Annotated in this window: 51 protein-coding genes, 5 tRNA genes and 2 pseudogenes; 23 read left to right on the forward strand and 35 right to left on the reverse strand. The window is 58.5% G+C overall.

Translation table 11 applies throughout. The features are described from left to right. Positions 1 to 27: 27 nt before the first annotated feature. Positions 28 to 828, reverse strand: coding sequence for a cystine ABC transporter substrate-binding protein (tcyJ, locus tag AC6CWS_RS15260; protein WP_004203468.1), 801 nt, complete (start codon positions 826 to 828; stop codon positions 28 to 30). A gap of 200 nt (positions 829 to 1,028) precedes the next feature. Here tcyJ and amyA point away from each other — a divergent pair, with 200 nt between their 5' ends. Then, complete coding sequence (amyA, locus tag AC6CWS_RS15265; protein WP_044524008.1) at positions 1,029 to 2,516, forward strand: alpha-amylase; 1,488 nt, start codon at positions 1,029 to 1,031, stop codon at positions 2,514 to 2,516. A gap of 41 nt (positions 2,517 to 2,557) precedes the next feature. On the opposite strand, the gene yedD is transcribed toward amyA, so the two are convergent. Next, positions 2,558 to 2,992 (reverse strand): lipoprotein YedD, encoded by a 435-nt coding sequence (gene yedD, locus AC6CWS_RS15270; protein ID WP_072413406.1) that lies wholly within the window; start codon positions 2,990 to 2,992, stop codon positions 2,558 to 2,560. A 374-nt stretch (positions 2,993 to 3,366) separates the two neighbouring features. On the opposite strand from yedD, the gene rcsA reads away from it, so the two are divergent. Further along, a complete protein-coding gene (gene rcsA, locus AC6CWS_RS15275) occupies positions 3,367 to 3,990 on the forward strand; it encodes a transcriptional regulator RcsA (protein ID WP_023290286.1) in 624 nt (207 codons plus the stop codon). Positions 3,991 to 4,022: 32 nt separating this feature from the next. On the opposite strand, the gene dsrB is transcribed toward rcsA, so the two are convergent. Next, a complete protein-coding gene (gene dsrB, locus AC6CWS_RS15280; protein ID WP_004203477.1) occupies positions 4,023 to 4,214 on the reverse strand; it encodes a protein DsrB in 192 nt (63 codons plus the stop codon). Positions 4,215 to 4,349: 135 nt separating this feature from the next. On the opposite strand from dsrB, the gene yodD reads away from it, so the two are divergent. Next, positions 4,350 to 4,571 (forward strand): YodD family peroxide/acid resistance protein, encoded by a 222-nt coding sequence (yodD, locus tag AC6CWS_RS15285; protein WP_004203478.1) that lies wholly within the window; start codon positions 4,350 to 4,352, stop codon positions 4,569 to 4,571. A 298-nt stretch (positions 4,572 to 4,869) separates the two neighbouring features. On the opposite strand, the gene dgcQ is transcribed toward yodD, so the two are convergent. Together dgcQ and AC6CWS_RS15295 are read right to left on the reverse strand one after the other, a co-directional pair. Continuing rightward, positions 4,870 to 6,549: a cellulose biosynthesis regulator diguanylate cyclase DgcQ gene (gene dgcQ, locus AC6CWS_RS15290; RefSeq protein ID WP_023290287.1), complete on the reverse strand. Its 1,680-nt coding sequence runs from the start codon at positions 6,547 to 6,549 to the stop codon at positions 4,870 to 4,872. 116 nt (positions 6,550 to 6,665) lie between these two features. Further along, entirely contained in the window at positions 6,666 to 7,577 is a 912-nt protein-coding gene (locus AC6CWS_RS15295; protein WP_044524012.1) for a DUF808 domain-containing protein, read from the reverse strand. A 183-nt stretch (positions 7,578 to 7,760) separates the two neighbouring features. On the opposite strand from AC6CWS_RS15295, the gene yedA reads away from it, so the two are divergent. Next, positions 7,761 to 8,672 (forward strand): drug/metabolite exporter YedA, encoded by a 912-nt coding sequence (gene yedA, locus AC6CWS_RS15300; protein WP_023290289.1) that lies wholly within the window; start codon positions 7,761 to 7,763, stop codon positions 8,670 to 8,672. Here the strand turns inward: yedA and AC6CWS_RS15305 are convergent. The 4 genes from AC6CWS_RS15305 to drpB all read right to left on the reverse strand — a co-directional run bounded on the left by AC6CWS_RS15305 (position 8,647) and on the right by drpB (position 11,633). Continuing rightward, on the reverse strand, positions 8,647 to 9,141 hold the full coding sequence (locus AC6CWS_RS15305; protein ID WP_130941698.1) for a very short patch repair endonuclease: 495 nt from the start codon (positions 9,139 to 9,141) through the stop codon (positions 8,647 to 8,649). The two genes, yedA and AC6CWS_RS15305, sit on opposite strands and share 26 nt — an antisense overlap. Continuing rightward, positions 9,122 to 10,522: a DNA cytosine methyltransferase gene (locus AC6CWS_RS15310; RefSeq protein WP_165454443.1), complete on the reverse strand. Its 1,401-nt coding sequence runs from the start codon at positions 10,520 to 10,522 to the stop codon at positions 9,122 to 9,124. Before AC6CWS_RS15310 ends, AC6CWS_RS15305 begins: the two co-directional genes overlap by 20 nt. A 76-nt stretch (positions 10,523 to 10,598) precedes the next feature. Next, a complete protein-coding gene (locus tag AC6CWS_RS15315; RefSeq protein ID WP_023290292.1) occupies positions 10,599 to 11,309 on the reverse strand; it encodes a phosphohydrolase in 711 nt (236 codons plus the stop codon). A gap of 42 nt (positions 11,310 to 11,351) precedes the next feature. Beyond that, on the reverse strand, positions 11,352 to 11,633 hold the full coding sequence (drpB, locus tag AC6CWS_RS15320; RefSeq protein WP_023290293.1) for a cell division protein DrpB: 282 nt from the start codon (positions 11,631 to 11,633) through the stop codon (positions 11,352 to 11,354). A 542-nt stretch (positions 11,634 to 12,175) separates the two neighbouring features. On the opposite strand from drpB, the gene ompC reads away from it, so the two are divergent. Beyond that, positions 12,176 to 13,312 carry a porin OmpC gene (gene ompC / locus AC6CWS_RS15325; RefSeq protein ID WP_023290294.1) on the forward strand — a complete coding sequence of 379 codons (1,137 nt, stop codon included), beginning with the start codon at positions 12,176 to 12,178 and terminating at the stop codon, positions 13,310 to 13,312. Between the two features lie 275 nt (positions 13,313 to 13,587). Here the strand turns inward: ompC and AC6CWS_RS15330 are convergent. Continuing rightward, a tRNA-Ser gene (locus AC6CWS_RS15330) sits at positions 13,588 to 13,677 on the reverse strand. 90 nt (positions 13,678 to 13,767) lie between these two features. Here AC6CWS_RS15330 and mtfA point away from each other — a divergent pair. Then, positions 13,768 to 14,568: a DgsA anti-repressor MtfA gene (gene mtfA / locus AC6CWS_RS15335; RefSeq protein ID WP_072096628.1), complete on the forward strand. Its 801-nt coding sequence runs from the start codon at positions 13,768 to 13,770 to the stop codon at positions 14,566 to 14,568. A gap of 100 nt (positions 14,569 to 14,668) precedes the next feature. Then, positions 14,669 to 14,744, forward strand: a tRNA-Asn gene (locus tag AC6CWS_RS15340). A 279-nt stretch (positions 14,745 to 15,023) separates the two neighbouring features. Here the strand turns inward: AC6CWS_RS15340 and AC6CWS_RS15345 are convergent. Next, positions 15,024 to 15,413: a RidA family protein gene (locus tag AC6CWS_RS15345; protein ID WP_101978053.1), complete on the reverse strand. Its 390-nt coding sequence runs from the start codon at positions 15,411 to 15,413 to the stop codon at positions 15,024 to 15,026. A gap of 140 nt (positions 15,414 to 15,553) precedes the next feature. Between AC6CWS_RS15345 and AC6CWS_RS15350 the strand changes: the two genes are divergently transcribed. Then, positions 15,554 to 16,474: a LysR family transcriptional regulator gene (locus AC6CWS_RS15350; protein ID WP_101978052.1), complete on the forward strand. Its 921-nt coding sequence runs from the start codon at positions 15,554 to 15,556 to the stop codon at positions 16,472 to 16,474. 306 nt (positions 16,475 to 16,780) lie between these two features. Next, positions 16,781 to 17,017, forward strand: a complete 237-nt coding sequence (locus tag AC6CWS_RS15355) for a hypothetical protein (protein ID WP_048297836.1) — start codon at positions 16,781 to 16,783, stop codon at positions 17,015 to 17,017. Positions 17,018 to 17,215: 198 nt separating this feature from the next. On the opposite strand, the gene ldtA is transcribed toward AC6CWS_RS15355, so the two are convergent. From ldtA to nac, 3 genes are all read right to left on the reverse strand, one after another. Beyond that, complete coding sequence (ldtA, locus tag AC6CWS_RS15360; protein ID WP_023290298.1) at positions 17,216 to 18,157, reverse strand: L,D-transpeptidase; 942 nt, start codon at positions 18,155 to 18,157, stop codon at positions 17,216 to 17,218. A 78-nt stretch (positions 18,158 to 18,235) separates the two neighbouring features. Beyond that, on the reverse strand, positions 18,236 to 19,186 hold the full coding sequence (gene cbl, locus AC6CWS_RS15365) for an HTH-type transcriptional regulator Cbl (RefSeq protein ID WP_004180456.1): 951 nt from the start codon (positions 19,184 to 19,186) through the stop codon (positions 18,236 to 18,238). A gap of 106 nt (positions 19,187 to 19,292) precedes the next feature. Then, positions 19,293 to 20,210 carry a nitrogen assimilation transcriptional regulator NAC gene (gene nac, locus AC6CWS_RS15370; protein WP_004203498.1) on the reverse strand — a complete coding sequence of 306 codons (918 nt, stop codon included), beginning with the start codon at positions 20,208 to 20,210 and terminating at the stop codon, positions 19,293 to 19,295. A gap of 330 nt (positions 20,211 to 20,540) precedes the next feature. Here nac and AC6CWS_RS15375 point away from each other — a divergent pair. Further along, positions 20,541 to 20,616: transfer RNA gene (locus AC6CWS_RS15375), tRNA-Asn, on the forward strand. A 94-nt stretch (positions 20,617 to 20,710) separates the two neighbouring features. On the opposite strand, the gene AC6CWS_RS15380 is transcribed toward AC6CWS_RS15375, so the two are convergent. Further along, complete coding sequence (locus tag AC6CWS_RS15380; protein WP_023290300.1) at positions 20,711 to 22,345, reverse strand: Na+/H+ antiporter; 1,635 nt, start codon at positions 22,343 to 22,345, stop codon at positions 20,711 to 20,713. A gap of 139 nt (positions 22,346 to 22,484) precedes the next feature. Further along, positions 22,485 to 22,766, reverse strand: a complete 282-nt coding sequence (locus AC6CWS_RS15385; protein ID WP_130941700.1) for a hypothetical protein — start codon at positions 22,764 to 22,766, stop codon at positions 22,485 to 22,487. A 62-nt stretch (positions 22,767 to 22,828) separates the two neighbouring features. Between AC6CWS_RS15385 and acuR the strand changes: the two genes are divergently transcribed. From acuR to AC6CWS_RS15400, 3 genes are all read left to right on the forward strand, one after another. After that, positions 22,829 to 23,533 carry an acrylate utilization transcriptional regulator AcuR gene (acuR, locus tag AC6CWS_RS15390; RefSeq protein ID WP_065881036.1) on the forward strand — a complete coding sequence of 235 codons (705 nt, stop codon included), beginning with the start codon at positions 22,829 to 22,831 and terminating at the stop codon, positions 23,531 to 23,533. Further along, positions 23,530 to 24,507, forward strand: coding sequence for an acrylyl-CoA reductase (NADPH) (gene acuI / locus AC6CWS_RS15395; RefSeq protein ID WP_032453417.1), 978 nt, complete (start codon positions 23,530 to 23,532; stop codon positions 24,505 to 24,507). The genes acuR and acuI overlap by 4 nt, the downstream gene beginning before the upstream one ends. A 118-nt stretch (positions 24,508 to 24,625) precedes the next feature. Further along, complete coding sequence (locus tag AC6CWS_RS15400) at positions 24,626 to 25,558, forward strand: nucleoside recognition domain-containing protein (protein ID WP_048336040.1); 933 nt, start codon at positions 24,626 to 24,628, stop codon at positions 25,556 to 25,558. Here AC6CWS_RS15400 and AC6CWS_RS15405 read toward each other — a convergent pair. Beyond that, positions 25,469 to 27,091, reverse strand: coding sequence for an alpha/beta hydrolase (locus AC6CWS_RS15405; protein WP_130941701.1), 1,623 nt, complete (start codon positions 27,089 to 27,091; stop codon positions 25,469 to 25,471). The genes AC6CWS_RS15400 and AC6CWS_RS15405 overlap by 90 nt on opposite strands. 272 nt (positions 27,092 to 27,363) lie before the next feature. Here AC6CWS_RS15405 and pmrD point away from each other — a divergent pair, with 272 nt between their 5' ends. Together pmrD and AC6CWS_RS15415 are read left to right on the forward strand one after the other, a co-directional pair. Beyond that, the gene (pmrD, locus tag AC6CWS_RS15410; RefSeq protein ID WP_032453423.1) at positions 27,364 to 27,609 is read left to right on the forward strand and encodes a signal transduction protein PmrD; all 246 of its coding nucleotides are present in this window, start codon (positions 27,364 to 27,366) and stop codon (positions 27,607 to 27,609) included. A gap of 129 nt (positions 27,610 to 27,738) precedes the next feature. Beyond that, positions 27,739 to 29,193, forward strand: coding sequence for an AMP nucleosidase (locus tag AC6CWS_RS15415; RefSeq protein ID WP_023290306.1), 1,455 nt, complete (start codon positions 27,739 to 27,741; stop codon positions 29,191 to 29,193). A gap of 168 nt (positions 29,194 to 29,361) precedes the next feature. On the opposite strand, the gene AC6CWS_RS15420 is transcribed toward AC6CWS_RS15415, so the two are convergent. The 3 genes and pseudogenes from AC6CWS_RS15420 to AC6CWS_RS15430 form a co-directional block, all read right to left on the reverse strand. Then, positions 29,362 to 29,437: transfer RNA gene (locus tag AC6CWS_RS15420), tRNA-Asn, on the reverse strand. A gap of 126 nt (positions 29,438 to 29,563) precedes the next feature. After that, entirely contained in the window at positions 29,564 to 31,000 is a 1,437-nt protein-coding gene (locus AC6CWS_RS15425; RefSeq protein WP_165454444.1) for an EmmdR/YeeO family multidrug/toxin efflux MATE transporter, read from the reverse strand. Positions 31,001 to 31,083: 83 nt separating this feature from the next. Then, positions 31,084 to 31,188, reverse strand: a pseudogene (locus tag AC6CWS_RS15430) (DUF5951 family protein); the annotation flags it as partial. Positions 31,189 to 31,193: 5 nt separating this feature from the next. Here AC6CWS_RS15430 and AC6CWS_RS15435 point away from each other — a divergent pair. Together AC6CWS_RS15435 and AC6CWS_RS15440 are read left to right on the forward strand one after the other, a co-directional pair. Beyond that, positions 31,194 to 31,269, forward strand: a tRNA-Asn gene (locus tag AC6CWS_RS15435). 253 nt (positions 31,270 to 31,522) lie between these two features. After that, positions 31,523 to 32,626 carry an AarF/UbiB family protein gene (locus tag AC6CWS_RS15440; RefSeq protein WP_130941703.1) on the forward strand — a complete coding sequence of 368 codons (1,104 nt, stop codon included), beginning with the start codon at positions 31,523 to 31,525 and terminating at the stop codon, positions 32,624 to 32,626. Here the strand turns inward: AC6CWS_RS15440 and AC6CWS_RS15445 are convergent. The 3 genes from AC6CWS_RS15445 to AC6CWS_RS15455 all read right to left on the reverse strand — a co-directional run bounded on the left by AC6CWS_RS15445 (position 32,623) and on the right by AC6CWS_RS15455 (position 35,403). After that, positions 32,623 to 33,594, reverse strand: a complete 972-nt coding sequence (locus AC6CWS_RS15445) for a sensor domain-containing diguanylate cyclase (RefSeq protein ID WP_023290317.1) — start codon at positions 33,592 to 33,594, stop codon at positions 32,623 to 32,625. The genes AC6CWS_RS15440 and AC6CWS_RS15445 overlap by 4 nt on opposite strands. Before the next feature lie 204 nt (positions 33,595 to 33,798). Further along, positions 33,799 to 34,635, reverse strand: coding sequence for an alpha/beta fold hydrolase (locus AC6CWS_RS15450; protein WP_023290318.1), 837 nt, complete (start codon positions 34,633 to 34,635; stop codon positions 33,799 to 33,801). 192 nt (positions 34,636 to 34,827) lie between these two features. Further along, on the reverse strand, positions 34,828 to 35,403 hold the full coding sequence (locus AC6CWS_RS15455; protein WP_498256414.1) for a hypothetical protein: 576 nt from the start codon (positions 35,401 to 35,403) through the stop codon (positions 34,828 to 34,830). Between the two features lie 131 nt (positions 35,404 to 35,534). Here AC6CWS_RS15455 and AC6CWS_RS15460 point away from each other — a divergent pair, with 131 nt between their 5' ends. Continuing rightward, positions 35,535 to 36,449 carry a LysR substrate-binding domain-containing protein gene (locus AC6CWS_RS15460; RefSeq protein WP_049013775.1) on the forward strand — a complete coding sequence of 305 codons (915 nt, stop codon included), beginning with the start codon at positions 35,535 to 35,537 and terminating at the stop codon, positions 36,447 to 36,449. A gap of 5 nt (positions 36,450 to 36,454) precedes the next feature. Here the strand turns inward: AC6CWS_RS15460 and AC6CWS_RS15465 are convergent, their stop codons facing one another. The 4 genes from AC6CWS_RS15465 to AC6CWS_RS15480 all read right to left on the reverse strand — a co-directional run bounded on the left by AC6CWS_RS15465 (position 36,455) and on the right by AC6CWS_RS15480 (position 39,769). Next, a complete protein-coding gene (locus AC6CWS_RS15465) occupies positions 36,455 to 36,790 on the reverse strand; it encodes a DUF1869 domain-containing protein (RefSeq protein WP_057216128.1) in 336 nt (111 codons plus the stop codon). A 4-nt stretch (positions 36,791 to 36,794) separates the two neighbouring features. Then, positions 36,795 to 37,127 (reverse strand): TehB family protein, encoded by a 333-nt coding sequence (locus AC6CWS_RS15470; RefSeq protein ID WP_002911866.1) that lies wholly within the window; start codon positions 37,125 to 37,127, stop codon positions 36,795 to 36,797. 223 nt (positions 37,128 to 37,350) lie between these two features. Then, on the reverse strand, positions 37,351 to 39,261 hold the full coding sequence (locus AC6CWS_RS15475) for a putative bifunctional diguanylate cyclase/phosphodiesterase (protein WP_032428929.1): 1,911 nt from the start codon (positions 39,259 to 39,261) through the stop codon (positions 37,351 to 37,353). Positions 39,262 to 39,271: 10 nt separating this feature from the next. Beyond that, the gene (locus AC6CWS_RS15480) at positions 39,272 to 39,769 is read right to left on the reverse strand and encodes a putative pterin-binding protein (protein ID WP_032428930.1); all 498 of its coding nucleotides are present in this window, start codon (positions 39,767 to 39,769) and stop codon (positions 39,272 to 39,274) included. 305 nt (positions 39,770 to 40,074) lie between these two features. On the opposite strand from AC6CWS_RS15480, the pseudogene shiA reads away from it, so the two are divergent. Both shiA and AC6CWS_RS15490 read left to right on the forward strand, forming a co-directional pair. Further along, positions 40,075 to 41,394 (forward strand): annotated as a pseudogene (shiA, locus tag AC6CWS_RS15485) (shikimate transporter). A gap of 46 nt (positions 41,395 to 41,440) precedes the next feature. Continuing rightward, positions 41,441 to 42,181: a lipoyl protein ligase domain-containing protein gene (locus AC6CWS_RS15490; RefSeq protein WP_130941704.1), complete on the forward strand. Its 741-nt coding sequence runs from the start codon at positions 41,441 to 41,443 to the stop codon at positions 42,179 to 42,181. Here AC6CWS_RS15490 and AC6CWS_RS15495 read toward each other — a convergent pair. Beyond that, entirely contained in the window at positions 42,141 to 43,097 is a 957-nt protein-coding gene (locus AC6CWS_RS15495; protein ID WP_048297844.1) for a LysR family transcriptional regulator, read from the reverse strand. The two genes, AC6CWS_RS15490 and AC6CWS_RS15495, sit on opposite strands and share 41 nt — an antisense overlap. Before the next feature lie 116 nt (positions 43,098 to 43,213). Between AC6CWS_RS15495 and AC6CWS_RS15500 the strand changes: the two genes are divergently transcribed. Beyond that, positions 43,214 to 43,603: a tautomerase family protein gene (locus AC6CWS_RS15500; RefSeq protein WP_023290327.1), complete on the forward strand. Its 390-nt coding sequence runs from the start codon at positions 43,214 to 43,216 to the stop codon at positions 43,601 to 43,603. Between the two features lie 21 nt (positions 43,604 to 43,624). Here AC6CWS_RS15500 and AC6CWS_RS15505 read toward each other — a convergent pair whose 3' ends face one another. Next, positions 43,625 to 44,356, reverse strand: a complete 732-nt coding sequence (locus tag AC6CWS_RS15505; RefSeq protein ID WP_065881018.1) for an HPP family protein — start codon at positions 44,354 to 44,356, stop codon at positions 43,625 to 43,627. 199 nt (positions 44,357 to 44,555) lie between these two features. On the opposite strand from AC6CWS_RS15505, the gene AC6CWS_RS15510 reads away from it, so the two are divergent. Further along, positions 44,556 to 45,665, forward strand: coding sequence for an adenosylhomocysteinase (locus AC6CWS_RS15510; protein ID WP_004203536.1), 1,110 nt, complete (start codon positions 44,556 to 44,558; stop codon positions 45,663 to 45,665). A gap of 45 nt (positions 45,666 to 45,710) precedes the next feature. Here AC6CWS_RS15510 and cobT read toward each other — a convergent pair whose 3' ends face one another. The 6 genes from cobT to dacD form a co-directional block, all read right to left on the reverse strand. After that, entirely contained in the window at positions 45,711 to 46,778 is a 1,068-nt protein-coding gene (gene cobT / locus AC6CWS_RS15515; protein ID WP_130941706.1) for a nicotinate-nucleotide--dimethylbenzimidazole phosphoribosyltransferase, read from the reverse strand. 27 nt (positions 46,779 to 46,805) lie between these two features. After that, positions 46,806 to 47,546: an adenosylcobinamide-GDP ribazoletransferase gene (cobS, locus tag AC6CWS_RS15520; RefSeq protein ID WP_023290330.1), complete on the reverse strand. Its 741-nt coding sequence runs from the start codon at positions 47,544 to 47,546 to the stop codon at positions 46,806 to 46,808. Between the two features lie 311 nt (positions 47,547 to 47,857). Next, entirely contained in the window at positions 47,858 to 48,181 is a 324-nt protein-coding gene (locus AC6CWS_RS15525; RefSeq protein WP_002911883.1) for a DUF496 family protein, read from the reverse strand. Positions 48,182 to 48,348: 167 nt separating this feature from the next. Next, the gene (locus tag AC6CWS_RS15530; RefSeq protein WP_004203544.1) at positions 48,349 to 49,407 is read right to left on the reverse strand and encodes an FUSC family protein; all 1,059 of its coding nucleotides are present in this window, start codon (positions 49,405 to 49,407) and stop codon (positions 48,349 to 48,351) included. A 98-nt stretch (positions 49,408 to 49,505) separates the two neighbouring features. Continuing rightward, the gene (gene sbmC / locus AC6CWS_RS15535) at positions 49,506 to 49,979 is read right to left on the reverse strand and encodes a DNA gyrase inhibitor SbmC (protein ID WP_130941707.1); all 474 of its coding nucleotides are present in this window, start codon (positions 49,977 to 49,979) and stop codon (positions 49,506 to 49,508) included. Between the two features lie 185 nt (positions 49,980 to 50,164). Next, positions 50,165 to 51,328: a serine-type D-Ala-D-Ala carboxypeptidase DacD gene (gene dacD / locus AC6CWS_RS15540; RefSeq protein WP_023290332.1), complete on the reverse strand. Its 1,164-nt coding sequence runs from the start codon at positions 51,326 to 51,328 to the stop codon at positions 50,165 to 50,167. Between the two features lie 180 nt (positions 51,329 to 51,508). Here dacD and sbcB point away from each other — a divergent pair, with 180 nt between their 5' ends. After that, on the forward strand, positions 51,509 to 52,933 hold the full coding sequence (gene sbcB, locus AC6CWS_RS15545; RefSeq protein WP_021313318.1) for an exodeoxyribonuclease I: 1,425 nt from the start codon (positions 51,509 to 51,511) through the stop codon (positions 52,931 to 52,933). Positions 52,934 to 53,128: the final 195 nt, after the last annotated feature.

Here is a 53,128-nt window from a genome sequence, read left to right on the forward strand (position 1 = left end):
AGGAGCGCCTTTTTTCACCGCTGGCCGTTATTTTGTCACGTCAGCGCCAAACCATTTCTCGGACAGCGCCTTCAGGCTGCCATCTTTTTGCATATCCGCAATCGCGCCATCTACCGCTTTCAGCAGGTCATCGTTGCCTTTACGCAGCGCAACGCCAGCTTCCTGACGGGAGAACGCTTCGCCGGTGACCGCCAGCGTATTGTTGGTTTTCTTCACCAGATCCAGCGCCGCCAGACGGTCAACCAGAATGGCGTCAATACGGCCTACGCGCAGATCCTGGTATTTGGTCGGGTCGTCGTCATAGGTGCGGACATCCACGCCCTGGACGTTCTGACGCAGCCACTCTTCATAGTTAGTGCCCAGCCCGACGCCCACTTTCTTGCCTTTCAGATCCGCCGCGGTTTTAATCGCGCCTTCGTTGCCTTTCTTCACCAGCGCCTGCACACCGGAGATCGTGTACGGGGTAGAGAAATCGTATTTCTTCTTACGCTCATCGGAGATAGTGACCTGGTTAATCACCACGTCAATGCGTTTGGAGTCCAGCGAGGCCAGCATACCGTCCCACTTGGTCGGTTTGAGGTCGGCCTTCACGCCCAGATGTTTCGCCAGCTCGTTGGCGAACTCCACTTCAAAGCCGGTCAGCTTGCCGTCATCGCCCTGGAAGCTAAAGGGAGGATAGGTGCCTTCGAGGCCCACGCGCAGCGTGCCGCGCTCTTTAATCTGATTGAGCAGGTTTTCCGCCGCAAAAGTTTTCACGCTAACGCCAGCCATCAAAACAACGGCCATTGCGCCCATCAGCGCCTGACGACCCAGAAGTGCTAATTTCATAGATACCCCGAAGATTAGGATTTTCCTGTAGTGTAAGGCGCTTAACAGCCCGACACCAACATCGTTACGCTACATCTTATGCAAATTTATTATATATGATCCGCTTTAGGGTATAGCGAAATTCAGGGCTTTCCTCACCCGTTTTGCGGGATATCTCCCATACTGCAAAGGTCAGCCTGTTGACGTCTGGAGCATGGAAGATGAAAAACCCCACCTTGTTGCAATGTTTTCACTGGTACTACCCCGCCGGCGGCGAACTGTGGCGTGAAGTCGAAGCGCTGGCCCCCAGTCTTAACGAAATCGGCATCAATATGGTCTGGTTGCCACCCGCCTACAAAGGCGCCTCGGGCGGTTATTCCGTCGGCTATGACACCTACGATCTCTTCGACCTCGGCGAGTTTGATCAAAAAGGTTCTGTCGCCACCAAATATGGCGATAAAACCCAGCTGCTGGCGGCGGTTAACGCCCTGAAGGAGCACGACATCGCCGTGCTGCTGGACGTGGTGGTGAACCATAAAATGGGCGCCGATGAAAAAGAGGCCTTGCGCGTACAGCGCGTCGATGAGCAGGATCGCACGCAAATTGACGAGACGATCATAGAGTGCGAGGCATGGACTCGCTATACCTTCCCGGTGCGCGCCGGGCAGTATTCGCAGTTTGTCTGGGACTACAAGTGTTTTAGCGGCATTGACCACATCGAGAATCCGACGGAAGACGGTGTATTTAAAATCGTCAACGACTACACCGGCGAAGGCTGGAATGAGCAAGTCGATGATGAGCTTGGCAACTTCGACTACCTGATGGGCGCCAATATCGATTTTCGTAATCACGCCGTCACCGAAGAGATCAAATACTGGGCGCGCTGGGTGATGGAGCAGACCGGCTGCGACGGTTTTCGCCTTGACGCCGTGAAGCATATCCCCGCCTGGTTTTACAAAGCATGGATCGAACATGTCCAGGAGGTGGCCCCGCAGCCGCTGTTTATTGTCGCGGAATACTGGTCCCATGAAGTGGAAAAGCTCCAGCAGTATATCGACCTCGTCGAGGGCAAGACGATGCTGTTCGATGCCCCGCTGCAGATGAAATTTCATGAAGCGTCCCGTCAGGGGCGCGATTACGACATGAGCCAGATTTTCAGCGGGACGCTGGTGGAAGCCGACCCCTTCCATGCCGTCACCCTGGTCACCAACCATGATACCCAGCCGCTGCAGGCGCTCGAGGCGCCGGTTGAGCCATGGTTTAAACCGCTGGCCTATGCGCTGATCCTGTTGCGTGAAAATGGCGTGCCCTCGGTCTTCTATGCCGATCTCTTCGGCGCTTCCTATGAAGATACCGGCGGCGACGGACAAACCTACGCCATAGAAATGCCCGTCATCGAGCAGCTACACGAACTGATCGACGCCCGTCAGCGCTTTGCCCACGGCGTGCAGACTCTCTGGTTCGATCACCCCAACTGCATTGCCTTCAGCCGCAGCGGCACCGACGAGGATCCCGGCTGCGTGGTGGTGATGTCCAATGGTGATGAGGGAGAAAAGACCCTGACGCTGGGCGAGAACTATGGCAACAAACGCTGGCGGGATTTCCTGGGCAACCGGGAAGAGATTGTCGAAACCGACGACGAAGGCTGCGCAACCTTTACCTGTAACGGGGGAAGCGTCAGCGTGTGGGTGCTGGAGGCGGTGCTGTAGTCATCTGACGCCGGACGGGCCAGCAGTGGCCCGCCGGAACCTTAGCGCGCGGTGGTCGGCGCGCTGACTGGAGCGGCGGCACGCGCTTTAGCCCACGCCTTCTCGCACTCCGGGGTGAGACGTTCAACGCGGGTCAACGTCATACGATCGTAGGAAAGGGTGTTGCCCTCGCGCTCGATCGGGTAGATATCCAGGGAAGCGGTCACGTTGTAGATATCGCTATCGCGGTTCATCAGTTTCCCCGGCTGGGCGATCACACGCTGCCACTGGCGGCAGTCGAAGGTGTCCCCTTCTTTGGTGACGATCAGGCTGGCGATGGCGTCCGGACTCATCATCTCGCTCTGCGGCCCTTTCGTCTGCCAGTAGCCTTCCAGGCCTGCCGGCGCTGGCGCTTTAACAACCTCTTCGTAACGATCAACCTGCACGCATCCGGCCAGCGCCAGCACCATGCCAGCAAAAACTAACTGTTTCATCATTCATCCCACAAGCTGATAAAAAAGTATTGTGGCATTAAAGCGTTAAGCCTTCCACCCCCGCCGCAGGCGGAGAAGCCGGGCAAAACACGGCCAGGCATCGCAGCCTTCATTTGAAATAAGGAAATTCTGAAAGTAAAAGAATGTTTGGGGCCTAACCATAGCATCCGTGGGCACTTTTTGTTTTTAATTCGCTCACACTACCGGTTCTTGACTTTACTTTAAGAGTTTTCCTGGCAAATTATATACAGAGATGCGGAATAGTTTAATGGAACTAATGGGTTCTTTCTTAAACCTACTATTATCACCGCCCGCAAGGACTGCTTCGCACAGCCAGTGTGAAGTGTATATCGTTACGTGTTGATTGAGGATGGGTCATGTCAACGATGATTATGGATTTGTGCAGTTATACCCGGTTGGGACTAACGGGATATCTGACCAGTCGGGGAATTAAAAAACAGGAAATCGTTGAGGTCAACTGCGCTGAGGATCTGCACAGGCATTGTGCGTCATGTTGCCCGGCGGTGGTGTTTCTGAATGAAGATTGCTTTGTGCATGATGATGAAAGTAATGGCATTATTCGCCAGATCATCACGCAAAACCCGGCGACGTTGTTTGTGATTTTTATGTCGCTGGCGAACATCCATTTTGACCGCTATCTACGGGTGCGTAAGAACCTGCTAATCAGCTCAAAATCGATCACTCCAAAAGACCTTGATGTCATTCTGGTTAATTATCTTAAATACAAGAACACGAGTCTGGGGCAGTTAAATTTACCGACGTTGTCGCTGAGCAAAACAGAATCAAATATGCTGCAAATGTGGATGGCCGGGCATGGTACTTCGCAAATTTCAACGCAAATGAACATCAAAGCGAAAACGGTATCATCGCATAAAGGCAATATTAAAAAGAAAATACAGACGCATAATAAGCAGGTGATTTACCACATCGTTCGGCTGACCGAAAACATTACCAGCGGTATTCAGGTGAATCTACGCTGAAACAAACTGGCGGTGGTCCCGCCAGTTCGGTTTTACGAGATTTCTTTTTCCACGAAGATCCCATCCGGGTGCCCTATTTCATTGAAAAACCAGATCCCCAGGGGATAGTCTTCCAGCGAAACCAGATACATCGTCCCTTCACTAAACGACTCAATTGCCAGCACTACGCCCGATCGACGTGGGCCACCGTCGGTCTTCACCGTGACACGATCGTTCACCTGCATAATCCATCTCCTCTCTATTTCCAGCCAGTGTAGAACAAAACCACGCCGCTCGCAGCGTCGCGGGCAGTGACTGGCGTTTTTTTAGACCGACTATACTTAAAGAAGCTTGAGCGACGCTCAGCGAGGGGGGTAATGATGAAGAATCGATTGACAGACCAGACCGGGAACGACGTTGATGTCAACGTTGATGCTCTGCTGGCGGCGATTAATGAGATCAGCGAAAGCGAAGTCCATCGCATCCTCGATGACCCACAGCGCGCCAGTATCGATGGCCGCGGGGCGCATACCTGGCGTGAACTGGCGGAGGCATTTGAACTCGATATTCATGATTTCAGCGCCAGTGAAGCCAACCGCTAGCGATGGGCGAAAAAATCCCGACTCGCAGGAGTCGGGATCAAACTTGCTAATGCAAGAAGCACTTGAAAATTCGTTACACCGGGAAATCCGATGCGTTGAAACATTATCCTCAATTATTTTGCAAGACAAGCGATATTCATGGCGCAAAATATTGAGAAAGTTGGCGCTTCGCAGCAGAAAGGGCTGCAGGGCTGATGCGATAAGGCTTAGCCGCAAACCGGTTTCATTCGATAGCGCGATCCCCGTCGAACACTTTAAGAAAAATCTCATTTTGCCTGATTCGGGCGAAACGTTTTGCTCACGCTTCGCTGCGATACCAGACCTGGTTGCGGCCATTTTGCTTGGCCAGATACAGTCTACCATCGGCGACCGACTGCAGGGCTTCAAAATGATACTCCCCCCGCTCTTCGCTGCCGCTCACCCCTAACGACGCGCTGACCCGCAGCGTCACGTTGTTATGCAAAAAGACCTCCCGGCCATGAATACGCAGGCGTAGCCGCTCCGCTACCGCCGCCGCTTCCTGCAGCGTGGTATTCGGCAGCACGACACAAAACTCCTCTCCGCCCACGCGGCCCAGCAAATCACCGTCCCGGACGGTGCCGGCAAGCGTACTGGCCACCATCGACAGCACTCTGTCACCCGCCTGATGGCCATAGCGATCGTTAATGCCCTTAAAGTGATCCAAATCGAGCTGGATGACCGCCAGCGGTCGTCCGCTGCGCTGGCAGTCGCTGGCTACCGCCATCGCCTTCTCAAACAGCGCCCCGCGATTGAGCAGGCGGGTTAAGGCATCGTGCCAGGCCTGCCACTCCAGGGAGGTCTGGAGAACGCTCATATTGCGGACCATACGGCGGATCACCAGCCAGGAGAGCAGCAGCATTAAGGTGAAGAGGATCCACATCAGGGTCAGGGCGATGGTGATGGTGCCAAAGTTGCCGCGTACGCCTTCCCGCAGAGTATGGATCCGCAGCAGCACGCCATCAAAATTGCGCAGTTTGGCCCAGCTGATATAGCGCGTCAGCAGACGCAGGCCGCCCTGATTATCATGAGCAAACGCGCGGCTGAGCAGTTCCTGTTCGCGCGGCGACAGCAGCGTCAGGACATTCCCCGGCGCAGAAGAGGCCAGCAGGCTAAGATGGCTGTCGTAAAGCTGGTATTCCCCCTCCTGCCCGCCCTGCATCGCGCTGATTAAAAATGCTTTTATTTCGCTGACTGAGAAATCCATCGCCAGCACGCCGCGCCAGTAACCGGCAAAATCCAGCGGTATCGAGGCGGTGACCACCTGCTCTTCCAGCTGCGGGTCATCGTCAGGAAAGGTTTGCCAGATAACGCCGCGGTGCGGATTGTTCCGCTGGGTCTGCCGGGTAAACCAGAGGGCGCTGATGGCGCGCGAATAGTAGGTCTTCACCTGCGATTCATCGCGCAGCGGCAGGGTCGAGGTGAAAAAACCGCTGCGGGAGATATATTGCATCCGCTCGGCAAAATCGCGATCATGCTGCGTCAGGTTTAACAGATAACCCAGCTCCAGCGTCGCCATCAGTTCATTGACCACCAGCGGATCGTCCGGCAAGAGCAGCGGGTGATCCCTGACGACGCCCTCCGAGACGCCAAACACCGGCAGCGTCCGGCGGTTGGGGAGCGCCACCCGCCAGGTCTCCTGGTGGCGTTGGCTCAGATAGCGCTGGCTGGCTTCGTGCAACACATCGACGTCGAGCGGGCGTTCAAGCGCGGACTGCATACCGTGGCGAAAAAACATCATCCTGTCGATGTTGAACTGCAGCAGGCCATCCATTTCATGCGCGACGTTAGCCAGATTATTGCGCTGGTTCGCCACGTAGGCCTCTTCCAGGACATTGATTTCGCGCCAGATCAGCAGCGTGGAGAAAAACAGCACCACGATAAAACAAATGTTAACCACATGCGCCGGGCGAGTCAGGTGGTAGAGTTTTTTCAACTTCAACCGTAGTGGCTTTTCCATCTTTCTCTCGCAGCACGTTGCGCAAATCTGACGTCGTCAGCACGCCCGGTCTCTGCCGATACCGGAGGCGCTTTTAGCGTAGACCACGCGGCGCCGTCATGCGGCGCCGCACCTGACTACTTCACCGCGCCACGCAGGCGACTGACCGCCTTGACGCCCGCCAGCACCACCGCGCCGATGATAAAACCCAGCACCAGATTAGCCACCATCGGCAGCAAGGCGGCCAACATGCCGCCCAGCCCCGCGCTCCAGTGCTCAATGGCATGGTGTAGCGGCGCAATACCGTGAACCACAATCCCGCCGCCCACGAGGAACATGGCCAGCGTTCCGACGATAGAGAGCACTTTCATCAGCCAGGGGGCCACGGTCAATAACCCTTTGCCCAGCCACTGCGCCAGGGTACTGCGTTTCTCCGCCAGCCAGTAGCCCATGTCATCCAGTTTGACGATCACCCCCACCAGGCCATAGACCCCGACGGTGACCAGAATCGCGATCCCCGACAGAATGAGGATCTGATTCAGCAGCGGCGCTTCCGCGACAATGCCGAGGGTGATGGCGACAATTTCCGCGGACAAAATAAAGTCGGTGCGGATCGCCCCTTTGACTTTGTCACGCTCAAAGGCCAGCGGATCACGATCCGCCAGCGCCTGAAGACGCTGCTGCCGTTGCGCTGGGTCCTCTTTGTGCTTACGCGCTTCCAGGCTGTGGAGCACCTTTTCCACCCCTTCAAAACAGAGAAACGCGCCGCCCAACATCAGCAGCGGCGTAATCGCCCAGGGAATGAAGGCGCTGATTAGCAGGGCCAGCGGCACGAGGATGATTTTATTGACGAACGACCCTTTCGCCACGCCCCAGACCACAGGCAGCTCACGATTTGCCCGCACGCCGGTCACCTGTTGGGCGTTGAGGGAGAGATCGTCGCCCAGCACCCCCGCCGTTTTTTTCGCCGCCAGCTTGCCCATCATGGAAATATCGTCCAGCAGCGTGGCGATATCATCGAGTAATGTTAAAAGACTACTTCCTGCCAAAATGATTTTCCTTCTCTTTTCATCAATGTCTCCCTCGAGTATGCGTTAAAAAACGGCCGCTGCCCAAGGTACAATTAGTCAATATAAATTTAACAACCTGACGCAAATTAAGCGCTCGCCAGCAGGATAGTTTTCACGTTTACTATATGTCCCCTTTCTATCTCTGCACCGTCGTGAGGAAGTATGTCTACCCGTCAGCTGTTACCGCTTATCGGGGCGCTGTTTGCGCTGTATATCATTTGGGGCTCTACCTATTTCGCCATCGCCGTCGGCGTCGCCAGCTGGCCGCCGCTGATGATGGCCGGAATTCGCTTTCTCTCTGCCGGCGTGCTGCTGCTGGGATGGCTGTTGGCCACCGGCCATAAACTGCCGGCCCGCGGACCGTTGCTTAACGCCGCGCTGATCGGGGTTTTGCTGCTGGCCGTCGGCAACGGCTTTGTCACCCTGGCCGAACATCAGCACGTTCCCTCCGGGATCGCCGCGGTCATGGTCGCCACCGTTCCGCTGTTCACCCTGTGCTTCAGCCGCTTTTTCGGCATCGCCACTCGTAAACTGGAATGGCTGGGGATTGCCATTGGCCTCGCGGGTATTGTGATGCTTAACAGCGGAGGCAACCTGAACGGCAACCCCTGGGGCGCGCTGCTGATCCTGATTGGCTCCCTGAGCTGGGCCTTCGGCTCGGTTTACGGCTCGCGGATCGAGCTGCCGACCGGCATGATGGCGGGGGCAATCGAGATGCTCGCCGCCGGGATCGTCCTGCTGGCCGCGTCATGGCTGAGCGGCGAAACCTTAACCCGTGTTCCGTCGTGGTCCGGGATCGCCGCTGTGGCCTACCTGGCTATCTTTGGCTCGCTGATTGCCATCAACGCCTACATGTTTTTGATCCGCAATGTCACCCCGGCAGTGGCCACCAGCTACGCCTATGTTAACCCGGTGGTGGCGGTTCTGCTTGGTACCGGATTCGGTGGCGAAAGCCTGTCCCTGATCGAGTGGCTGGCGCTGGCGGTGATTATTTTCGCCGTCGTGCTGGTGACGCTGGGGAAATATCTCTTCCCGGTTCGCAGCGAAGCTACCCCTTGTAAGGCGTCGAAATAAGCGCCAGTTCGCGGATCCCCTGGGTGTCGATCTGCGCGTCGTGTCCGGCGCCGCAGATCCACTCTTCCAGACGCTCGGTGAGCGCCTCGTCATTCAGCTTCAGCCGACCGCGCAGGGCGCATTCCCAGACGATAAGCACCCGCCAGCCCTGCTCGGCCAGCTTTTGCCGGTCACGGGCATCGCGCGCCACGTTGCCGGCGATCTTGTCCAGCCAGAACGCGGTCCGGGTAGCCGGCACCTTAAACAGGTAACAGTTATGGTGATGCCAGAAACAGCCGTGGGTAAAGATGACGCAACGGTAATCGGGTAAAGCGAAATCAGGGCGTCCCGGCAGCTCGCGATCCTGGGCAACAAAGGTGAATCCCGCCTGAGTCAACAGCGCCGCTATCCGCTTCTCGATCGCCGTATCGCGCGTGGCGATAGCCCGCATATTTTTACTGCGCGTGGCTTTATCGTGAACATCCGCCATCGTTATCACCCGTTTCGCGACGCGCCACCGCCTGAGCGATGCGCGGGGCCAGGAGCTTCGCCACCGCGGCGAAGACCGGAACCACCACCGAGTTGCCGAACTGACGATAGGCCTGGGTATCCGACACCGGGATGCGGAAACGCGCCCCCTGAGGCGATTCGAAACCCATCAACCGGGCGCACTCCCGCGGCGTCAACCGACGAGGACGCCGCTGTTGATTCTGCGGATCGTCAAAATGCGTCTCGCCCAGCGGCCGATCCCAGCCGCGATCGACGAGAATTTCGGCGCCATCTTTATAGTAGCGGGCGGAGAGCGTCCGGGCCACGCTGTGGGGATTGGCGGGGTCCACCAGGCCATAACCAAAGCCATTGCCCCGCGCCTGATGCTTGCGGGCATATCGATAAAGATATTTCCACAGTACCGGCGTGAGGATAAATTTGGCATCCACCGTCGGCTCCAGCAGCTCGCCAAATGTTGGCCGAACCGCCGGGTATAGCGCCGCGATATCGCGCAGCGTAAACCCCTCCTGCAGCTGCAGATCGCGACGGAAGCCCACCAGCACGATGCGCTCCCGGTGCTGCGGTAAGAAATGGCGCCCGTCGATCACCTTCGGATCGTCCGGCCCGCTATGCGCGGCGTCAGCGACCTCATACCCCAGCTCATCCAGCGTCTGCATGATGATGCGAAAGGTCCGCCCCTGATCGTGGCTTTTGAGATTTTTGACATTCTCCAGCACAAAGATCGCCGGCTGACGGGCGGCGATAATTCTCACTACATCAAAAAACAGCGTCCCCTGGGTTTCGCAGGCAAAGCCGTGGGCGCGACCCATGGCATTTTTTTTCGACACGCCGGCGAGTGAGAAAGGCTGGCAGGGAAAGCCGGCCAGCAGCACATCATGCTGCGGGATAGTCTCGCGGATATGCTGCGCCGCCTCGTCATCGCTAACGTCGGGGCGATGGCTGAGGGTGATATCGCGAATATCTTCATTGAAACGGTGTTGCTGCGGATCGCAATACCAGTTGGCCTTATAGGTGCGCACCGCATGCTTGTTCCACTCGCTGGTAAAGACGCACTGCCCGCCGATAGCTTCAAAACCGCTGCGGATCCCGCCGATACCGGCAAACAGATCGACAAAGCGGAATCCATAGTGCGGATGATGGGCCGGCGGCGCCGGCAGCAGCGTCGCCAGATGAGCAACCTCCTGCGGACGCAAACGCGCTGCCGCGCGGCTGAGGGCCGCCACGCGCTTGAGGATCGCCGCGCTCCAGTGCTGCTCCCCGACGCTCACCAGTTCGGCGACCAGCGTTTTCACATCGTAGATCGTCATCAGCTGGCGCAGCAGCGCCTGAGCCTCTTCACCGGCCTGTTCCGTCAATGACAACGACCTGTTTTCCTTGCTTAACTTTTGTGGCATATCCTCAACCAGCGCGGACGATTTTTGCAGAGAGTACCATAAATCACTGGTCGGTTGACGGCTGCGGTGCAAAGCGACGTAAAACCGCCTCATCCAGCGCCAGGGGTTCCCCCTTCAGCTCCGCGCTGATCTTGGCCATAAACTCGACGAGGAAGCGCGCATTATGCTGCGCCATAGCCCTTCCTCCGGCGGTCTGCATGGTTTCCGGCAGGCGCAGGAGCTTGCACTGGAAATGGTCGAGGGCATATTTTCTGTCATCCAGCGCTCGCCGGTCGGCGAAAGGATCGTCGGCATCAAACAGAATGGTGTTCAGGGCGCCGGCGACGGCGAAGACCCGCGCCAGGCCTATCGCCCCCAGCGACTCGAGACGGTCGGCGTCCTGGACGATTTTCGCCTCCAGCGTGCGCGGCGGGATCGCCGCGCTGAAGCTGTGCGCCTCAATAGCGTGGCTGACCGCCGCATACCGGTCTGCGGGAAAATCGGCAAACGACGACTGCAAAATAGCCAGGGTTTTCTCGGCAGCCATCATCGAGGAGCGGCTTCGCTCCGGATGATTTTTAGGCAGACTGACAATGTCATGAAAATAGCAGGCCGTGAGAAGCACCAGTCCGTCGACCTCCTCCTCCCCGGCGGCCAGCCGGGTGGCGGTGGCCCAGACGCGACGAAAATGGGACAGATCGTGCGCCGCATCCTCCCGGGCGTGATGCGTCAATATCCAGTGCTCAAATCGCTGCTGCCAGTCAACCAGGTTCATAGGCGTTCCTTTATCTGTAGGTCAGCCTCGAGCATAGCAACTTTACGACCGATGATCCCGCCCGCTTCCGGAGGGCCGTGTATACCAGACGACAGCGCCGAGGATCGCGCCAATGCCGGCGAGCACCAGCATTCCCAACAGGGCGCCAAGCCATTTCCCTGCCATGGTGCCAAAGTCGCCCTCCGCGCTGGCGCCGGGGACGCTGTGAATTTTTCCCACCACCCACCAGTAACGCACAATGACCCAGACACAATATCCGCAAAAGGCATACAACGCCCATAGCGCAAGTTTGCCGCCCGGGCTGCGTTTTGCCTGCTCTTCCATCTCATTCCTCTCCGTGACAATTCATACTACCGCCACCAAAAAAACGTGACACTCATCACATTATACCGCCAAGCTGCGCCACAGGCAGCAGTTTCATCCTTGTCTTCTGCACTCACTTATCACTTATTCTGCCAACGGAAATACGCAGGGATTGTTTCTTTATTATTTACCCAGGGACTTAAACATTAATGACACCCAGCCATGTCGCGTAGTGTAATTATCCATCCGCCTGTGGTATTGGTTAAAAAATTATATTTAAAGGCTGAATGACCAACTCGCTGTAAATTTATACAAATAATTTCATTCAGTTAACCGCGATCGCAACACAGCAACATAACTTATTGCTATACAACAAAATAATCATTAAAACCGATTCATTTAAATTTAATATAATGAACCACAAAGAAATATCTTGTAATATCTTACATTATTTATTTACATATTTTATTTTAAATAAAAATGAACTTAGTCGTTAGTATCTGACAGGCATTCCGGAGGGATTGTCATAATTCACAGAAATTATTATTAAAAGGGAATATATAATGAAAAGAAAAGTACTGGCACTCATGGTACCGGCATTACTCATGGTCAATGCCGTTAATGCTGCAGAAATTTATAACAACAACGCCAACAAACTGGACCTTTATGGGAAAGTCGCCGGCCTGCGTTACTTCTCTGACGACACCAGCGAGGACGGCGACCAGACCTATGCTCGCTTAGGCATCAAAGGCGAAACGCAGATCGCTTCCGAGTTAACCGGCTACGGTCAGTGGGAATACAATGTCAAAGCGAACACCAGCGAAGGGGAAGGCGCGAATTCATGGACTCGTCTGGCCTTCGCCGGTCTGAAGTTTGCTGACTATGGCTCACTGGACTATGGCCGTAACTACGGCGTGGTGTACGACATCGAATCCTGGACTGATATGCTGCCGGAATTCGGCGGCGATACCTACACCCAGACCGACGTTTACATGACCGGCCGCACCAACGGGGTGGCCACCTACCGTAACAGCGATTTCTTCGGCCTCGTCGACGGCCTGCATTTCGCCCTGCAGTATCAGGGGAATAATGAAAACGCCGGTTCTGGCGAAGGCACTAACAACGGCGGCGCTCGTAAACTGGCGCGGGAAAATGGCGACGGGTTTGGTATCTCCAGCTACTACGATCTCGATATGGGCATCAGCTTCGGGGCCGCCTACTCGGCTTCCGACCGTACCCATAACCAGCTGGCGGCAGCACGCAGCAGCCATATTTACGCTAACGGTGATAAAGCCGAGGCCTGGACCGTCGGCGCAAAATATGACGCCAACAACATCTATCTGGCCGCCATGTATGCGGAAACCCGCAACATGACCTTCTACGGCAACGGCGCTATTGCCAACAAGACGCAGAACTTTGAAGTCGTCGCCCAGTACCAGTTCGATGAGTATAATTTACCGCTGCGTCCATCCGTGGCCTATCTGCAATCGAAGGGGAAAGATCTTTACAACTACTCTCGCTATAGCGACAAGGATCTGGTCAAGTATGTCGACATCGGCATGACCTACTACTTCAATAAGAATATGTCCACCTATGTGGATTACAAAATCAACCTGCTGGATGAAGACGACCGCTTCTACCGCAACAACGGTATCTCGACCGATGATATCGTGGCCCTCGGTCTCGTTTACCAGTTCTGATCCCCATCAAAGCCCGCGCTCAGCGGGCTTTTTCTTGTTCCCGCTCCGTTGAGATCACTCTTTTCAACATTGCCGCTTTCCAGGCGTACCTTCCCTCTTTATGATGCGTTTAAGCTCGTTCGGGCAAATTGCGGCGGTAAGACCACAAAAGGACAAGGCGCACTACCGCGTCTTTACGCTGAAACCAGGACGATGATGATGGCGATACCCCAGCGCAGGCGTTATACCTGAAGCTAACGGTGTTATTGAAGGGGAATGGTCAGAGAAAGAATAGTTGGCGGAGAGAGGGGGATTTGAACCCCCGGTAGAGTTGCCCCTACTCCGGTTTTCGAGACCGGTCCGTTCAGCCGCTCCGGCATCTCTCCGCTGTTGTGGTTGCTATAATGCCAGGATCTTTGGCATTTTAATAGCTCCCGTTTCGGTAATCGTGTTCAAGTGACGACTTTGCGAGCAATATGATGTTTAAATGGCCCTGGAAAGCAGATGATGAGTCCGGCAACGCAGAGATGCCCTGGGAGCAAGCGCTTGCCATTCCGGTTTTAGCCCACCTTTCGCCCGCTGAGCAACACAAGCTGACGCAGATGGCTGCCCGTTTCTTACAGCAAAAACGTCTGGTGGCGCTTCAGGGGCTGGAGCTGACTCCGTTGCACCAGGCGCGGATAGCTATGCTCTTTTGCCTGCCGGTACTTGAGCTGGGGATTGAGTGGCTGGACGGTTTTCATGAAGTGCTGATCTACCCTGCCCCCTTTGTCGTGGATGATGAATGGGAGGATGATATTGGTCTGGTCCACAACCAGCGGGTGGTGCAGTCGGGGCAAAGCTGGCAGCAGGGTCCCGTAGTGCTGAACTGGCTGGATATTCAGGACTCCTTTGATGCGTCAGGCTTTAACCTTGTGGTGCATGAGGTGGCGCATAAGCTTGATGCGCGGAATGGCGATCGGGCCAGCGGGGTGCCGCTGATCCCACTGCGCGAAGTCGCCGGCTGGGAGCACGATCTCCACGCGGCGATGAACAACATTCAGGATGAGATTGATCTGGTGGGGGAAAGCGCCGCCAGCATTGACGCCTATGCCGCCACCGATCCCGCGGAGTGCTTCGCCGTCCTTTCGGAATATTTTTTCAGCGCGCCTGAACTGTTCGCGCCCCGCTTCCCGGCCCTGTGGCAGCGTTTTTGCCATTTTTACCGCCAGGATCCGCTGGCGCGCAGACGTGAAAATGGCCTGCAGGACGAAGACGAGCGGCGCATTGTTCACTAAAACAACGTGTTGAGCTAAATTTAGCCATTTGAATCAGCAGGTTAATTTTAGTGTTGACACAAAAATGCCGGGCCAGTAGTATGCGCCTCGTTCACACGATTCCTCTGTAGTTCAGTCGGTAGAACGGCGGACTGTTAATCCGTATGTCACTGGTTCGAGTCCAGTCAGAGGAGCCAAATTTAAAAAGCCCGCTCAGGGAAACCTGAGCGGGCTTTTTGCTTTCCGTGAGCCCCACGCCAGCGGGTATAAGCAGCATCGTACCGTTGGTACCGTCCAACGTTCCGTATGCGATCCCCGCAGGTGAAAAGCAGCGCCGCTGCTCCCAACCTTATGGCTACAGACTTTCGATCCGACGGTAACCACTGGGTCTGCCGCTGGGTAGCAGACGATCTCGATCCGGCAGTTACCGCTACAGACAGCGCGGGCTGCCCAACTGGCGGAAAGACCCGTAACGCTTAGGGTAGCCTGGCAATAACCTTAATCTCGAACTTAAATCCATAAAGCCACGTCACGCCAATCCCGGTCAGCGTAGGATAAGGGGCTTCTCCCCAATATTCTGGCAGGATACTCCAGATAGCGTCGAGATTTGACTCAGGATCGACGACAAAGAGGGTAACGTCAACCACGTCCCTAAACGTGCAACCCGCCGCTGCGAGCACAGCATTAAGATTTTTGAACGCCAGCCTGACCTGTGCTTTCAGATCGTGCTCAGGCGAACCATCCTCGTGGCTACCCACCTGCCCCGAAACAAACAAGAAACCATTGGATTTGATGGCCGGTGAATACCGATTGCGCTCATAGAGCGCCTGCCGACCGAGGGGAAAAACGGCTTCGCGTGCTGTCATGTTTGTACCTTTATGCTGGGGCGAATTCAGCCCGGTGAATGTAAAGACACTGTACAACGGCAAGATCGGGCGGATAAACAAGCGACTTTGTCCCTCATTGTTTGTAATATCCAAACAATCAATGAAAGACAGGATAAGAAATGGATCGTTTCGATGCGATGCGCGCCTTTGCTCGGGTGGTGGAGGCAGGGAGCTTCACGAAGGCTGCCCAAACGCTTCATATGAGCAAAACCACGGTGACGCAACTTATTCAGCAACTGGAAGCGCGACTGCGCGTCAAATTGCTCCATCGCACCACCCGCAAGCTTGGGGTGACTCCCGATGGCGCGGTCTACTACGAGCGCGTCATCCGCCTGCTGGCGGACATGGAGGATGCTGAAAACAGCCTGTCCAGTGCGGCGATGACGCCCAGGGGAAGGCTACGGGTGGATGTGCCCAGTCCGTTAGCCCGCCTCATCCTGGTGCCGGCGCTACCGGCTTTCCACGCCCGCTACCCTGATATCCAGTTCGACATGGGCGTGAGCGACCGGAAGGTAGATCTGATCGGCGACAACGTGGATTGCATCCTGCGCGGTGGCGAAATCACCGACCAGTCCCTAATCGCACGCCATGTCGGCGATTTGCCAATCGGCGTCTACGTCGCCCCCCGTTATGTGGAACGCCTTGGCTCTCCCGCACACCCGCGAGAGCTGCAAAATACTGACCATTGCATAGTGGGATTCTTGTCCTCACGCACCAGTAAGATTGATCCTTTGGTACTGCGCAGTGAGAATGAACGTATTGAAATCACGGGCAACTACGTCCTTGCCGTGGATGATGGCAATGCTTACCTCGAAGCTGGGTTAGCTGGCTTAGGCGTGATTGCGCTGCCCAACTATATGGCGGCAGCGCATCAGGCCGGTGGCGCTTTGATTCCATTATTTACACAATGGCGGATTAGCCCAATGCCTCTGTACCTGGCGTTTCCACCGAACCGCCATGTCAACGCCAAGCTGCGCGTTTTTATTGACTGGATCGTTGAAGTGATGCAGCAGCATGTCCCGATTGCCAACAATAAATAACGACATCCCAGCCCCCTGATTCGCTTATCAACGACGATGGGGGTCATTCCCGTTGTTTTGAACGAAAGTGAATAATAGAAATCGTTTTCCCAATTTAAATATTTATAACGAATCCGAGAACTATAATGCGGGATTGCAGTCCTATTCCGAACTTGCTGGAAATATTTCCCTAACACTAGCCTGTTTACCTAACTACAGTATTCATGGGATTACCGATGAGGTACACTTTATATTTAATAGCGTCATTCCCGCATCATTCATTATAATTATAGAAAATTGCATTTAATAAAATAAGGATATTAATTTATGACAAAAGGTATAAAAATTATCATCACCGTAGTTTTCGTGATTCTGGCATTGCTGAGCGGCATGATGAGCTTCATGATCGTCGGGATGGGGGTCAGCGGTAGTGGGTGTGGTCAGGAGTGTTTTGACAATATGGATTCTGCAGCACTCATCAGTATTATATTCTGGATATTGGCTATCATAACGGGGATATTCGCTTTCATGGACAATGGCAGCCAAAAAAAAGATCCTCAGTAACAATATTAAGTCCATAGATATATTTGCAGACTTTATCATCTCCGCCTGAGCCTCTCCTGGCGCCCTCATTAACACGCCATCACCGCCACTGTTGATAAGTTAAGGATCGGTTTCCCGATCCTTATCCCCAACAACGTTGAATGCATCGACAGCACAAGAGCCTTCTTACAATAGCCGTTAATGAGGCTAAACGACCCCCTACAAACTCCCCTGCGCCGCTGTGGCGCTGATATTCACCGGCATGCCGGAGCGGCGCTGCAGGGTTTGCTCGGCCTGCGAAGGACTCACTCCCGGTCCCTGAGTAAATTCGCGCAGCGCCGAGGTCATCGGCAAGGGGACTTTTCTGTCGGATTCAAATTCCGCCCGGTTGCGCGACAGCGGCTCGTGCACCTCCAGCCAGTGGCTGCCATCTGGCTCCACGGTGTACTTCACCGGCTGATCGATCAGCTGGACGCGCGTCCCCACCGGTACGTTATCAAACAGGAATTTAATGTCGTCATTGCGCAGGCGGATGCATCCCTGGCTGACGCGCAGCCCGATGCCAAAGTTGGCATTGGTGCCGTGGATGGCGTACAGCCTGCCGATATAGATCGCATACAGCCCCATCGGATTATCGGGGCCGGGCGGCACCATCGCCGGCAGGGTTTTGCCCTCTTTCGCATATTCACGGCGGGTATTGGCGGTCGGTACCCAGGTGGGCCCTTCCTGCTTGCGCTCTACCGCCGTCACCCAGTTACGCGGCGTTTCGCGTCCCGCCTGACCAATGCCGATTGGCAGGACTTCCACGCTATTGCCCAGCGGCGGGTAATAATAGAGGCGCATCTCGGCGACGTTGATAACGATCCCCTCACGCACGGTGTCAGGCAGGATCAGCTGCTGCGGAATGGTCAGCGTCGAACCGGAGTGCGGCAAATAAACATCGACGCCGGGGTTCGCCTCCAGCATATTGCTCAACCCCTGGCCGTACTGGGCGGCAAAGCTTTCCAGTGGTTGAGTGTTGTTCTCCGGCACGGCAATGGTAAAAGCGCTGCCCACCAGACGGCTCCCCTCCGGCGGCAGCGGATAGCTGACGGCCAGCGCGCTGTGGCTGGCGAACAGCATCAGCGCCGAACAGAGTAATGTCACACGCCGCATCGTCATTTTCCCTTCCTCAGTCGCGACTCTCGTGTGTGAATTATAGCGGCATTTCCTCTCCCCGATCCGCTGGCCAGCATTTTCTTAAATCTGATAGTCGATAGCGGCCTCTTCCGGCTCCATCGCCTGGCGCTTGATCTCATCCAGCGACAGTCCGGCATTGCACAATTCGATAAAGCGCCAGACGTAATTACGCTGCAGCTGACCCCGCTTCAGTCCCAGCCATACGGTATTGGCATCAAACAGATGGCGGGTATCGAGCCGCGTAAAGGTGTCCGCTTCCCGGGCATCCCCGGACTGCTCGGCGACCAGCCCGACGCCCAGCCCCAGCTCGACGTAGGTCTTGATCACATCGGAATCCTGGGCGCTCAGCACAATATCCGGCATCAGCCCTTTGCGGTTGAAGGCCTCATCGATCCGCGAACGGCCGGTGATCCCCTGGCGATAGGTGATTAACGGCCAGCGGGCAATCGCCTCCAGCGTCAGAGGAGACACCTGGGTCAGGGGATGGTCTTTGGGTACCAGCAGGCTGTGATGCCAGCGGAACCAGGGGAAAGCCGCCAGCGTCGGGTCGTTGCTCAGACGCTCGCTGGCGATGCCGATATCCGCCCCGCCGTTATGCAGCAGCGCTTCGATTTCCTGCGGGGTGCCCTGCACCAGCTCGACGCGAACGTCGGAGAACAGCTCGCGGAAAGCTTTAATCACCGGGGGCAGGCTGTAGCGCGCCTGGGTATGGGTGGTGGCGATGGTTAAGACGCCGGAGGCATCGTTAGTGAAGAGATCCGCCAGCCGCCGGACGTTGCTGGCTTCATTGAGGATCCGCTCAGCAATGGATAACAGCGCTTTACCCGGCTCAGTCATGCCTAACAGGCGTTTGCCGCGACGGATAAAGATCTCAATCCCCAGCTCCTCTTCCAGTTCCCGGATATGGCGGCTGACGCCTGACTGCGAGGTATAGAGCATATTCGCGACTTCCGTCAGGTTGTAATCCTGACGGGCCGCCTCACGGATAATTTTCAGTTGCTGGAAGTTCACCCTTTCCTCCGGGCCAATGGACTTAACGTATCTGCTATTGTTAAAGTCTGTTGTCCCGGGTAACAAATAATAAAAACCAGCAACTTATTCCTTAAGAGAATATAGCCTAACTAACCAGCTGCAGTTCGCGGTTCTCCAGCGACGGACGGCTCACCAGAGACAGCAGGATCTCCTTCACCGCCTGCGCCTGCGGCGACAAACCGCCGCGCGCCGACATGTTCAGCGACAGCGACAGGCTCATTGACGGCGTGCTAATCCGCGCCATCCAGCCGTTCGCCGCGCCGCACAGGGAGCGGGCAGCGGATTCCGGCAGGACCGTCGCCCCCATGCCGCTGGCGATGGCCGCGGTCAGGGTGGTAATGGATTCGATCTCGCCGATAATTTTCGCCGACAGACGACGCAGGGTGAACGCCTCAGTGACCCGCGCCCGTACCGCGCTGTAATCCCGCGGCAGGAACAGGTTCATCTCCGCCACCGCCGTGAGGTCCACGCTCTGCCCCGGGCAGTCGCGGGTGCCGACCAGGTAGAGGTCTTCTTTCAGCAGCGGCTGACTGACGATGCCGGCCACCGGCGAACGCTCATACAGCACTGCCATATCCAGCTGGCCCGCCAGCAGCTTGTCATTCAGCGCAGTGCCGCTGCTTTCCTGCAGATAGACCATCACCTCGGGCAGCTCATTACGCACCGTCTGCAGCAACGGCATGGTAATGGCGGAGGCCGCTGTGCCCGGCGCCAGGCCGATCGAGACCTGGCCACGCAGCGTCTGGCCGACGTTATTGACCGCCAGCTGCGCCTGCTCACACTGGCGCAGGATGGTCCGCGCATGGGTATAAAGGATTTTACCGGCTTCCGTTGGCGTGACCCCTCGCTTGGTGCGTATCAGCAGCTGCTGGTCCATTTCACCTTCCAGGGTCGCGACCTGCTGGCTGAGGGCCGGTTGGGCGATGTGCAAGACTTCAGCGGCCTGGGTCAGACTGCCGATATCGACGATTTTCACAAAATATTTCAGTCGTCTTAAGTTCATTTTGCCTCCTGTAAGGAACGCCAGCGTCAACGCTGGAAGTATGATGAAACTGGTTTTGCAATTTGCTTGCCAGCTTTTCATTTCCGCTGCCGTTGCCCGCCACAGGCGGTGTTATAAGGGATAGTGATAGCAATCCGGTTTTTATTTGCCCGGTAAGCAGATTGTGGTATGCCCCATTAGGGGTACATTCGCACTACAACGGTGCAATCTGTTGAAAAAAACAGCGCATGGGCGGGGGTTGCTGAAATTGTCAGCAGTCGAACGCAATTCTTTGAATCAGGCTTTGACAAGGCCGGGTGGCATCGTTAATATGCGCCCCGTTCACACGATTCCTCTGTAGTTCAGTCGGTAGAACGGCGGACTGTTAATCCGTATGTCACTGGTTCGAGTCCAGTCAGAGGAGCCAAATTTAAAAAGCCTGCTTTCGAGCAGGCTTTTTGCTTTTCCGCGCCAGCCGCGCTGCCGGAAGGCGAAGGATCCCCCCTCCGGCGATGGCGCCCCTAGCGCAAGCTCTCTTCCTTCAGGTCTATCTCTCGCAGCACCTCATAAAAGGTGATATCGCTAATGTTGTGGGCGCGACGCAGCCGGAACAGCTCCTGACGCTGGGCGATAATGACCTCTCTTTGCATATATTTCTCCAGCCTGGCGCGCTTAGCCAGCTCCAGCCCGACGTCCTGCCCTTCGTCATTGTCGTTATAGTGCAGCCGCCGCTGGTAGGTTTCCAGCAGCATATTGCCGGCATCAGCCCGCAGGGCCTGCTCAGTCGGATCCTCCACCGGCTCGTCGAGTAGCGCATTCAGCCGGTTGATAGCCACTTCGGTCATGACGGCGCCAATATCGTCTTTGCCGGTGTCATGGGGTAAATCATCGGCAAGATAGCGGGTCATGAACGGCAGACCGATAGCCGCCACCACCAGCGACATCAGGATCACCGCCATTGAGAGAAAGATCAGCAGTTCGCGGCCCGGGAAGGGTGAACCATCCGCCAGCACCGCCGGCAGCGTCAGAATACCGGCGAGCGTCACGGAGCCTTTGACCCCCGCCAGCGCCATGACGGCGAGGATGCTGAATCGCGGACGGACGGTGATGGCTTTGCCCCGGCGTTTGCGGCGAAAAATGGTCAGCGTCATCGACAGCCATACCCAGGCGAAACGCATCAGACCGAGCGCGAGGGTGATGGCCACGGCGTACAGCAGCAGATACCAGGGCGAAGGGACGCCGGCCTGGCTGGCTACCGCAGGCAACGTCCTGAGCATGCGGGGCAACTGCTCGCCCAGCATCAGGAAGATCATCCCGTTGAGGGTAGTCTGCAGCATGGACCACACCGCACTGCTTTTCATGCGCGTCGCGGGTAGCCGAGGCCCCGACAGCTGTTCATAGTGCATCGCAATACCGGCGGCGACGGCAGCAAGAATGCCGGAGACATGGAACGCCTCGGCCAGCAGGTAGGCGGCGAAGGGGATAAGCAGGCTGATCAGGATCTGGATGGCCGGCTCCTCGCGGGTGCGCCGCACCAGAAAGTTATTACATTTGCCGGTGACCCACACCACCACGAGCCCACTGAGGATGCCCCCGAACGCCATCAGGAAAAACTTCATCACCGCCTCTCCCGGGGAGAAGCTGCCGGTCAGCACCGCGGCGATGGCGAAATTAAAAGCGACGAGGCCCGAAGCATCGTTTAACAGCGATTCCCCTTCGAGGATATGCGCCATCCGGGAAGGCAGCGGCGAGCTGGCGGTCATTGCCGATACCGCCACCGGATCGGTGGGTGACAGAATCGCCGCCAGGGCAAACCCCGCCGCCACGGTGATCGCCGGAATAAGCCAGTGAATAAACAGGCCAATGCCGAGGATAGTGACCATCACCAGGCCTATCGCCAGCGACAGAATCGGCTTCATATCGCGGAAAAACGCGTCTTTCGGGATCCGCCAGCCATCAAGGAAAAGCAGAGGCGGGATAAACAACAGCAAAAAGATGTGCGGATCGAAATCGACCTGAAAACCACCGGCGGCCAGCGCGGCGCCCGCGGCGATCTGGATCAGCGGCAGCGGCACTTTAACGGGCAGAAGATGGGAAATGAACACCGTCACCACGATGGCCATCATAAAGACCAGCACAATTGCGATTAGCGACATTCATCCCCTCCTTTGACGGCAATATTCATTCTGTACATCAGACTGTTATTCCTTTTTCGCAGGTGTGGTTTCGGCGGCGGGTTATTTATCCAGACGCCGATAATAAAGGACAGGCTTTCCTGTCTTGCGGGGTTATTATTTAAACTGAGGTGGCAACTGGCGCCCCTTCAGGGGGGACAATGTGTTTTATCATGCCGGAGTTGTCAATCCGCCAGGGTCTGCAAATCATCGCCAGCCCGGCAATATAATCGCTACCATTCATCCTTATCATTCCGTGGCGGCCAGAGAGATATATGGTCAGCGGAATAGTCTCAGCGGATTGATATTCTCTGCAGCAGCCGCGCGGAGAACCACACATTAATAATTGATGATAATCCGCGTCGCCTTCTGCCTCGAAATCCCGCCCTTCTCTGCCATACATAGCTTGCCCCCCACCGGGATTGGGGGTACCCTGACAAACAATTAAACCATACGGTCTAAATGATGAATCCCGCTACCTCCGCCAACCAGAAGCCCCGCCGCGGCCGACCGCCCAAGGCCGATCGCCAGTTTGTCGACACGCGACAGGCGCTGATTCGCTCGGGCCTGGAGGTGCTGACCGAAACGGGCTATCTCGCGGCGGGTATTGATGCGGTGATCAGGAACATCGCCGTGCCGAAGGGGTCGTTTTACCACTGTTTCAAAAGCAAGGAGGCCTTTGGCCTCGCCGTGCTTGCCGCCTATGGCGACTACTTTGCGCATAAATTAGATAAATTCCTGCTGGACGACGCCGTGCCGCCGCTGGAACGGATGGCGGCCTTCGTGCGTGATGCCGGTCAGGGAATGGAGAAATACCAGTTTCGTCGCGGCTGCCTGGTAGGCAACCTGCTACAGGAAGCTCCCCTGTTGCCCGAGGCATTTCCCCAGCGGTTGCAGACCATCCTGGCGGCATGGGAGGCGCGCGTGGCCCGCTGCCTGCACGAGGCGCGGGCTGCCGGGACGATCGCCAGCGACACCTCGCCGGAGGCGCTGGCCCAGGTGTTCTGGATCGGCTGGGAAGGCGCGGTGATGCGCGCCAGGCTGGTCCAGTCCGCCGCTCCCCTTAACCAGTACTGGGATTTCTTTGCGCACACTATGATGACAATAACACCTGCACAGGACGGCGATAGCGCCGATAACTCCCTTCAGACGAGGAATACTCAGTCATGAAAGCATTAGTTCTGGACCAGATTGACAACCGTACCGTGGCCGACGTCAAAGCGATTGACCTGCCCGCCCTCACCGAAGGCGACGTGCGGGTCGCCATCGACTGGTCGAGTCTCAACTATAAAGATGCCCTGGCGATCACCGGCAAAGGCAAAATCATCCGCCAGTTCCCGATGGTGCCGGGGATTGATTTTGCCGGCCGGGTAAGTGAAAGCCGCGATCCGCGCTTTGTTCCCGGCCAGGACGTGATCCTCACCGGCTGGGGCGTGGGCGAAAACCACTGGGGCGGCCTGGCCACCGAAGCCTGTGTCAAAGGCGACTGGCTGGTTGCCCTGCCGGAGGCGCTCAGCGCGCGCCAGGCGATGATCATCGGCACCGCCGGCTTCACCGCGATGCTGTGCGTCGATGCCCTCGTCAGCGCGGGCATCACCCCGGAAAGCGGTGATATCCTGGTCACCGGCGCCAGCGGCGGGGTCGGCAGCACCGCGGTGGTCCTGCTGAAAGCGCTCGGCTACCGGGTGACGGCCGTATCGGGCCGCGAGTCGACGCACGACTACCTTCGCCAGCTCGGGGCCGACGCCATCCTGCCGCGCAGCGACTTTGCAGAGACCCGCCCGCTGGAGAAACAGCTGTGGGCGGGCGCGGTGGATACCGTTGGCGGCACGATGCTGGCCAAAGTGCTGGCGCAAACGCACTATCGCGGCTGCGTCGCCGCCTGCGGTCTGGCCGGGGGCTTCGATCTGCCAACCACCGTGATGCCGTTTATTCTGCGCAATGTGCGTCTGCAGGGGGTGGATTCGGTGATGGTGCCCACCGCAGAACGCGACGCGGTGTGGCAGCGTCTGGCCCAGCTGTTGCCGGAAAGCTACTATCAACAAGCAGCCACCGAAATCACGCTGGAGCAGGCGCCAGCGTATGCCGCAGATTTCCTCAGCAACAATATTCATGGCCGCACGCTGGTCAACATCGGCCAGTAATCCTCTCCTCCCGGCGCCCCACGGCGCCGGTCCCCGGGGCGATCCTGACATATCATTTCCTTCCCCACGGGATTATGATGACGCGAACGAATGGCTTTGCGAGTGGTAAAGAACGTAAATGGATGTCATAAGCATCATTATGGCGGCGGGCAAATCGTCCGTTGACGTCGCGCTGTATACGCTGTTGCCGATCATGGTGATCATGCTGATTATCATGAAATATCTGGAGGTCCGCGGCATCCTCGATGTGATTGTGCGCTGGGTTGCGCCATTGCTGAAGCCCTTCGGCTTAACCGGGATGAGCGCCTTCGCCCTGATCCAGATTAACTTTGTCAGCTTCGCCGCCCCGCTGGCCACGCTGTCGATTATGGACAAACGCGGCGTTTCTGACCGGCAAATGGCCGCCACCCTGGCCATGGTCTTCGCCATGGGGCAAGGCAACGTCTTTTATCCCCTCACCCCTTTCGGCCTGCACTGGCTGGCCTCGATCGTTATCTCAGTGGTCGGCGGCCTGTGCGCGGCGGCGGTCGCCTGGCACGTCACCGGACGGCGCTTATCGGTCGCCGAGAACCCTCGCGCGGAAGCGCTGCCCAACGCCGAGCAGAACAGTCAGGGCATTCTGGCGGTGATCAACAGCGCCGGCTCCGACGCCATCCGCCTGGCGCTCGGCGCGGTGCCGATGCTGATCCTGTCGTTAACCATCGTCGGACTGCTGCAGGGCGCTGGCGTCATCGACCTGCTGCAGCAGCTGCTGAAACCGGTGCTCGGCTGGCTGCATATTCCGCAGAACTTTGTGCTGCCGGCGCTGGTGAAGTGCGTCGCCGGGGGTACTGCTTATTTTGGCGTCATTTCCGAGCTGATCCAGCAGGGCAAAGTCACCGTCAGCCAGGTCAACGCCTCGGCAGGCCTGCTGATCCAAACCTTCGATCTGCCCGGAATCGGTATTTTCCTCGGCATCAGCTCACGGTTTGTCCGCCTGTTTCGCTTCGTGGCTCCCGCGGCGATCGTCGGCATTCTGCTGCGCACCGTCCTGCACCTGATCCTCTTTTAACGCCTCCGCGCTGGCCTGCGCCTTCAGGCAGGCCATCACTGCCGCCTGCTCGCCGCAGGCGATATGCTCATCGACGCGCGCCAGCATCCACGGAAAGAAAGGATTGGAGGTGACGCGCATTAACGTCTCCAGCCCCACGCTCAGCGTCCCGGTCTCCCCGCGCAGTGAAATGGTGCCCAGGCTAATGCCGTAGCGGTTCTTCTCGTCCGGCTCGCGACCATACAGCGAGTCGCTCAGGGGAAACGGCACTGCCACATGCGACAGGGAGTACATATCCGCCGGCCAGGCAAGGTGTAAGGGATAACGATGCTCTTCGCGTTCCTGCGCCAGCGTGGTACGGGCGATGGTCTGCAGCGTGTGCGCCGTCGCGTTGGTCACCACCGTCGTGGTATAGGCCCGCGGCGCCGGCGGCAACAGCGTATTCACCGCCGCATAGAGCGCGGGACGGAACAGGACCCGGAGATCCGCCGCCTGATTTATGTCGAACACCACCAGCTCGCTGCCGTTGTCCGGCAGGTAGCGATACAGGGACTCTACCACCGCCCGGGTGCTGACGGTGGAATCCATTACCGACTGAAAGGTGAGGACCGGCGGCAGCGCTTTCAGCGCCCCCTGACGGGACGCGCGAATGATCTGCTGCTGCAGCGCCTGGCTCAACAGCCAGGACTGTCTCGCCGCTTTTACCGGAAACGAGTTGTACTTGAACGGATTAAACTCAGGCGCCACGTTCAGCCAGGCCGCGCGGGCAAACGCCGGGAAGATGGACGGCAGCCCGGCGAGACCGGCAAAACGGGCAAACGCCGTCACGCCGATCATCGGCGACAGCAGGATAATCTGCTGCGGCTGGCGCAAGTGGCTGTCCTCCAGGCTATCGAGGGCATACTTCAGCGCCAGCGCGCCGCCGTTAGAGTAGCCGACCAGATGCAGCGGCACGTCCGCCCCGGCCAGGCGCGTCGCTTCCCGCACCGCCAAACGCGTTGCCGCCAGCCAGGTCTCCCAGTCAACGGCGGTTAACGCCCCCGGCGCGGTGCCGTGGCCCGGCAAACGCGGCGCCACCGCCACATAGCCCCGCTGCCGCCAGAGTTGCGCCAGATAGCGCACGCTGTAGGGCGAATCGGTCAGGCCATGGAGCAGCACCACGCTGCCGCGCGGCTTGCCCTGCGGCAACAGTATAAAAGAACGGTTCCAGTCCTGCGTAAACTGTCCCGGCCAGACGCGGCTGTGGCGATAAAAACGGTTGACGGGGGTTTTATCTTCCTCCGGTAAAGCATCCGTCACCTCGCGCTGGAGATCGGCGAAAATGGTCTTCTCCCGCGCCAGATATTGGGCAAAGGTCGCCTGGTCGATCTCTTTGGCCGCCATCTCATTGCCGCGCCAGGTATGCCAGCGATGCAGCGCCGGGCCGCGCTGCGACTCATAGATCCGTCCGGCGAGAAACACCACCAGCAGCGCCAGCACCGCAATGCTCCCTTTTTTCAGCAGTGAGCCGATAACGGCGCCCGACGTTCGCCAGTGTCGTAATAGATGCTTCATAACGCTCTCTCTGATATTTATCGCGTAGCCGAACGCGTTCTGCCCTATTCCTGACAGGCGCTTCTCACGGTCTGCTTTTCAGCATAGTCATCGCTTCCGGCAAATTAAACCCGGCAGATCATTCCCTGCCGGCGAAAAAAAACCTACCGCTGAGATCAACGTTTGGTAGCCTGTTTTTAAACACTGCATAAACCAGCGGGATAATCTTATTGTCAGATTTTTAAGAAACATGAATTATCGGCGGATGTGTCACCAGGAGAGGAAAAAAACAGATGGAGTGGTGGGTAAAAAAAGTCCAGGATAATTCTCCGTCCAGCCCCTGCCGCGTCGTGCTCCAGAGCGGCGCACTGGAGATGATCGCTGAGATTGAAGCCTGTCGCCTCCGCCTGCGGGAAGGGGATAAACTCACACCGCTGGCCGATGCGCGCTATTGTCTGAATAATAATCCGACGCAAACATTGAAGATCCGCAACGCCAGCCATTATAGCAGCGCGCGCTGGGCAAACGCCGGCAAATAAATCGAGTCCGGCCCCTGTGCCGGTATTGATCTGAGTATCTTCGCAACTGGCAGATAAATTCCCCTTCGCCCTTTTCCTGCTGTGACATACTATCGGGAATGTCAGCAGACCTGAAACAAGGAGCGAATCATGAATAACAAGGCCGCCAGTCTGACCCCGGAACAAGCGCTTGCCGAGCTGGAAGCGCGTTATGAAGCCTCGGTCACGGCGTTGCGCAAAGCCATCGGCGACTATATTGACCATCATACGCTCCCTGATACCGAAGCCCGCGCGGAAGGCCTTTTTGTCTATCCGCAGCTGTCGGTCTCCTGGGACGGCGCCGATCATAAAGCCCTTAAAACGCGCGCCTGGGGACGTTTCACCCATGCCGGGTGCTATACCACCACTATCACCAACCCGAAACTGTTCCGCCACTATTTACTCGAACAGCTGACCCTGCTGTATCAGGACTATGGCGCCCATATTAGCGTCGAGCTGTCGCAGCATGAAATCCCCTACCCTTACGTGATAGACGGTTCCACCCTGACCCTTGACCGTTCGATGAGCGCCGGTCTGACGCGCTATTTCCCCACCACCGAGCTGTCGCAGATTGGCGATGAAACCGCGGACGGCCTGTTCCATCCTACCGAGTTCTATCCGCTGTCGCACTTTGACGCCCGCCGCGTCGATTTTTCGCTGGCGCGTCTGCGGCACTATACCGGCACCCCGGCGGAACACTTCCAGCCCTATGTGCTGTTCACCAACTATACCCGCTACGTGGATGAGTTTGTCAGCTGGGGCTGCAGCCAGATCCTCGATCCTGACAGCCCCTATATCGCCCTCTCCTGCGCCGGCGGGATCTGGATCACCGCCGAAACCGAAGCGCCGGAGCAGGCCATTTCCGATCTGGCGTGGAAGAAGCACCAGATGCCAGCCTGGCATCTGATCACCCACGATGGCAAAGGGATCACCCTGATTAACATTGGCGTCGGCCCGGCCAACGCCAAAACCATCTGCGACCACCTGGCGGTGCTGCGCCCGGATGTCTGGCTGATGATCGGCCACTGCGGCGGCCTGCGTGAAAGCCAGGCCATCGGCGACTATGTGCTGGCCCACGCCTATCTGCGCGACGACCATGTACTGGATGCGGTGCTACCGCCGGATATTCCCATCCCCAGCATTGCCGAAGTGCAGCGCGCCCTGTACGACGCCACCAAGCAGGTGAGCGGGATGCCGGGCGAGGAAGTGAAGCAGCGGCTGCGTACCGGGACGGTGGTCACCACCGACGACCGTAACTGGGAGCTGCGCTATTCCGCTTCCGCGCTGCGCTTTAATCTCAGCCGCGCGGTGGCTATCGATATGGAGAGCGCGACCATCGCCGCCCAGGGCTATCGCTTCCGCGTCCCCTACGGCACGCTGCTCTGCGTCTCGGACAAGCCGCTGCACGGTGAGATCAAGCTCCCCGGTCAGGCCAACCGCTTTTATGAGGGGGCCATCTCTGAGCATCTGCAGATCGGCATTCGGGCCATCGACCTGCTGCGCGCCGAGGGGGATCACATGCACTCGCGTAAGCTACGCACCTTCAACGAACCGCCGTTCCGCTAACCGGCAACGGGGAAAGAGAGAGGAAAACGCTGGCGTTACCCGCAGGGGAGCGTCAGTGGCCGGGTGAGCGACACAAACGTCCCGGCGGTGGCTGCGGATGTTGAGTCCGCAAGGAAACGGACAGACAGAAAAGCAAAAAGCCTGCTCGAAAGCAGGCTTTTTTAAATTTGGCTCCTCTGACTGGACTCGAACCAGTGACATACGGATTAACAGTCCGCCGTTCTACCGACTGAACTACAGAGGAATCGTGTGAACGGGGCGCATATTAACGATGACGCCGGACGCTGTAAAGCCTGTTTTTAATAAAATGAATCGTTTGCCGAATTATTCCTCACTTTGCGCAAAAAATGGCGTTTATCCGGCAAACGGATCAGGTATCCGGCGTTGAGGCCTTCACCCGCGGGTACTTCCACAGCCATCGGCCGCTCACCATGCGGAAGTAAAACAGCACGCCGCGCACTGCCCAGTCAAGCACCATCCCTAACCAGACGCCGATCACGCCCATCCCCAGCACGATACCCAGCGTATAGCCCGCCACCACCCGGCAGCCCCACATGCCGAGCATCGACACCCACATGGTATAGCGTACGTCACGGGCGCCTTTGAAGGCGCAGGGTAAAGTCCACGACAGCGACCAGATCGGCATAAACAGGGCGTTGAGCCACAGCAGCTGCTTCACCACCTCTTTTACGTCTTCTTCATGGGTATAGAACGAGGCGATAAAGCCCGCGAACGGGGCGCTGCCCCAGGCAATCAGCGTCAGAATAATGGTCGACAGCCAGAACACATGCCAGGCCTGGAATTCCGCCTGGCCAATCTGCCCTTTCCCCAGCCGCTTGCCGGTAATGATCGTCGAGGCGGAGCCGAGGGCGTTGCCCGGCAGGTTAATCAGCGAGGCCACCGAAAAAGCAATGAAATTGCCGGCGATAACGTTGGTGCCCATCCCGGCGACAAACATCTGGGTCAGCAGCTTACCGCCATTGAACAGAACCGATTCGATACTGGCCGGGATGCCGATCCCCATCACCTCCCAGATAATGGCGAAGTTAAAGGGTTTGAAGTAGCCCTTCAGCGACAGCCGCAGCGCGGGATTGAGGCCCACCATCAGCACCCAGATAGTGGCGATGGCGCCAATATAGCGGGCAATGGTCAGCCCGAGACCGGCGCCGACAAAGCCCAGCCCCGGCCAGGAGAAGAGGCCATAGATGAGCACGCTGCTGATTAGGATATTGAGGATGTTCATCCCGCCGTTGATCAACAGCGGGATTTTGGTGGTCCCGGCGCCGCGCAGCGCCCCGCTGCCGATTAGCGCAATCGCCGCCGCCGGATAGCTCAGCACCGTCAGCTCGAGATAGGTCAGCGCCAGGTCCTTCACCTGCGGGGTGGCATCGCCGGCGACAAAATTAATAATCTCCTGACCAAAAGCGTGGATCACTCCCGCCAGCACAATAGAAAACAGGGTCATAATGGCCAGCGACTGGCGCGCGGCCGCTCTCGCCCGCCGCCGATCTCGCTTGCCGAGGCTAAAAGCCACCACCACCGTGGTACCCAGATCGATAGCGGCAAAAAACGACATGATCACCATGTTAAAGCTATCGGCCAGGCCCACCCCGGCCATGGCCTCTTTGCCCAGCCAGCTGACAAGGAAGGTGCTCAACACCCCCATCAACAGCACACAGGCATTTTCCAGCAGAATGGGCACAGCGAGGGGGCTGATTTCGCGCCAGTACAGCACACGATAACGCTGACGTTTTTTAAACCAGGATGTCCGTTCGACGGCCTGGCGTACGGCGGAGGTGACGTTCAAGAGAGACCTTAGTGAGAGATGTTGAAACAACATTTCAAATGATGATCGAGAAATGGATATCCTGCAAAGTATTTTTCCGTAATCATTGTCGGAAATGACAACAAATTGTTGATGGAAGCGGCAGTTGCACCTGAACGGGCGAATTGATGTTTGACAAAAGATTTTTCGCCGCTAAGATACGACTCCACACGATTCCTCTGTAGTTCAGTCGGTAGAACGGCGGACTGTTAATCCGTATGTCACTGGTTCGAGTCCAGTCAGAGGAGCCAAATTTAAAAAGCCTGCTTTCGAGCAGGCTTTTTGCTTTCTTGCGTCTCTGGCGTTAACTCAGAATCGCACCCAGCCTGGCAAACACCTCATTGACAACGGCGTCAGGGCCGCCGCCCTACGCCCCAGGTATCCTCCGTGAACGCGCCACCGCTCAGCCTGAAAAAGCGCCTGGCGGTAGGATGATTTTGCTGCCGCTTGCGGGTGAGATAGCGTGGATAAATCACTCTGTCCCATGTCTTTTAAGGAGGCGCCATGAACCTCAGACAACAGCAGCAGCAGGCGTTCGATCGCAGCGGAGAACCTCTTATCGTCGGCGACGTCAATCAATGTCCACTGCCGCCGGAGACCCTCGCCGCGCTGGCTGCGGATTCACCCTATGTGGTGCAGGTATACGGTTCGGGGCTGACCGGCGAGGTTTACCGGCTGCGCATCGCCGGCAAGGAGTACAATTTAAAGAAACGACGCGCCGTCGCCGGCGTTGCCAACCTTAACGGCCAGCTGTCGTTTTTAAACGAGGTACAGCGCCGGCAGGCGCTGCAACGGCTGAAGGATGACCCAAATACCGCGCCGCGCTTCACCCACATCGTCCCGACGCTGTATGCCGATTATCGCCTCGGCATCCTCCTCTCCCCCTGGATCGATGGCGAGCCGATTCACCAGTTGACCCCGCCGCTGATCGCTCAGCTGTTCACCACGCTGGAAGCCTGTGAGGAGCAGGGGCTGATGGAGTGGGATCTCTGTAGCGGGAACCTGCTGGTGGACCGGGAGGAGCAGCTGTGGCTGTTCGATTTTGGCTATATGTATCCCTTCGACCCGCTGAGAGAATTCAACAGCAACGGTCTGGCCGATCCCCTGTTTCACTTTGTCGAGCGCTTTGAGACCCGCTTCTTTTTTAGCTGGCTGATGACCCGGGTGCCCGATACCGAACAGCAGCTGGCGCAGTATCGCGAGATGAAGCGGCTGGCGGTCGAAAGCTACCGGCGCAAGCTGGTCTGGCTTCGCGCCCGGCGGGCATCCCCGCAGGTGCAGGCTCATTTTCAGCAGATAACGGCGCGCTGGGAGACGGCGCTGGCGGACCCTGCCGCGCTGAGCCGGTTATTTGCCCTGGAGGCCTTCCGCTCACACGTGCTGGATATTGAAGACGACCTGCATGGCCAGTCCTGCACCTTGCTCACCCTGCAACGTATCGACTGGGTGATAGGCCAGCTGGAACAGCATTATCACTTTATCGCCGATCAGGGCGGCCTGTTTTATGACAACGCCGGGAAATCGCAGCAGGCGCTGCTCGGTGACTATGCGCAGAAGCGGCAGCAGGCGCAGGAGTACCTGCTGAATGCCGCCGCCGCAAAGGATTAACGGCGCTCGCGCCCCTGTTTCTGCTTCGCCTGATACATCAGGCGGTCGGCAGTGGCCACCAGCGCGTTGAGACTGGGGTGGCTGGCGGGATCGTACTCCACGCAGCCCCAGGAGAACGCCAGCTGCCAGGGGTGAGCCGCCTGCTGGTTGAAACGCGCTACGTTGTGGCTGAGCGTCTCCATCGCCGCCGCGGCATCGTGGCGGCTGGTATTGGCGAACAGAATAATAAACTCATCGCCTCCCTGCCTGGCGAGGATATCGGATTCACGGAAGGCGGCTTTCATCAAATCGGCGATGGCGATCAGCGCGCGATCGCCCTCTTCATGCCCCCAGGTATCGTTGATGTGCTTAAAGCGATCGAGGTCGACAAACGCCAGGCTGACCGGCTCATGACGGCGCTGGGCCGTCAGCAGGGCATACTCGGCCAGGGTGAGGAATCCCCGGCGGTTAAACAGTCCCGTCAGCTCATCAGAGGTTGCCGCATCCAGCACCTTGAACTCATCCTCCACGATCGCCGCCAGATCGCTTAAGATCTGCATTTCATGCGCGGAAAACGAACGCGGCTGATGATCCATCAGACAAAATGACCCCACCGTCGCGCCATCCGGCAGCTGCACCGGGTACCCGGCGTAAAAGCGGATAAACGGCGCCTGGATCACCAGCGGGTTGTCGTGAAAACGCTCGTCCTGCTGCATGTCGTTAACGATAAGCGGGTCGGTTTGCAAAATGGTATGGGCGCAAAATGAAATGTCTCTCGGCACCGTGTCCACATCCAGACCGGCACAGGATTTGATATGCAGCAGATCTTCCCCTACCAGGCTGATGGACGCCACCGGCAGGTTATACAGCGAACGGGCAAGCCTGGTCAGGCGATCAAAGCGTTCTTCTTTTCCGCTATTCAACAGCCCGGAAGAGCGAAGCGATTGCAGGCGACGCTGCTCGTCGGGATGAAGTCCGGCTAATTTCATTGTCTCTCTCTTGTCTCTTGCGCAGAATTCCACCGGGCTTCCCGCGGGAAACCCGGCGTTTTATCCTGCCAGGGGGAAAATAGTCGTCAGGTATCCCATGAGTTAAGCAGATTTCCCCTGCTCGTCAACCGGCGCGCCCCGGCGACGGGCGGCCGGGGCGCTGGCGGAAGGCCATTGCGGCATTCCGCCCGGCGAAAGGGAAGATCAGGCGCGGATAAACGCCAGCAGATCGGCGTTGATGGTATCGGCGTGGGAAGTGTGCATCCCGTGCGGGAAGCCAGGGTAAACGATCAGCTGGCTGTTGGGCAGCAGCTGGTCCTGCAGGATAGCGGCATTTTTATAGGGAACCACCTGATCGTCATCGCCCTGCATGACCAGCACCGGCAGCGTAATCGACTTAAGATCTTCGGTCTGGTCCGTTTCTGAAAACGCCTTAATGCCCTCATAATGGGCTTTGGCGCTGCCGATCATCCCCTGTCGCCACCAGTTCTGGATAGTCCCCTGCGACACCTCCGCTCCGTCACGATTAAAGCCATAGAACGGGCCAGAGGCGACGTCGAGATAGAACTGGGCGCGGTTAGCCGCCAGCGCTTTGCGGAAACCGTCAAACACCTCGATCGGCGTGCCGCCAGGATTCTGTTCGGTTTTGACCATCAGCGGTGGAACGGCGCTGATGAGCACCGCCTTCGCCACCCGCCCCTGCGGCTGGCCGTAGCGGGCCACGTAGCGGGCGACCTGGCCGCCGCCGGTGGAGTGCCCGACGTGGACCGCATTGTGCAGATCCAAATGCTCCACTACCGCCGAGACGTCTGCCGCATAATGGTCCATATCATGCCCCTCGCTGACCTGATCGGAGCGGCCATGGCCCCGGCGGTCGATGGCGATGACCCGAAAGCCTTCGGCAAGGAAAAACAACATCTGGTTATCCCAGTCGTCGGCGCTTAACGGCCAGCCGTGATGAAAAACAATCGGCTGAGCTTCCTTTGGACCCCAGTCTTTGAAGTAAATATTGACGCCGTCTTGGGTGGTGACAAATGCCATGTTACAGACTCCTCTTTCAGGATAACCAGCCTGCAGGCCCGTGCCTGGACTGAATGCCGACGGCGGCCGGCTGAGAAGCCAGCCGCGCAGGAATGTGATGCCAGTAACAGTGTAGAAGAAATTTATCACCCCGCCGGACGACTTATCCCGTTTCGCTTGATCGGCTCGCCTGAACCCGGCAAGCGGCGGCGGCTACGCCGCACTCTCCTGCTGGCGGATCCGCACAATCAGCGCGCCGAGCAGCGCCCAGTCCAGCAGCACGGCAAAGGCAAAGTTCACGCCGCCGCGTCCTGCCCCGGCGGTATGCCAGGTCAGCAGCGTCGCCGCGATAGCGACAGCCACGCTCAGCGCCGTGGCGCCGCCGGCGCGGCGCCCCGACAGTGCCGCCCGCCCGGCGGCAATGCGCCAGGCGACAGCCGCCCCCGCGCTGCCGAACGTCACGCCGGGGAGGAGCGCCGGCCAGGCCTGGCCGCCATACCAGGCCACCAGCGCCAGCAGCCAGCCGGCCGCCGACACCAGGAAGGCCCAGCGCGTCGCCGTCAGGGGCGCCCGATAGAGCCAGGGCTGCGCGCGCGCGAATCCCCATCCGGCGCCGAAGGCAGCGATCAGGAGCGCCAGCAGACCCAGCGTGCCGCTCTCCCCGATAACGGGGGCCATGATGAACAGCAAGGCCCCGGCGGCGAAGACCACGCTGAGGGCGATGGCGCGACCGCGCGGGTCGATGGTTCCCCCCTCCTTCGCGACGGCATGGTGGTGTAAAACGTGCATATTCAGCTCCTGACACATTAAACGGCATGAAAATAACTCATGTCATCGTCTTTACATGCCCGTAGCCTATCGCCACTATACAGGGACACACAAACGCATAGTTTTCAGCCATAGATGAGAAAAACTCAGCCATGAGAACCCCCCGCCTGCCGCCGCTGGGTGCCCTGCGCGCCTTTCACGCCGTCGCTCGCCAGCGTAGTTTTAAACTGGCCGCCGGGGCGCTCGGCGTCAGCGCGACGGCGGTCAGCCATCAGATTAAACTGCTGGAATCGGTCCTGGAGTGCCGGGTCTGCGAACGCAGCGCGCAGGGCGTCAGCCTGACCGCCGATGGTGAGATCCTCTACGCCGCTACCCAGCGCGCCTTCAGCGCCCTGGAGCAGGCCGTCGTCCAGATAGCCCAGGCCCGCCAGCCGCCATCCTTAACCGTCACCACCACCTCCAATTTTCTCACCCACTGGCTGGTGCCACGGCTGGCGGACTTCACCGCCCGCTTTCCGGCTATCGACCTGCGTCTGCACACCAGCGTCGAACGGGTGGATCTGCATCTGGGCACGGTGGACGCCGCGATTCGCTATCGCGAAACGCCCGAGCCGGATCTGTGCTGTACCCTGCTGCATAAGGATCGCTTTATCGTGGTCGCCAGCCCGACGCTGGCCCTCAGCCGGCCTGACGATCTGGCGCAGGTGACGCTGTTTCACGTCGCCAACCGGCACGTACCGGCCGATTCGCCGAGCTGGGAGAACTGGCGTCGCCGCTATGGACCGCCGACGCTGAATATTGACGCGGGGTTAACCTTTAGCGATGAAACCCATGCCCTGCAGGCGGCGGTGGCCGGCCAGGGGGCGGTGATCGCCAGCGAACTGCTGGCGCGGGATCTGCTGCAGCGCGGGGTGTTATCCGCGCCATTCAGCGGCGCATTGCCGGGCGCCAGCTACTATCTGGTCACCACCGAAGCGGCAGCGCAGCGGGCGGATATTATCGCGCTGCGGGAGTGGCTGGTGGGTCAGATGGCCCTGGGCGACAGCGGCCAGCCGGCAGCGGGATAGCGGCCTTACCAGCCGCAAACGTTGGTCTCTTCGTCGGACTCATAGCCGCGGACGATATTGATCAGCTCCTTCACCGCATCGGCCGCGGTAAGCGGGTCGCGCAGCGCCGCCAGCGAGGAAAAGCTTTTATCGACCGAGACGCCGTTATTGTTATTGGTGACCGTCAGCACAAACTCCCCCTCTAAATTGTCGTCTGGCAGATCGCTCAGCAGCCCATTAACGGCCTCCACCGCCTGCTGCGGAATATACAAGACCATCGGTTTGAGGAATATTTTTTCTTGTTTCCGCTGAAGCCGGCTATTCTCTACCGCTAAGGTGTAACCTTTATTTTCACTGTTCATAATTTTATCCCTCGATGAGAATTTTCGGATCAACATAGAAGTCGACATTAAAAACCGTGTCCTCCGAGAGGGCCTCAATGCAGTGCCATTTTTCCGGCGGAAAAACGCCAAACTGGCCGGCTTCAATGGTCAGGGTTTCAACCGGTTCGGGGCTGGTTTCATCGGCATAGCCGAGATAGCGGATCGCCCCCTGCATCACCGACAGCCGGGGATAGACCCCCTGGCGGGTGCCAGCGTCCAGATGGCGGCGCCAGATAGAGGCCGGGGCGGTCTCCTTAGTCCACAGCGGCGTGCTGCGGGTATGAACGTAATGGGTGGGAATAATAATTCGCTGCATGATTGCGCCTCACTTTACCGTCGCAAAAGATACGGTCAGAAATAGCCTATATGATGCATATCATATACCTCTTTCAAAGGTGAAGGATATTATTTTCCTGGCGAATTTTACCTCTACTCCTTTTTATACCCCTCTGGGATTAGCGCTAAGGGAAAATAAAAAAGGCGATTTCAGCTTGCTGAAATCGCCCGGAATAATATCTTTAAGGGCCTTCATATTTCATTTAGCGCAGCGGACTCGGTTTGCCGATTAAATAACCCTGCACCAGGTCGCAGCCCAGCGCCTGCAGCGAGGCCAACTGCTCTTCGGTCTCCACCCCTTCAGCCACAATGCGCATATGCAGGCTCTTTCCCATGCTGATAATCAGGCGCACGATATCCAGATCGTCTTTTTGCTCCGGAATATTGATAACAAACGAGCGGTCGATTTTGATTTTATCGAACGGGAAGTAGCTTAAACGCGACAACGAAGAATAGCCGGTACCAAAGTCATCGATGGAGATTTGAATGCCCTGCTCGCGCAGCTGGCTGAGAATTTCCAGCGAACGGGTGTTCTCATTGAACACATCCGACTCGGTGATCTCCAGATCCAGCCGTCGCGGATCGAGTCCAGTCTGCTGCAATACGCTGATAATGGTGTCGGTCAGCGAGGTGTTCATCAGCTGAATCGGTGAAACGTTGACCGAGACCTTGAGCGGCGTCGCCCAGCTGGCCGCTTCGGCACAGGCGGTTTTCAGCACCCACTCGCCGAGGGCATTGATAAGGCCGATTTTCTCTGCCACCGGGATAAACACCGTCGGCGGCACGGCGCCGCGCACCGGATGGAACCAGCGAACCAGCGCTTCATAACCGTAGATTTCGCGCGTAACGGTATCGGCGATCGGCTGGTAGTAGACTTTGAATTCGTCATGGGCCAGGGCCTGCAGCAGATCGTCTTCAAACGATTTATTCTCCTGCAGACGCTGCAGCATTCCGGGCCGGAAAATTTGCACATGGCCGCTGCCCTCTTTTTTCGCCTCATACAGGGCGAGGTCGGCGCACTTGTACAGATAATCGGTCCGGCTTTCGCCATCAGAGATCACGATCCCGATGCAGGCGTCGATATTAATCTGCGCATCGTAGATCTGATAGGGCTGGCTGATCTTCTCCCGGATAACATTGGCCCGCTCGAGCGCCATCTCTTCGGTCAGATCGTAAGAGAGCATCGCGAACTCATCGCCGCCGAGACGATACAACGTCTCTGAGGTTTTACGGAAAAAAGAGAGGCGGCTGGCCAGATCCTGCAGCAGCTTATCGCCGGCGTCATGCCCGAGGGTATCGTTTACATCCTTAAAGCTGTCGAGGTCGAAAAGCATCACCACGGCGCAGCCATTATAGGGGCGCACCTGATTGACGATCTCCTGCAGACGCTGCCAGAAAGAGAGACGGTTGGGCATACCGGTCAGCGAATCATGGTAGGCATCGTACTGCAGTCGACGGTTCTGCACCTGCAGCTTCTCTTTCGAGGCCTGCAGATCGTTGGCCAGGGTTTTCATACGAACGTGGGCGCGCCGCAGGTTATTATTCTGCCGCAGCATCAGCAGCCCGAGGGAAATACACATGGCGATCAGCAGAATGGAGATCACCGAGTAGATATAATAGAGATGCTGAATTTTATCATGGGTGATATTAACGATATTAATATCTTGCGTCAGCGTGGCGGCCGCCATTGAGGTCAGGGGGCCATCCAGTTCGCTTAACACCGGCAGGATCGCTTTAACCTGCGCCGGCGTCATGGTATCAACTTGTTTATCAAGCAAATGGAGATTGCGGATCAGCGTGGCGACCACCGCCTTCCGCTGTTCGCTTTTATTAATAAAGCGACCCAGATCGCCCTCCTGCAGGAGTTCGATCTGGCTCATCATGATCTCGAGGCGCAGGCGCACCTCATCGTGGTCCGCCCCTTCGGCCCCAATCGCCATTCCCGCCAGACGAGACTCCAGTCGCATATATTCCGATACCATCTGCGACATTGACCACGAGTCCGTATAGCGGGTAAATTTTTGCAACTCACTTTGTCGCTCATGCACCAGATAAGTAATATATCCAGTCACAATAAACAACGACAAAATAATAGCCGTGAGTATTCGATTCAAGATCCGACCCTTACTCTATTATAATCTTAGAAACTTGCCAGGCCGATCGGGAATAATAGATCTGGTTCTGTAATTCAGCGCTGCTGTCGTAAGGGTAGACGATAAATAACGGGCCTTTATCCCGAACGCGCATATATTGGCCGTTCATTTTTAACGCCATAATGACCGGGAATTTATAAAAATCGTCCATCGGGATAATGGTGGTGTAGTCGTTGAGCGCCAGCACGCGGACGGATTGGCCTTTAGCGCCGACTAAATCCATGAGTTTATTAAGGGGAATGCCGTCAAAACGGACCTTGCCGGTGTACCAGGGGGTGGTGGTTTCCACCGTCTTCATGCCCAGCTTTTCCAGCATCGCGAGATCAAAAACCGCCTTGTCACCGACGTTCGTATTTCCGATTTTGCCGGAAATGGTCAGTACAGGTTTTCCTGTCGGCGCAGGCAGTTTTTCAGCATAAGCAGAAGGCAACATGACAGAACAAAATAAAACTGCAAGAAGTAGACGCATTTAACTCACCATTCCAGAGAAGGAGACATGTTAAGTGTAAACCATTTACGTCAATTCTTAAAAGGTGCTCCTCTTTGTTATCCGTTGATTTAATTAAAAGTATAAGCTTGCTGGCAAATTGCCAGAATGTTTAGTAAAGGGTGTGATTTCGCCCGCCTTTCCGGTCGCTTATTTTTGCAACAGCTCGCCGCTTAGCAGGCAAACTACTTTCCTCCACGGCCGCTGCGCGGTAGTCTCAGTGCAGACGCTACGCGAAAAGCGTCTCATTCCAATAACAACGAATTACGTGACTGACAGGACAGGGTATGGATTCAACAATAAGCGTGCAGCCCGGTGAGGCGCCGGATTCGCTGCATCGGGCCCGGCGGGCGGCATGAGGCAGCTTTGCCGGCGCCGTGGTCGACTGGTACGATTTTCTTCTCTATGGCATTACCGCCGCGCTGGTGTTTAACCGCGAATTTTTCCCGCAAATCAGCCCGGCGATGGGCACCCTTGCCGCGTTTGCCACCTTCGGCGTCGGGTTTCTTTTTCGCCCGCTGGGCGGGATTATCTTTGGCCACTTCGGCGACCGTCTCGGGCGCAAGCGGATGCTGATGATGACCGTCTGGATGATGGGTATCGCCACCGCCTGCATCGGCCTGCTCCCCTCATTCAGTCAGATCGGCTGGTGGGCGCCGGTGCTGCTGGTGTTCCTGCGGGCGGTTCAGGGCTTTGCCGTCGGCGGCGAATGGGGCGGCGCGGCGCTGCTCTCGGTGGAGAACGCGCCGAAGGGAAAAAAAGCCTTTTACAGCAGCGGGGTGCAGGTGGGCTACGGCGTCGGCCTGCTGCTCTCCACCGGGCTGGTATCGCTGATCAGCAGCCTGACCACCGACGAGCAGTTCCTCAGCTGGGGCTGGCGCTTACCCTTCCTGTTCAGCGTGGCGCTGGTCCTGATTGCGCTGTGGATCCGTAACGGTATGGCCGAATCGCAGGAGTTTGAAGCCCAGCAGAGCCAGGCCAACGCGCCGCAGGTGAAAAAGCGGCTGCCGGTAGTGGAAGCCCTGCTTCGCCATCCCGGGGCGTTTTTACTGATTATTGCCCTGCGGTTGTGCGAACTGCTGACCATGTACATCGTCACCGCCTTCGCCCTCAACTACTCGACGCAAAACCTCGGCCTGCCGCGCGAGCTGTTCCTCAACATCGGCCTGCTGGTGGGCGGCCTCAGCTGTCTGACTATCCCCTGCTTCGCCTGGCTGGCAGACCGCTTTGGCCGTCGGCGGATCTATATTACCGGGGCGCTGATCGGCACGCTGAGCGGTTTTCCGTTCTTTATGGCGCTGGAGAGTCAGTCCGTTTTCTGGATCCTGTTCTTCGCCCTGATGCTGGCCAATATCGCCCATGATATGGTGGTCTGCGTCCAGCAGCCGATGTTTACCGAGCTGTTCGGCGCCAGCTATCGCTATAGCGGCGCCGGCGTCGGCTACCAGGTGGCGAGCGTGGTCGGCGGCGGCTTTACGCCCTTTATCGCCGCGGCGCTGGTCACCTTCTCCGGGGGCTCCTGGCACAGCGTGGCCCTCTATCTGACCGCGGGATGCCTGCTGTCAGCGCTCACCGCGCTGCTGATGAAAAAGCATACCGTCGACTGACCAGCCTTCGGAGGGCGCGACCCGCGCCCTCCGGTAAGGAGAACGCATGTCTCTGTTGCCCCTGGCCGACTGCTGGCCACGCCGCTTTACCCCCGCCTCGCTGGCGCTGCAGTTTTGCGAGGACCCCACCCAGGCGGAACAACCGCTGTTTGCCAAAGCCGGCGCCGGCGAGGCCGTCGCCCAGCTCTGGCAGGCGCCGCAGGGATTCGTGGTGCCGGGGAGCTATCGTCAGTTTGCGGACCTGCCGGCGGTCAGCGCGCATTTTGCCGCGCGGGGCTGGCCGGTATGGCTTCGCCGCTCCGGGGGCGGTCTGGTGCCCCAGGGGCCGGGGATTATCAACCTCAGCCTCGCCTGGCCGGTGCAGCAGCCGCTCGGCGAGGCCGCCGAACCCATCTATCACTCCCTGTGCGCTGTGCTGCAGCGCACCTTCGCGCGCTTCGGCGTTGCCAGCCACGCCCGGGCGGTGAGCGGTTCCTTTTGCGATGGCCGGTATAACCTCGCCTGCGGAGAGGAAGAGGAGGCGCGCAAGATTGTCGGTACCGCCCAGTACTGGCGGCCGCTGACGGCGAGCGGCGGCCATGTGGTGCTGGCCCATGCGGTGATCCTTATTGACGTCGATCTTAGCGCGGCGCATCAGGCGGCGAACGCCTTCGAAGCGCAGCTCGGCAGCGGGCGGGTCTACCGCGCCGACAAAACCGTCACCCTGGCGCAGTTGCTTCCCGGCGAGCGCCATCTGCTCCCCCGCTTCAGCGAGGCGCTGGCCCGGGAGCTGGACGCGGCTCGCTGAAGGTCGCTTTCAGGTAGCGGCTAAAGGTCTCCACCGCGCGCGACACCCGCGGAGTATAGGGCCGGATGACGTACAGCCGATCGGCGAACACCTCCACCGGCTGCCACGCCGGCAGCAGCTCCTGCACCAGCCCGCGGCCGATAGCCTCCCGGGCGCTAAAATCCGGCAGCAGCGCCACCCCCAACCCCGCCAGCACCGCATCGCGCAGCGACTCGCTGTTGTTGGTGGCGAACGGCCCCTGCACGTTGATGGTCACCCGCTCATCGGGCGTCTGGCGGGAGGCGAACGTCCACTGCGGGCGCTGGGGCCCACGGGGATAGGTCAGGCACTGGTGTTGACGCAGATCGTCGGGCGTCTCCGGGCGGCCATGGCGGCGAATATAGTCGGCGGATGCGACGATCAGCGTGGCCGTGTGGCACAGCGGCCAGGCGACGTGGGTGTCCGGGAGCGCCTCGCGCCGACAGTGGCGGATGGCGAGGTCGAACCCTTCGCTGCCGAGAGAGACCAGCCGGTCGGTCACCTCCAGCTGCAGATGCAGCTGGGGATGTTGATGTAAAAAGGGCGCGATCGCCGGCACCAGCTGCTGACGGGAAAAGGCCACCGGCGCGGTCAGGCGCAACGTCCCCCGCAGCGGTCCGCCCTCATCGCAGGCGCCGGTGAAAATATCCCGCAGCTGGCCAAACGGCTCACTGAGCTCCGCCACCAGCCGTAGCCCGTCGTCGCTGAGGCTGACGCTGCGGGTGGTGCGATGGACCAGCGTTTTACCGGTCACCCGCTCCAGCTCGCTGATTTTCTGGCTGATGGCCGACTTGCTGATCCCCAGCTTTTCCGCGGCCCGGGTATAGCTTTTCTGCTCTTCCAGCACCGTCAGCCAGTAAAGATGGGCCCAGTAACTCTCCGGACGACTCTCGCTCATATTGATTGTTCACCAGTAAAAACAATGTATTCAACTATAGCGGTTTTTGCCCGCGACGGCATCGGCTAGCATCCATATCAGACAGCGATTATTCCCTAACGATAAGGACCACCTGCATGCCATTACTGACATTTGACCTGATTGAAGGCCGTACGGAACAGGAGATCAGAACCTTGCTGGATGCCGCTCATCGCGCCGTGCTGCGCGCCTTCGAGGTACCGGAACGCGACCGCTACCAGATTGTTCACGAAAACAAAGCCCACCATATGGTGATTGAAGACACCGGCCTCGGACTGACCCGCACGCGGGATCAGGTGGTGGTGCGGGTCTATACCAGCCCGCGCAGCGACGCGCAGAAGCAGCGTTTCTTCGCCATTCTGCAGGAGGAGCTGGCGGAGCACTGCGGCCTGAGCGGCGATGATGTGATGGTGTCGATTATCAGCAACCAGAAAGGCGACTGGAGTTTTGGCCGCGGGGTCGCGCAGTATCTTACCGGCGATCTCTAAGCCGCGGCCGGGAGGGCGCTGTCAGCGGCGGCCTGCCGCCGCGATGCGCTGGCGCGCCTGCTGTTCGATATTTTCCAGCAGTTCCTGGACATCGTCTTCGTCAATGTCGAGGAACTGGCCTTCCAGCAGGGCGGCGTGAATATCTTCCCGGGTAACCGAAATGCCCAGCGGCACCGCACGGGATTTGACCTCCTCCGCCGCCAGCGGATGGGGGTAGCGGCGGCCAACCAGATTGTTAAACACGATGGCCAGCAGCGCCAGCATCAGCGAGTTGAGCAGCACCGGCGTCAGCACAAAGTGATAGCCTTCGCTGTGTACCCCGGCGCCGCCGAGGATCGCCGTCAGGGCCACCGCGCCGCCGGGAGGATGCAGGCAGCGCAGAAAATACATCCCGGCGATGGCCAGCGCCGCCGCCAGCCCGCAGGCCAGCGCCGGGTCGGGCACCAGAATCCCCACCGTGACGCCGATCAGCGCCGACAGCACATTACCGCCGACAATCGACCACGGCTGCGCCAGCGGACTGCTCGGCACGCCAAACAGGAGTACCGCCGATGCGCCCATGGGGGCAATAAACCACAGGTTGACTTCGCCGAGCAGCCAGTGGCTGAACATGCTGGTCACCGCCAGCCCGGTGCCGGCGCCGATGGAGCCCAGCACAATATGCCGACGAGCCACCGGCAGCGCGTGCGGCTTCAGCCGCCCAAGGAAAATCCGCAGCCGTGAAAACAGGCCTGCGGGAATGACACTCAACATCGCTTTATCGCTCAGATCATAGGAGTTACTTATATTTTATTTTCTTTTTTTAACCTTACATTAACAACCCTGTATTTAGCAGGGGATCGCGCGGGCGGCGATTTCCGGGCGGCGCAGGGCTGTGAATTCTCGCCCGGGCTGATAGAATCCCTTTTCTGTCAGGGGGATACCCCTTTTGCGAACTGAAGGTCATAACCCAGTGAATAATAAAATCTCTTTAGCGAAAGAAGTGGCATGGGCCAGCCAGAATATGCCGCGTACCCTGCGTCAGGTCGCCGCCCTGCCCGACCTCAGCGGCGTCCGCCTTGCCTGCTGTATGCACCTCGACATGAAAATGATCCCGCTGGTGCAGGGGATCCTCGACAAGGGTGCTCAGGTCTTTTTAACCACCTGTAACCCCACCACCGTACAGGACGACGTGGTGGCCTGGCTGGTGGAGCGCGGCGCCGAGGCCTGCGCCTGGCGCAATATGAGCGATGCCGACTGGCAACAGTCATGGGAAAAAGCGATCGCCTGGCAGCCCACTCACCTGTGCGAAATGGGGGCCGATATCACCACCCTCCTCCATCAGCGCGGCGAGTTCGGCAACATCGTGGCGGGTCTGGAAGCCACCGGCTCCGGCGTCAATCGGCTGGGGGATATTCAGCCCGGCTATCCGATCTTTAACTGGGACGATCTGCCGGTCAAAGAGGGGCTACATAACCGCCATATGGTCGGACTCACCGCCTGGCACACCTTCTTCCAGACCACTCATCTCACCCTGCATGAGAAAAAAGTGCTGGTGATCGGCTACGGCCTGGTTGGCCAGGGCGTCGCGGCGGCGGCAAAAGCCTTTGGCGGCCAGGTGATGGTGGCGGAGATCGATCCTGCCCGTCGGCTGCAGGCGGCCTATGACGGCTGGCACGTGGTCGATCTCCAGGAGGCTATCGCCTCGGCGGACGTGGTAGCCACCGCGACAGGCGGTAAAAACGTGGTTAATCGCCAGGCGCTGGACCGGGCGAAAGCGGGCGTGTTTATCCTTAACGTCGGCCACGTGGCGGAAGAGATCGACGGCGAGTACCTGCGCCAGTACCCTCAGGAAGAGGTGATGCCGTATATCAACGCCTACCGCATGGCTGACAAAACCGTCTACCTGATGGCCAATGGCTCGATGCTCAACCTGACCGCCGGCTTCGGCGACAGCCTTAACGCCTTTGACGTCACCCTGGCGGTGATGGCCAGCGGTATCGGCCATATTGTCAGCGACGGTATGCGCGCCCCGGCGCAGGTTTACCTACTGCCGCAGGCGGTCTGGCAGCAGGCGCTGTAAACGCAGCGCATCGTCCCCCTATAGTGGAGACGATGCGCTTTTTCATCAGGACGCTGGCGCGCTGTCGGGCAGCACAATGTTGCTCTGCGCCAGGGTCCCCATCTGGTGGTACATCGCGCTGGCGGCATCCAACAGGTGCATGGCCAGCGCGGCGCCGCTGCCCTCCCCCAGGCGCATGTCCATATCGAGATACGGGCGCAGACCCAGCGCGTCGAGGGCGATCCGCGCTCCTTTCTCCGCCGACAGGTGCGAAGGGATAAGATACGGATGCGCCGCCGGGGCCATGCGGCAGGCCGCCAGAGCCGAAGCGTAGGAGAGGAAGCCATCCAGCACCACCGGCAGGCCGCAGGAGGCCGCCCCGAGGATCACCCCGGTCATACCCACCAGATCAAAACCGCCCACCTTCGCCAGCACCTCCAGCCCGTCCGCCGGGTTCGGCTGGTTATGAGCGATCGCCTGGCGCACCACCGCCACCTTATGGCCCCGCTGCGCCAGCGGCAGATTGGCCCCGCAGCCCACCACCGCGTCGGGGTCGCTGCCGGTCAGGACGCTGATCGTCGCAGCGGCCGGGGTGGTATTGGCCATCCCCAGCTCCCCCACGCCAAAGACGTTCACCCCGTCGGCGGCGAGCTGGCGGGTGAAACGCATGCTGGCCAGCAGCACCGTCTCCGCCTGCTGACGGCTCATCGCCGCCGTCCGGGCGATATTCCCGCTACCGCGGGCCACCTTGAGGTTGATCAGGCCCGGCAGCGGCTCGGCGTCGATGCCGACATCCACCACCTCCACTCTCACGCCGGCCTGCGCCGCCAGCACGCAGACGCCGGTGTTGCCCCGCACCATATTGCCGGCATGAATGGCCGTCACCGCCTGCGGGGAAGGGGTCACGCCTTCATGCCAGACGCCGTGGTCGGCGCACATGACCACGATGGCTTTTTCAGTCAGCGCCAGCTGCCCCTGCAGCCCCGGCAGACCGGCCAGCTGTACCGCCAGGCTCTCCAGACGGCCAAGGCTGCCGGGCGGCTTTAACAGGCCATCAATATGCTGCTGCGCGCGCGCCATGCCCGTCACATCGGGCTGCGGAATGGCAGCCAGTAACGCCGAAAGTGTTTCCATTCTGTTCCTCACCGTTGATGCCAGGCCTTACAGTAGCGCCAGTAAAAAGAGTAATTCACCCAGCTCGATCGCCGCTCCGAGGGTATCCCCGGTCTGCCCGCCGAGGGTTCGCTTCAGCGCCCACCCCAGACCCCAGATCAGCACCAGGGCGATCAGCGCGGCGCGCAGCCCCTGCAGCCCCAGCAGGGCGGTGGCCAGCGCGATCGCCAGCGCCATCGTCACCAGCGTCTGCTGCAGGCTAATTTTGCCAATAAACAGATTGCCCAGCCCTTTTTCCCGCGCATAGCGATGGCGATACATCAGCAGCACCGCCATTCCGCGACCGACGGCGCAGGCCGCCGCCAGCGCCGCGATGGGGTTGACATCGCGCAGCAGCAGTTCGCCGACCACCAGCACCTTCGCCACCAGCACAAAAATCAGCGCCAGCCCGCCGTGGGTACCCAGCCGGCTGTCGCGCATGATCTCCAGCATTCGATCGCGGGTGCGGGCGGAGAAGATGCCGTCGCAGGTATCGGCCAGCCCGTCAAGGTGAAATCCGCCGGTGAGCAGCGCCAGCGCCAGCGCGCCGAACAGCGCCGCCAGCGGGACGCCGCACCACGGCTGCAGGAGGTACACCACCGCGCCGGCGATGGCGCCGAGCAATAAACCGACCAGCGGGAAGGTGACGATACTGCGCTGGTACTGTTCGATCTCCAGGCCCTGAGATAACCGCGCCGGGACCGGCAGACGGCTGATAAACGAGAGTGCGGCAAAGAATGACTTAATCACGTGGGGTTGACTCCTGTCGGCGAAAGCAGCGGAAGAGATTCTGTCGCGCCCGGTCAGCACCTGAGTATGTCTTCTGGCGAATCGATCGTCGGAGAGGTGAGAGGTGTTGAGATATCGCCCTGACGCCGCTGCGTCAGATGCCCGGCCAGGATGAGAGAAACCTTTCCGATATCAATACGTTTTCGCGGGGCAGTATAGCAAAGAGTCGGTGGAAAGAGGCAGTTGCCGGCACAAAGTTTTCGCAGAAAAAGAGACGGGAGGTGGTAGTGCAGAACAGCCCGGCGACGCTGACCGCCGCCGGACAGCTGGGATTAGCCTTCGACTTTGGCTTCACCCATCACTTTCAGTTTTTTAGAGATGTCGCGGCGCTCTTTGGACAGCTCGGCATTCTTGATGATGTAGTCATCAACGCGGTCTTCGTAATCGCTCTTCATGCTGGCGATGATGCCCTGGATGGCTTCCACGCTCATGCCCGGTTTGATGTAGTCGCTGAGGTTGTCCAGCAGCAGAACGCGCTTCTGGTTATCACGGATCTTTTTCTCAACGTCCTGAATTTCACGCTGCAGTTTGTTCTTACGACGGTACAGACGAACAAACTCCAGTACGTCCTGGAAAGAAGGCTTAGTTGTTTCCATTTTTACACCCCTAATAATTGAGATTCGGATTCGTAAAGCGACTGCGTTATAGGGCTAACATAACTGCTAGCAGTCGCTGATGACAATGTTTTTTCCTTTGCGTTTATCATAACCCTAAACGCTGCTGAATCGAAACAACCCATGCAGTTACCCGGTGCATCTGGTGCTTATTTGCGCAACGCGCGGCAGATCAGATGCGACAGCAGCTCCAGCTGGCGCGCCAGTTCAATAGAGAGCCAAACATAGCCATGGATCGGGGTTTCCGCCAGGCTATCGTCACCCTGCTCTTTCATCAGCTGGCGCAGTTCGAGGACGATCTCATTCAGCTTTTCATTATTGGCGCGCACAGGCTGAGGGTTCCCTTCGTACAGCGCGTGGGCGATGGCCAACAGCGTCTGCTGGGTCATCTGCTGCGTCTCCCGCAGGGTGTGCGCATTGAGCATGACGAAGTGGCCCGGACGGGTTGCCCACCAGGCGTTGATCTGCAGCTCCAGCATGCACACGAGGTTGCGGCTGACGGTCTGGATAGCCTCGAAGATCGCCTTCTGGATGTGCGTCTCTTTGCTGGCGGGGGTGATCAGCCCGCGCATTTTGACGACGTCGTTGAGCGCCTGTTGGAGATGCTTTTCCAGCCGCGGCCGATCCACCAGATTTGGCGAGAAGCCGGCCTGGTAGAGGCGGTTGAAGTTGGTGACATAGCTGGCCATCTGGATGCGCCAGTGGATAAACGCCCGCTGTGGCCAGATACCGGTAAACAGCATCGCCAGCAGCGAGCCGAAGATCACGTCGCCGCTTCGCCACAGCGCGGTATGCATATCGCCCGGCGGCGCCCCGACCACCACCGACAGGGTGATGCCGATCAGCAGCGCCTGATAGGGTTTCTTGCCCAGCGCCAGCCAGCCGCAGAGGAACATCGCCGCCGCGCACCAGAGGACCATCAGCGGCAGCGAGATAAGCTCAAGCTTCAGCGCCACCAGCCCCAGCGCCGAGCCGAGGATCGTGCCGCCGATGCGCTGAAACGCCCGCGGCACGACGTTGCCCCAGAAGGAGATCGGCCCCATTACCACCACCAGGGTGATGAGAGGCCAGGTCCCCTCAGGCACGTTCAGCAGCCGCACCAGCAAAAAGGTGAGCACAAAGGCCAGCGCAATCCGCACACCATGCACCACCCGATAATGGCGATACAAGCGGATCTCAAATGGCTTGAGTGATTTATCAGCGCGCACAACCCTCTCCGGCAAAACGAAAAGGCCAATTGTAACTGCTTTTTCGCCCGGAGCGTGCCGGGAATGTAAAAATCCTTGTCCGGAACAGGGGTAAATCGCTACGACGCGACGCGGGCGACGGGAACATACATGTCGATTTCCCAGTAGCCGTCGTGGTTGCCGTCGTTAAGATAGACCTCAAAGCAGGGCTGAGGGGCGATGCGATACGCCGTGCTCTGCAGCAGGCTGTCGAAAAACTGCCTCCACGGGGTGGCGAAGTCGTGATCCACCACCCGCGCGCGGGCGCAGGCGTAATCCCCGCCGGCAATCGCCGTTATGATCACCCCTTCGCTGTTGGCGGGAATGACGTAATCCTCGTCAACCGCGACCACGGTGGCGCAGCGCAGTTTTTCCGCCGGCACGTCCTCCGGGTTATCGTAGTAGACGGCAAGCCACTCGCGGGCGGGCACCTGCTGGCCCTCAACCCATATCATCAGTTGCTCAAACCCCTGCCTGACGGTTTGATCCCAGGGCCCGACCAGATGGAAACCGGCAATGGTTTTCTTGCCGAGGGGGGTGACGCTGTAGTTCATCTTGCCTCCTTTGGAGATAAATGACTGTATGAATATACAGTTAATTTAACAGGAGATCCCCCCTCAGTATGTGCGCGAATTCACAGAGTCGCCATTGCGGCTGATGAAAAAAACGGCGATGTTGTCACCGTGTCTGCCGGGCGGCAGGCGAAAAAAAACCGCCTGCAAAGAGGCGGTTGGCGTGGTTACAGCTCGTGGTGCAGGTAATCGCTCATTCGCGAGAACACCCCGCCTTTATTAATGCTTTCGAGGGTGACCAACGGATAGTGGCCCACGACCTTGTCGCCGTCATACAGCGAAATCTCGCCGACCCGCTGGTTGGCGGCGATCGGCGCCTCCAGATCCTTTTTATCCAGCACGTATTTCGCCTTAATCCGCGACACTTCCGCCTTCGGCAGCGCTAACCAGAAATCCTGATCGGTGCCGAGCTTAATCTGCTCTTTATCGCCGTACCAGATGCGCTCGCTGCCGACCTTCTGCCCCTTCTGCAGCACCTGCACGGTGTCGAAGTTTTGCTGCCCCCAGTGCAGCAGTTTCGCGGCCTGCTGCTCGCGGCCTTTCGGGCTGTCGGCCCCCATCACCACGGCGATCAGCCGACGCTGGCCATCCACCGCCGAGGCGATCAGGTTGAACCCGGCGCCCGACGTGTGTCCGGTTTTCAGGCCATCGACGTTCAGGGTTTTATCCCACAGCAGACCGTTACGGTTTTGCTGGGTAATGCCGTTCCACGTCAGGCTTTTCTGGCTGTACATGTGGTAGACGTCAGGCTCACCATGGATAATCGCCCGCGACAGCACCGCCAGGTCATAGGCCGAACTGTGCTGGCCCGGGGCATCGAGGCCGTGGACGGTTTCGAAATGGGTATCCTGCAGATGCAGTTTTTCGACATACTGATTCATCAGGGCGACAAACTGCGGCTGACCGCCGGCGACATAGTCAGCCAGCGCGACGCAGGCGTCGTTGCCGGAGTCGACAATCAGCCCGCGGCTGAGGTCGCGGACGCTGACGCGATCCCCTGGCTTTAAGAACATCAGGGATGACCCGTCGAACACCGGGTTGCCCTTCGCCCAGGCGTCTTTCCCCACGGTGACGATATCGTCAAAGGTGATACGATGGCTGTCGATGGCGCGATCGACCACGTAGCCGGTCATTAATTTGGTCAGGCTGGCAGGATTGCGCTGCTGATGTTCGTTACCCGCGGTCAGTACCTGACCGGTGGTGTAATCCATCAGCACCCAGGAGCCAGCCTGAATGGAAGGCGGCGCGACCGTAGCAGGTAAGTCGACGGCAAATGCGCAGGAAACGCTCGAAGCGAGCAAAGATACAGCAATAAACAAACGGCCTTTCAACGGCATATCCTCTAGATTTACAGATCCGCCGTCCTTTTTACGGAACTTCGCGTTTCATATCAGGGTTTAATTGCAAGAAAATATGACACGGCGGAGGATGTTGCTTGCCGTTACCCTTCTGATGACCGGGCAAATCGTTTACCATACCGGTCGCACGCCACCACGGATAATGAACAGACTATGCAAGACAGCGTCAACCAGCCCGGATTTTTATTCCACGATTATGAAACCTTCGGCACCAGCCCTTCCCTTGACCGGCCGGCGCAGTTCGCCGCCATCCGCACCGACGCGGAGTTAAACGTGCTGGGCGAGCCCGAGGTGTTTTACTGCAAGCCCGCTGACGATTACCTGCCGCAGCCGCAGGCGGTAATGATCACCGGGATCACCCCGCAGGAAGCGCTGGCCAAAGGGGATAACGAGGCCGCGTTTGCCCGCCGCATCCACGATCTGTTCACGGTGCCGCAAACCTGCATCGTCGGCTATAACAACGTGCGCTTTGATGACGAAGTGACGCGGAATATCTTCTATCGCAACTTCTATGACCCTTATGCCTGGAGCTGGCAGCACGATAACTCGCGCTGGGATCTGCTCGACGTGATGCGCGCCTGCTATGCCCTGCGTCCGGAAGGGATCGCCTGGCCGGAAAATGACGAGGGTCTGCCGAGCTTCCGCCTTGAACATCTGACCGTCGCCAACGGTATTGAACACCAGAACGCCCATGACGCGATGGCCGACGTGTACGCCACCATCGCCATGGCGAAGCTGGTGAAAACCCGGCAGCCGCGGCTGTTTGACTATCTCTACAGCCACCGCAATAAGCGCAAGCTGGCGACGCTCATCGACGTGCCGCAGATGAAGCCGCTGGTGCATGTCTCCGGCATGTTCGGCGCCGCGCGCGGCAACACCAGCCTGGTGGCGCCCCTGGCCTGGCATCCGGAAAACCGCAATGCGGTGATTATGGTCGATCTGGCGGGGGATATGGCGCCGCTGCTGGAGCTGGATGCGGACGCCCTGCGCGAGCGGCTTTACACCCCGCGCGCCGAGCTTGGCGATCTGCCGGCGGCGCCGATTAAGCTGGTGCATTTGAACAAATGTCCGGTGCTGGCCCAGGCCAATACCCTGCGCCCGCAGGATGCCGACCGGCTGGGGATCTCCATTCAGCGCTGTCTGGAGAATGCCCAGCTGCTGCGGGCGAATCCGCAGGTGCGGGAGAAAGTGGTGGCGGTGTATGCCGAAGCCGAGCCGTTCGTGCCGTCCGAAAACGTCGACGCCCAGCTTTACAATGGGTTCTTTAGCGATGCCGACCGCGCGGCGATGAAAATCGTGCTGGAAACCGAACCGCGCAATCTGCCGGCGCTGGATATCACCTTCGCCGACAAGCGCATCGAACGCCTGCTGTTTAACTACCGGGCGCGCAACTTCCCCGGCACGCTCGATGAACATGAGCAGCAGCGCTGGTTAGAGCACCGTCGTCAGGTATTTACGCCTGAGTTTTTGCAGGCCTATGCCGATGAGCTGCAGATGCTGTATCAGCAATATGCGGATGATAAAGAGAAGCTGGCGCAGCTGAAGGCGCTGTGGCAGTACGCGCAGGATATTGTCTGATTGGCTGAAATTCCCGGGTTGCGGCTAACGCCTTTCCCGGGCTACAAACGATGACCGGGGAGGACACCTGACCGTAGGCCCGCGCAAGCGCAGCGCCGCCGGGCATTGCATCCCCGGTTCGTGCTTACCTTTTTGCCCGGGGCGGCTTCGCCTTACCGGGCCTGGGCGCTGGTACCTGAGTAGCCCGGGTAAGGC

The sequence above is a fragment of the Klebsiella sp. M041 genome (assembly GCF_059759695.1).

Excerpts from the sequence above, each read along its gene's own strand:
- AC6CWS_RS15305 (WP_130941698.1), bottom strand. The coding sequence starts at position 9,141 with ATGGCGGATGTTCACGATAAAGCCACGCGCAGTAAAAATATGCGGGCT.
- AC6CWS_RS15345 (WP_101978053.1), bottom strand. The coding sequence starts at position 15,413 with ATGACAGCACGCGAAGCCGTTTTTCCCCTCGGTCGGCAGGCGCTCTAT.
- yedA (WP_023290289.1), top strand. The coding sequence starts at position 7,761 with ATGTCTACCCGTCAGCTGTTACCGCTTATCGGGGCGCTGTTTGCGCTG.
- cobT (WP_130941706.1), bottom strand. The coding sequence starts at position 46,778 with ATGGAAACACTTTCGGCGTTACTGGCTGCCATTCCGCAGCCCGATGTG.
- sbcB (WP_021313318.1), top strand. The coding sequence starts at position 51,509 with ATGCAAGACAGCGTCAACCAGCCCGGATTTTTATTCCACGATTATGAA.
- AC6CWS_RS15500 (WP_023290327.1), top strand. The coding sequence starts at position 43,214 with ATGCCATTACTGACATTTGACCTGATTGAAGGCCGTACGGAACAGGAG.
- AC6CWS_RS15455 (WP_498256414.1), bottom strand. The coding sequence starts at position 35,403 with ATGCACGTTTTACACCACCATGCCGTCGCGAAGGAGGGGGGAACCATC.
- yedD (WP_072413406.1), bottom strand. The coding sequence starts at position 2,992 with ATGATGAAACAGTTAGTTTTTGCTGGCATGGTGCTGGCGCTGGCCGGA.
- dgcQ (WP_023290287.1), bottom strand. The coding sequence starts at position 6,549 with ATGGAAAAGCCACTACGGTTGAAGTTGAAAAAACTCTACCACCTGACT.
- sbmC (WP_130941707.1), bottom strand. The coding sequence starts at position 49,979 with ATGAACTACAGCGTCACCCCCCTCGGCAAGAAAACCATTGCCGGTTTC.
- AC6CWS_RS15490 (WP_130941704.1), top strand. The coding sequence starts at position 41,441 with ATGTCTCTGTTGCCCCTGGCCGACTGCTGGCCACGCCGCTTTACCCCC.
- ldtA (WP_023290298.1), bottom strand. The coding sequence starts at position 18,157 with ATGACGATGCGGCGTGTGACATTACTCTGTTCGGCGCTGATGCTGTTC.
- AC6CWS_RS15440 (WP_130941703.1), top strand. The coding sequence starts at position 31,523 with ATGAACCTCAGACAACAGCAGCAGCAGGCGTTCGATCGCAGCGGAGAA.
- nac (WP_004203498.1), bottom strand. The coding sequence starts at position 20,210 with ATGAACTTAAGACGACTGAAATATTTTGTGAAAATCGTCGATATCGGC.
- acuR (WP_065881036.1), top strand. The coding sequence starts at position 22,829 with ATGAATCCCGCTACCTCCGCCAACCAGAAGCCCCGCCGCGGCCGACCG.
- AC6CWS_RS15470 (WP_002911866.1), bottom strand. The coding sequence starts at position 37,127 with ATGCAGCGAATTATTATTCCCACCCATTACGTTCATACCCGCAGCACG.
- AC6CWS_RS15450 (WP_023290318.1), bottom strand. The coding sequence starts at position 34,635 with ATGGCATTTGTCACCACCCAAGACGGCGTCAATATTTACTTCAAAGAC.
- acuI (WP_032453417.1), top strand. The coding sequence starts at position 23,530 with ATGAAAGCATTAGTTCTGGACCAGATTGACAACCGTACCGTGGCCGAC.
- AC6CWS_RS15405 (WP_130941701.1), bottom strand. The coding sequence starts at position 27,091 with ATGAAGCATCTATTACGACACTGGCGAACGTCGGGCGCCGTTATCGGC.
- drpB (WP_023290293.1), bottom strand. The coding sequence starts at position 11,633 with ATGGAAGAGCAGGCAAAACGCAGCCCGGGCGGCAAACTTGCGCTATGG.
- yodD (WP_004203478.1), top strand. The coding sequence starts at position 4,350 with ATGAAGAATCGATTGACAGACCAGACCGGGAACGACGTTGATGTCAAC.
- AC6CWS_RS15525 (WP_002911883.1), bottom strand. The coding sequence starts at position 48,181 with ATGGAAACAACTAAGCCTTCTTTCCAGGACGTACTGGAGTTTGTTCGT.
- ompC (WP_023290294.1), top strand. The coding sequence starts at position 12,176 with ATGAAAAGAAAAGTACTGGCACTCATGGTACCGGCATTACTCATGGTC.
- tcyJ (WP_004203468.1), bottom strand. The coding sequence starts at position 828 with ATGAAATTAGCACTTCTGGGTCGTCAGGCGCTGATGGGCGCAATGGCC.
- amyA (WP_044524008.1), top strand. The coding sequence starts at position 1,029 with ATGAAAAACCCCACCTTGTTGCAATGTTTTCACTGGTACTACCCCGCC.
- AC6CWS_RS15460 (WP_049013775.1), top strand. The coding sequence starts at position 35,535 with ATGAGAACCCCCCGCCTGCCGCCGCTGGGTGCCCTGCGCGCCTTTCAC.
- AC6CWS_RS15415 (WP_023290306.1), top strand. The coding sequence starts at position 27,739 with ATGAATAACAAGGCCGCCAGTCTGACCCCGGAACAAGCGCTTGCCGAG.
- pmrD (WP_032453423.1), top strand. The coding sequence starts at position 27,364 with ATGGAGTGGTGGGTAAAAAAAGTCCAGGATAATTCTCCGTCCAGCCCC.
- AC6CWS_RS15385 (WP_130941700.1), bottom strand. The coding sequence starts at position 22,766 with ATGTATGGCAGAGAAGGGCGGGATTTCGAGGCAGAAGGCGACGCGGAT.
- rcsA (WP_023290286.1), top strand. The coding sequence starts at position 3,367 with ATGTCAACGATGATTATGGATTTGTGCAGTTATACCCGGTTGGGACTA.
- AC6CWS_RS15495 (WP_048297844.1), bottom strand. The coding sequence starts at position 43,097 with ATGAGCGAGAGTCGTCCGGAGAGTTACTGGGCCCATCTTTACTGGCTG.
- AC6CWS_RS15400 (WP_048336040.1), top strand. The coding sequence starts at position 24,626 with ATGGATGTCATAAGCATCATTATGGCGGCGGGCAAATCGTCCGTTGAC.
- AC6CWS_RS15350 (WP_101978052.1), top strand. The coding sequence starts at position 15,554 with ATGGATCGTTTCGATGCGATGCGCGCCTTTGCTCGGGTGGTGGAGGCA.
- AC6CWS_RS15315 (WP_023290292.1), bottom strand. The coding sequence starts at position 11,309 with ATGAACCTGGTTGACTGGCAGCAGCGATTTGAGCACTGGATATTGACG.
- AC6CWS_RS15445 (WP_023290317.1), bottom strand. The coding sequence starts at position 33,594 with ATGAAATTAGCCGGACTTCATCCCGACGAGCAGCGTCGCCTGCAATCG.
- AC6CWS_RS15505 (WP_065881018.1), bottom strand. The coding sequence starts at position 44,356 with ATGTTGAGTGTCATTCCCGCAGGCCTGTTTTCACGGCTGCGGATTTTC.
- AC6CWS_RS15465 (WP_057216128.1), bottom strand. The coding sequence starts at position 36,790 with ATGAACAGTGAAAATAAAGGTTACACCTTAGCGGTAGAGAATAGCCGG.
- AC6CWS_RS15380 (WP_023290300.1), bottom strand. The coding sequence starts at position 22,345 with ATGTCGCTAATCGCAATTGTGCTGGTCTTTATGATGGCCATCGTGGTG.
- dsrB (WP_004203477.1), bottom strand. The coding sequence starts at position 4,214 with ATGCAGGTGAACGATCGTGTCACGGTGAAGACCGACGGTGGCCCACGT.
- AC6CWS_RS15480 (WP_032428930.1), bottom strand. The coding sequence starts at position 39,769 with ATGCGTCTACTTCTTGCAGTTTTATTTTGTTCTGTCATGTTGCCTTCT.
- AC6CWS_RS15355 (WP_048297836.1), top strand. The coding sequence starts at position 16,781 with ATGACAAAAGGTATAAAAATTATCATCACCGTAGTTTTCGTGATTCTG.
- mtfA (WP_072096628.1), top strand. The coding sequence starts at position 13,768 with ATGATGTTTAAATGGCCCTGGAAAGCAGATGATGAGTCCGGCAACGCA.